The sequence below is a fragment of the Sphingomonas sp. URJC2 genome (assembly GCF_059803575.1).
Map to the genome: position 1 here is coordinate 1 of NZ_JAPFGX010000013.1, position 55,326 is coordinate 55,326.

55 protein-coding genes, 1 tRNA gene and 1 pseudogene (1 of these 57 only partly in view) are annotated in these 55,326 nt (G+C 68.6%); 34 read left to right on the forward strand and 23 right to left on the reverse strand.

The genetic code is table 11. From position 1 onward, the window contains the following. Positions 1-147: 147 nt before the first annotated feature. Genes dcd through OPU66_RS06850 form a run of 3 tightly spaced genes read right to left on the reverse strand, consistent with a single transcriptional unit; the run spans position 148 to position 1,633 of the window. The gene (dcd, locus tag OPU66_RS06840; protein WP_498552865.1) at positions 148-702 is read right to left on the reverse strand and encodes a dCTP deaminase; all 555 of its coding nucleotides are present in this window, start codon (positions 700-702) and stop codon (positions 148-150) included. Positions 703-714: 12 nt separating this feature from the next. Then, positions 715-1,149, reverse strand: a complete 435-nt coding sequence (locus OPU66_RS06845) for a cytidine deaminase (RefSeq protein WP_498552866.1) — start codon at positions 1,147-1,149, stop codon at positions 715-717. Between the two features lies 1 nt (position 1,150). After that, positions 1,151-1,633 (reverse strand): UPF0262 family protein, encoded by a 483-nt coding sequence (locus OPU66_RS06850; protein ID WP_498552867.1) that lies wholly within the window; start codon positions 1,631-1,633, stop codon positions 1,151-1,153. Between the two features lie 213 nt (positions 1,634-1,846). Here OPU66_RS06850 and OPU66_RS06855 point away from each other — a divergent pair, with 213 nt between their 5' ends. From OPU66_RS06855 to OPU66_RS06885, 7 genes are all read left to right on the forward strand, one after another. Further along, on the forward strand, positions 1,847-3,352 hold the full coding sequence (locus tag OPU66_RS06855; protein ID WP_498552868.1) for a replicative DNA helicase: 1,506 nt from the start codon (positions 1,847-1,849) through the stop codon (positions 3,350-3,352). A 102-nt stretch (positions 3,353-3,454) separates the two neighbouring features. Then, complete coding sequence (locus OPU66_RS06860) at positions 3,455-3,697, forward strand: exodeoxyribonuclease VII small subunit (protein ID WP_498552869.1); 243 nt, start codon at positions 3,455-3,457, stop codon at positions 3,695-3,697. A 33-nt stretch (positions 3,698-3,730) separates the two neighbouring features. Beyond that, positions 3,731-4,633, forward strand: a complete 903-nt coding sequence (locus OPU66_RS06865; RefSeq protein ID WP_498552870.1) for a polyprenyl synthetase family protein — start codon at positions 3,731-3,733, stop codon at positions 4,631-4,633. 2 nt (positions 4,634-4,635) lie between these two features. After that, positions 4,636-5,136, forward strand: coding sequence for a pantetheine-phosphate adenylyltransferase (coaD, locus tag OPU66_RS06870; protein ID WP_498552924.1), 501 nt, complete (start codon positions 4,636-4,638; stop codon positions 5,134-5,136). A 79-nt stretch (positions 5,137-5,215) separates the two neighbouring features. Further along, complete coding sequence (locus tag OPU66_RS06875) at positions 5,216-5,893, forward strand: peptidylprolyl isomerase (RefSeq protein WP_498552871.1); 678 nt, start codon at positions 5,216-5,218, stop codon at positions 5,891-5,893. After that, positions 5,893-6,924 carry a tRNA preQ1(34) S-adenosylmethionine ribosyltransferase-isomerase QueA gene (queA, locus tag OPU66_RS06880; protein WP_498552872.1) on the forward strand — a complete coding sequence of 344 codons (1,032 nt, stop codon included), beginning with the start codon at positions 5,893-5,895 and terminating at the stop codon, positions 6,922-6,924. The genes OPU66_RS06875 and queA overlap by 1 nt, the downstream gene beginning before the upstream one ends. Positions 6,925-7,058: 134 nt before the next feature. Next, entirely contained in the window at positions 7,059-7,784 is a 726-nt protein-coding gene (locus OPU66_RS06885; RefSeq protein WP_498552873.1) for a Bax inhibitor-1/YccA family protein, read from the forward strand. A gap of 75 nt (positions 7,785-7,859) precedes the next feature. Here OPU66_RS06885 and OPU66_RS06890 read toward each other — a convergent pair whose 3' ends face one another. Next, the gene (locus OPU66_RS06890) at positions 7,860-8,717 is read right to left on the reverse strand and encodes a hypothetical protein (RefSeq protein WP_498552874.1); all 858 of its coding nucleotides are present in this window, start codon (positions 8,715-8,717) and stop codon (positions 7,860-7,862) included. A 112-nt stretch (positions 8,718-8,829) separates the two neighbouring features. Between OPU66_RS06890 and OPU66_RS06895 the strand changes: the two genes are divergently transcribed. From OPU66_RS06895 to OPU66_RS06905, 3 genes are all read left to right on the forward strand, one after another. Beyond that, positions 8,830-9,411, forward strand: coding sequence for an RNA polymerase sigma factor (locus tag OPU66_RS06895; protein WP_498552875.1), 582 nt, complete (start codon positions 8,830-8,832; stop codon positions 9,409-9,411). Beyond that, entirely contained in the window at positions 9,408-10,430 is a 1,023-nt protein-coding gene (locus OPU66_RS06900) for a hypothetical protein (RefSeq protein WP_498552876.1), read from the forward strand. The genes OPU66_RS06895 and OPU66_RS06900 overlap by 4 nt, the downstream gene beginning before the upstream one ends. Before the next feature lie 94 nt (positions 10,431-10,524). Beyond that, on the forward strand, positions 10,525-11,052 hold the full coding sequence (locus OPU66_RS06905; RefSeq protein WP_498552877.1) for a hypothetical protein: 528 nt from the start codon (positions 10,525-10,527) through the stop codon (positions 11,050-11,052). A 123-nt stretch (positions 11,053-11,175) separates the two neighbouring features. On the opposite strand, the gene sdhA is transcribed toward OPU66_RS06905, so the two are convergent. Genes sdhA through sdhC form a run of 3 tightly spaced genes read right to left on the reverse strand, consistent with a single transcriptional unit; the run spans position 11,176 to position 13,765 of the window. Further along, positions 11,176-12,966, reverse strand: coding sequence for a succinate dehydrogenase flavoprotein subunit (gene sdhA, locus OPU66_RS06910; RefSeq protein ID WP_498552878.1), 1,791 nt, complete (start codon positions 12,964-12,966; stop codon positions 11,176-11,178). Then, positions 12,966-13,349 carry a succinate dehydrogenase, hydrophobic membrane anchor protein gene (gene sdhD / locus OPU66_RS06915; RefSeq protein ID WP_498552879.1) on the reverse strand — a complete coding sequence of 128 codons (384 nt, stop codon included), beginning with the start codon at positions 13,347-13,349 and terminating at the stop codon, positions 12,966-12,968. Before sdhD ends, sdhA begins: the two co-directional genes overlap by 1 nt. Continuing rightward, the gene (gene sdhC / locus OPU66_RS06920) at positions 13,349-13,765 is read right to left on the reverse strand and encodes a succinate dehydrogenase, cytochrome b556 subunit (protein ID WP_160592206.1); all 417 of its coding nucleotides are present in this window, start codon (positions 13,763-13,765) and stop codon (positions 13,349-13,351) included. Before sdhC ends, sdhD begins: the two co-directional genes overlap by 1 nt. 150 nt (positions 13,766-13,915) lie before the next feature. Between sdhC and OPU66_RS06925 the strand changes: the two genes are divergently transcribed. From OPU66_RS06925 to OPU66_RS06935, 3 genes are all read left to right on the forward strand, one after another. Next, complete coding sequence (locus tag OPU66_RS06925) at positions 13,916-15,277, forward strand: methyl-accepting chemotaxis protein (protein WP_498552880.1); 1,362 nt, start codon at positions 13,916-13,918, stop codon at positions 15,275-15,277. Between the two features lie 258 nt (positions 15,278-15,535). Next, complete coding sequence (locus OPU66_RS06930; RefSeq protein WP_498552881.1) at positions 15,536-16,216, forward strand: SDR family NAD(P)-dependent oxidoreductase; 681 nt, start codon at positions 15,536-15,538, stop codon at positions 16,214-16,216. Then, on the forward strand, positions 16,206-17,156 hold the full coding sequence (locus OPU66_RS06935) for a 50S ribosomal protein L11 methyltransferase (protein WP_498552882.1): 951 nt from the start codon (positions 16,206-16,208) through the stop codon (positions 17,154-17,156). The genes OPU66_RS06930 and OPU66_RS06935 overlap by 11 nt, the downstream gene beginning before the upstream one ends. Positions 17,157-17,175: 19 nt before the next feature. On the opposite strand, the gene phhA is transcribed toward OPU66_RS06935, so the two are convergent. After that, complete coding sequence (gene phhA, locus OPU66_RS06940) at positions 17,176-18,042, reverse strand: phenylalanine 4-monooxygenase (protein WP_498552883.1); 867 nt, start codon at positions 18,040-18,042, stop codon at positions 17,176-17,178. 47 nt (positions 18,043-18,089) lie between these two features. On the opposite strand from phhA, the gene OPU66_RS06945 reads away from it, so the two are divergent. Then, positions 18,090-18,710 carry a DUF2459 domain-containing protein gene (locus tag OPU66_RS06945; protein ID WP_498552884.1) on the forward strand — a complete coding sequence of 207 codons (621 nt, stop codon included), beginning with the start codon at positions 18,090-18,092 and terminating at the stop codon, positions 18,708-18,710. Positions 18,711-18,800: 90 nt separating this feature from the next. On the opposite strand, the gene ligA is transcribed toward OPU66_RS06945, so the two are convergent. Together ligA and recN are read right to left on the reverse strand one after the other, a co-directional pair. Next, positions 18,801-20,840, reverse strand: a complete 2,040-nt coding sequence (ligA, locus tag OPU66_RS06950; RefSeq protein ID WP_498552925.1) for an NAD-dependent DNA ligase LigA — start codon at positions 20,838-20,840, stop codon at positions 18,801-18,803. Positions 20,841-20,842: 2 nt separating this feature from the next. Further along, on the reverse strand, positions 20,843-22,498 hold the full coding sequence (gene recN, locus OPU66_RS06955; protein ID WP_498552926.1) for a DNA repair protein RecN: 1,656 nt from the start codon (positions 22,496-22,498) through the stop codon (positions 20,843-20,845). Positions 22,499-22,670: 172 nt separating this feature from the next. Here recN and yajC point away from each other — a divergent pair, with 172 nt between their 5' ends. The 8 genes and pseudogenes from yajC (at position 22,671) to OPU66_RS06995 (ending at position 28,044) form a co-directional block, all read left to right on the forward strand. Then, positions 22,671-23,009 (forward strand): preprotein translocase subunit YajC, encoded by a 339-nt coding sequence (gene yajC / locus OPU66_RS06960; RefSeq protein WP_498552885.1) that lies wholly within the window; start codon positions 22,671-22,673, stop codon positions 23,007-23,009. Further along, the gene (gene secD, locus OPU66_RS06965; RefSeq protein WP_498552886.1) at positions 23,009-24,604 is read left to right on the forward strand and encodes a protein translocase subunit SecD; all 1,596 of its coding nucleotides are present in this window, start codon (positions 23,009-23,011) and stop codon (positions 24,602-24,604) included. The genes yajC and secD overlap by 1 nt, the downstream gene beginning before the upstream one ends. Next, positions 24,604-25,575, forward strand: a complete 972-nt coding sequence (gene secF / locus OPU66_RS06970) for a protein translocase subunit SecF (RefSeq protein ID WP_498552887.1) — start codon at positions 24,604-24,606, stop codon at positions 25,573-25,575. Before secD ends, secF begins: the two co-directional genes overlap by 1 nt. Further along, the gene (locus OPU66_RS06975) at positions 25,575-25,955 is read left to right on the forward strand and encodes an MTH938/NDUFAF3 family protein (RefSeq protein WP_498552888.1); all 381 of its coding nucleotides are present in this window, start codon (positions 25,575-25,577) and stop codon (positions 25,953-25,955) included. Before secF ends, OPU66_RS06975 begins: the two co-directional genes overlap by 1 nt. Positions 25,956-25,974: 19 nt before the next feature. Further along, a complete protein-coding gene (locus tag OPU66_RS06980; RefSeq protein ID WP_498552889.1) occupies positions 25,975-26,787 on the forward strand; it encodes an outer membrane protein assembly factor BamD in 813 nt (270 codons plus the stop codon). 62 nt (positions 26,788-26,849) lie between these two features. Then, a tRNA-Pro gene (locus tag OPU66_RS06985) sits at positions 26,850-26,926 on the forward strand. A gap of 94 nt (positions 26,927-27,020) precedes the next feature. After that, positions 27,021-27,557 (forward strand): annotated as a pseudogene (locus tag OPU66_RS06990) (glycoside hydrolase family 108 protein); the annotation flags it as partial. A 73-nt stretch (positions 27,558-27,630) separates the two neighbouring features. Beyond that, positions 27,631-28,044, forward strand: a complete 414-nt coding sequence (locus OPU66_RS06995; protein WP_498552890.1) for a holin family protein — start codon at positions 27,631-27,633, stop codon at positions 28,042-28,044. Between the two features lie 189 nt (positions 28,045-28,233). On the opposite strand, the gene OPU66_RS07000 is transcribed toward OPU66_RS06995, so the two are convergent. Then, complete coding sequence (locus tag OPU66_RS07000) at positions 28,234-28,863, reverse strand: hypothetical protein (RefSeq protein WP_498552891.1); 630 nt, start codon at positions 28,861-28,863, stop codon at positions 28,234-28,236. Between the two features lie 494 nt (positions 28,864-29,357). On the opposite strand from OPU66_RS07000, the gene OPU66_RS07005 reads away from it, so the two are divergent. From OPU66_RS07005 to OPU66_RS07025, 5 genes are read left to right on the forward strand one after another with little or no spacing between them, the layout of a single operon-like run. Next, positions 29,358-30,047 carry a queuosine precursor transporter gene (locus OPU66_RS07005; protein WP_498552892.1) on the forward strand — a complete coding sequence of 230 codons (690 nt, stop codon included), beginning with the start codon at positions 29,358-29,360 and terminating at the stop codon, positions 30,045-30,047. Beyond that, positions 30,047-30,949: an acetylglutamate kinase gene (gene argB / locus OPU66_RS07010; protein WP_498552893.1), complete on the forward strand. Its 903-nt coding sequence runs from the start codon at positions 30,047-30,049 to the stop codon at positions 30,947-30,949. The genes OPU66_RS07005 and argB overlap by 1 nt, the downstream gene beginning before the upstream one ends. 58 nt (positions 30,950-31,007) lie before the next feature. Next, on the forward strand, positions 31,008-31,304 hold the full coding sequence (locus OPU66_RS07015; RefSeq protein ID WP_498552894.1) for a YggT family protein: 297 nt from the start codon (positions 31,008-31,010) through the stop codon (positions 31,302-31,304). A gap of 9 nt (positions 31,305-31,313) precedes the next feature. Beyond that, on the forward strand, positions 31,314-32,204 hold the full coding sequence (folD, locus tag OPU66_RS07020; protein WP_498552895.1) for a bifunctional methylenetetrahydrofolate dehydrogenase/methenyltetrahydrofolate cyclohydrolase FolD: 891 nt from the start codon (positions 31,314-31,316) through the stop codon (positions 32,202-32,204). 7 nt (positions 32,205-32,211) lie between these two features. After that, positions 32,212-32,832: a MarC family protein gene (locus OPU66_RS07025; RefSeq protein WP_498552896.1), complete on the forward strand. Its 621-nt coding sequence runs from the start codon at positions 32,212-32,214 to the stop codon at positions 32,830-32,832. Between the two features lie 62 nt (positions 32,833-32,894). Here the strand turns inward: OPU66_RS07025 and OPU66_RS07030 are convergent, their stop codons facing one another. Beyond that, the gene (locus OPU66_RS07030) at positions 32,895-34,709 is read right to left on the reverse strand and encodes an AcrB/AcrD/AcrF family protein (RefSeq protein WP_498552897.1); all 1,815 of its coding nucleotides are present in this window, start codon (positions 34,707-34,709) and stop codon (positions 32,895-32,897) included. A gap of 24 nt (positions 34,710-34,733) precedes the next feature. On the opposite strand from OPU66_RS07030, the gene OPU66_RS07035 reads away from it, so the two are divergent. Together OPU66_RS07035 and OPU66_RS07040 are read left to right on the forward strand one after the other, a co-directional pair. Continuing rightward, positions 34,734-35,168, forward strand: coding sequence for a GtrA family protein (locus OPU66_RS07035; protein ID WP_498552898.1), 435 nt, complete (start codon positions 34,734-34,736; stop codon positions 35,166-35,168). After that, positions 35,168-35,899 carry a class I SAM-dependent methyltransferase gene (locus OPU66_RS07040; protein ID WP_498552899.1) on the forward strand — a complete coding sequence of 244 codons (732 nt, stop codon included), beginning with the start codon at positions 35,168-35,170 and terminating at the stop codon, positions 35,897-35,899. The genes OPU66_RS07035 and OPU66_RS07040 overlap by 1 nt, the downstream gene beginning before the upstream one ends. Here OPU66_RS07040 and OPU66_RS07045 read toward each other — a convergent pair. From OPU66_RS07045 to OPU66_RS07065, 5 genes are read right to left on the reverse strand one after another with little or no spacing between them, the layout of a single operon-like run. Next, on the reverse strand, positions 35,830-36,879 hold the full coding sequence (locus OPU66_RS07045) for a glycosyltransferase family 2 protein (protein WP_498552900.1): 1,050 nt from the start codon (positions 36,877-36,879) through the stop codon (positions 35,830-35,832). The two genes, OPU66_RS07040 and OPU66_RS07045, sit on opposite strands and share 70 nt — an antisense overlap. An 11-nt stretch (positions 36,880-36,890) precedes the next feature. Beyond that, positions 36,891-38,402 carry a hypothetical protein gene (locus tag OPU66_RS07050; protein ID WP_498552901.1) on the reverse strand — a complete coding sequence of 504 codons (1,512 nt, stop codon included), beginning with the start codon at positions 38,400-38,402 and terminating at the stop codon, positions 36,891-36,893. 10 nt (positions 38,403-38,412) lie between these two features. After that, positions 38,413-39,426: a hypothetical protein gene (locus tag OPU66_RS07055; protein ID WP_498552902.1), complete on the reverse strand. Its 1,014-nt coding sequence runs from the start codon at positions 39,424-39,426 to the stop codon at positions 38,413-38,415. After that, complete coding sequence (locus tag OPU66_RS07060) at positions 39,423-40,937, reverse strand: tryptophan halogenase family protein (RefSeq protein WP_498552903.1); 1,515 nt, start codon at positions 40,935-40,937, stop codon at positions 39,423-39,425. The genes OPU66_RS07055 and OPU66_RS07060 overlap by 4 nt, the downstream gene beginning before the upstream one ends. Before the next feature lie 19 nt (positions 40,938-40,956). Then, complete coding sequence (locus tag OPU66_RS07065) at positions 40,957-43,818, reverse strand: TonB-dependent receptor (RefSeq protein ID WP_498552904.1); 2,862 nt, start codon at positions 43,816-43,818, stop codon at positions 40,957-40,959. A 249-nt stretch (positions 43,819-44,067) separates the two neighbouring features. On the opposite strand from OPU66_RS07065, the gene OPU66_RS07070 reads away from it, so the two are divergent. Both OPU66_RS07070 and OPU66_RS07075 read left to right on the forward strand, forming a co-directional pair. Further along, positions 44,068-45,096, forward strand: a complete 1,029-nt coding sequence (locus OPU66_RS07070; RefSeq protein ID WP_498552905.1) for a LacI family DNA-binding transcriptional regulator — start codon at positions 44,068-44,070, stop codon at positions 45,094-45,096. Between the two features lie 5 nt (positions 45,097-45,101). Then, complete coding sequence (locus OPU66_RS07075; RefSeq protein ID WP_498552927.1) at positions 45,102-46,646, forward strand: MFS transporter; 1,545 nt, start codon at positions 45,102-45,104, stop codon at positions 46,644-46,646. A gap of 40 nt (positions 46,647-46,686) precedes the next feature. Here the strand turns inward: OPU66_RS07075 and OPU66_RS07080 are convergent, their stop codons facing one another. From OPU66_RS07080 to groES, 5 genes are all read right to left on the reverse strand, one after another. Beyond that, positions 46,687-47,115: an Hpt domain-containing protein gene (locus OPU66_RS07080; protein WP_498552906.1), complete on the reverse strand. Its 429-nt coding sequence runs from the start codon at positions 47,113-47,115 to the stop codon at positions 46,687-46,689. 85 nt (positions 47,116-47,200) lie between these two features. Next, complete coding sequence (der, locus tag OPU66_RS07085; protein WP_498552907.1) at positions 47,201-48,562, reverse strand: ribosome biogenesis GTPase Der; 1,362 nt, start codon at positions 48,560-48,562, stop codon at positions 47,201-47,203. Positions 48,563-48,620: 58 nt separating this feature from the next. Continuing rightward, the gene (locus tag OPU66_RS07090; RefSeq protein WP_498552908.1) at positions 48,621-49,166 is read right to left on the reverse strand and encodes a hypothetical protein; all 546 of its coding nucleotides are present in this window, start codon (positions 49,164-49,166) and stop codon (positions 48,621-48,623) included. A gap of 223 nt (positions 49,167-49,389) precedes the next feature. Beyond that, positions 49,390-51,033, reverse strand: a complete 1,644-nt coding sequence (groL, locus tag OPU66_RS07095; RefSeq protein ID WP_160592706.1) for a chaperonin GroEL — start codon at positions 51,031-51,033, stop codon at positions 49,390-49,392. A gap of 57 nt (positions 51,034-51,090) precedes the next feature. Continuing rightward, the gene (groES, locus tag OPU66_RS07100; RefSeq protein ID WP_498552909.1) at positions 51,091-51,378 is read right to left on the reverse strand and encodes a co-chaperone GroES; all 288 of its coding nucleotides are present in this window, start codon (positions 51,376-51,378) and stop codon (positions 51,091-51,093) included. Between the two features lie 294 nt (positions 51,379-51,672). Between groES and sppA the strand changes: the two genes are divergently transcribed. Continuing rightward, positions 51,673-53,562: a signal peptide peptidase SppA gene (gene sppA / locus OPU66_RS07105; RefSeq protein ID WP_498552910.1), complete on the forward strand. Its 1,890-nt coding sequence runs from the start codon at positions 51,673-51,675 to the stop codon at positions 53,560-53,562. Then, positions 53,559-54,119, forward strand: a complete 561-nt coding sequence (locus tag OPU66_RS07110) for a GNAT family N-acetyltransferase (protein WP_498552928.1) — start codon at positions 53,559-53,561, stop codon at positions 54,117-54,119. Before sppA ends, OPU66_RS07110 begins: the two co-directional genes overlap by 4 nt. Positions 54,120-54,203: 84 nt before the next feature. Here the strand turns inward: OPU66_RS07110 and OPU66_RS07115 are convergent, their stop codons facing one another. Next, positions 54,204-54,833, reverse strand: a complete 630-nt coding sequence (locus OPU66_RS07115; RefSeq protein WP_498552911.1) for a trimeric intracellular cation channel family protein — start codon at positions 54,831-54,833, stop codon at positions 54,204-54,206. A gap of 43 nt (positions 54,834-54,876) precedes the next feature. Between OPU66_RS07115 and OPU66_RS07120 the strand changes: the two genes are divergently transcribed. Further along, positions 54,877-55,326, forward strand: partial view of a DUF1275 family protein gene (locus OPU66_RS07120; protein WP_498552912.1) — the 5' portion only. The gene runs 240 nt beyond the window's last position; the window shows 450 of its 690 coding nt (coding positions 1-450); the start codon lies at positions 54,877-54,879; its stop codon lies beyond the right edge, outside the window.

The window sequence follows — 55,326 nt, forward strand, 5'->3', positions numbered from 1 at the left end:
ACCCCCACCCGGCCTCCCACAGTGTATCCTGCCGTTGGGAGGCCGGGTGGGGGTGCGGGCCGGTGCCGTTCTTCCCAATCACAAACACCCGGTGCCGCGATCAAACAAAAACACCCGGTGCCGTTCTTCCCAACAAACAAATCCCGGTCACAGCCGGGGCAGCGTCACCCCGCGCTGGCCCATATATTTGCCCGCCCGGTCGGCATAGCTGACCTCGCACGGCTCATTGCCCTTCAGGAACAGGAACTGGCACGCGCCCTCATTGGCGTAGATTTTGGCAGGCAGCGGCGTGGTGTTGGAAAACTCCAGCGTCACATGGCCTTCCCAGCCCGGCTCGAGCGGGGTCACGTTCACGATGATGCCGCAGCGCGCATAGGTCGATTTGCCGAGGCAGATGACGAGCACGTCGCGCGGCACGCGGAAATATTCGACCGTGCGCGCCAGCGCGAAGCTGTTGGGCGGGATGATGCAGACATCGGTCTTGCGGTCGACAAAGCTGTTGGCGGCAAAATCCTTGGGGTCGACGACCGCATTGTCGACATTGGTGAAGATCTTGAACTCGTCGGCGACGCGCGCGTCATAGCCATAGCTGGATAGGCCATAGCTGATGCAGCCGTCGCGGCGCTGCGCCTCGACGAACGGCTCGATCATGCGCTGCGACAGCGCCTGTTCGCGGATCCAGCGGTCGGAAAGAATGGCCATGGCGTCGCTCCGTTACAGGCCGAGATCGGCGGGGCCGAACGCATGGGGCAAAAGCGCCGACAGGGTCAGGCTGATCACCTGACCGCCCTCGGCCGCCGCGCAGTGGATCATCAGGTCGCGCCGGCCGAGCTGGGCGGCTTCGTTGAGCATCTGGCGGCAGCGCCCGCACGGCGTGACGGGGGCGGTGCCGCTGATCCGCCCGTCGGGGCCGAGCGCGCCGCCGATCACCGCCACTTCGACGACATCGGCCAGATGGCCTTCGCAGTTCGCGCGGGCGAGCGCCACCGTCTCGGCGCACAGCGACAGGCCGTAGCTGGCATTTTCCATGTTGCTGCCGGTAATGATCCGGCCATCGGCGAGGCGCAGCGCCGCGCCGACGCCGAAGCGGGAATAGGGCGCATGGGCAAAGGCCGCGGCGGCGCGGGCGGCGTCGATCAGGTCGTTCATCTCATCCCTTGATGTGGAGCACGCAGATCAGCGTGAACAGCCGGCGGGCAGTGTCGAAATCGACCGCGATCTTGCCCTCCAGCCGTTCGACGAGCAGCTGCGCGGCGTCGTTGTGGATCGCCCGGCGGGCCATGTCGATGGTTTCGATCTGCTGCGGCGAGGCCTGGCGGATCGCCTGATAATAGCTGTCGCAGATCGCGAAATAATCCTTGATCGGCCGCCTGAACCGGGCAAGCCCCAGCACCAGCGTTTCCAGATGCGTGGCATCGGCGCGGAACATGTCGATCGCCAGCCGCCCTTCCTCGACCCGCAGCCGGATCCGGTAGGGACCGGCATAGCCGTCGGCGGCCGGGCGCTGCGGCGCGAAATGATTGCCCTCGAGCAGATCGAAGATGGCGATGCGCCGTTCCTGCTCGACATCGGCGCTGCGCCACAGGATCGTGTGCTCGTCCAGTTCGACAGCGATGATGCGCGGATCGCCCATTCATCCCGGTTTAGGGGCGAACCGCGGCGCGCTCAACGGGAATCGGGCGGACGGCGTGGCGGCACAGATTTGCCCACAAAATCATCCACAGACTTGCTGGCTTGAGGCGCGGGGCCAGACGCGCGAAACTGGCACCGACACACCGCCGGCCCTGTCCCGCCCATTGAAGCGGCGGAACCGGCCGCGCGGCACCCGCATCAGACCGGAATCACCATGGCCGAACCGCTTCGTCTCCTTCCCCCCGCCGAGGGCCAGCCGCCCAGCCTGCCGCGCAATGTCGAGGCCGAGGCCGCGCTGCTCGGCGCGCTGATGATCGACAACCGGCTGGTCGAGGACGTCCAGCTCAAGCTCAAGCCCGAACATTTCTTCGAGCCGCTGCACGGCCGCATCTATGACGCGATCCTGCGGCTGGTCGACCGCAACATGGTCGCCAATCCGGTGACGCTGAAGCCGATGTTCGATGCCGACGAGGCGATGCGCGAACTGGGCGGCCCGGCCTATCTGGCGCAGCTGACCGGCAATGGCGCGGCGCTGATCGGCGCGCGCGACTTTGCCCAGCAGGTCTATGATCTGGCGCTGCTGCGCGAGCTGATCGGCGTCGGGCGCGAGATGGTCGAAAAGGCGCTCGACACCTCGGATGCGATCGACCCCAAGGGGCTGGTCGAGGACGCTGAGACCGCGCTCTACCGCGTCGCCGAACAGGGCGGCGAGGGCGGCGGCACCAAAAGCTTCGTCCAGGCGACGCGGATGGCGGTCGAGCTGGCCGAGCGGGCGCAGAACTCGGGCGGGCATATTTCGGGCGTCACCACCGGGCTGGCCGATGTCAACGCCCGCACCGGCGGCCTGCAACGCTCCGACCTGCTGATCCTTGCCGGGCGTCCGGGCATGGGCAAGACGTCGCTTGCCACCAACATCGCCTTCAACGCCGCGCAGCGCTGGATGCGCGATGTCGCCGACGGCATTCCGCCCGAAAAGTCGCTGGGCGCGCGCGTCGCCTTTTTCAGCCTCGAAATGTCGGCCGACCAGCTGGCGACCCGCATCCTTGCCGAACAGTCGGGCGTGGTCGGCTCCAAGATCCGCAAGGGTGAGCTGAGCCGCGACGAGTTCAACAAATTCGCGCGCGCCGCCGCCGAGCTGGAGGAACTGCCGCTCTATATCGACGACACGCCGGGGCTGACCATCGCCGCGCTGCGCACCCGCGCGCGGCGGATGCAGCGCAAGCATGGCATCGGCCTGATCATCGTCGACTATCTCCAGCTGCTGACCGGATCGTCGCGCGGCGGCGGCGACAATCGCGTGCAGGAAATCTCCGAGATCAGCCGCGGGCTCAAGACGCTTGCCAAGGAACTGCATGTCCCGGTGATGGCGCTGTCGCAGCTGAGCCGCGCGGTCGAACAGCGCGAGGACAAGCGCCCGCAGCTGTCGGACCTGCGCGAATCCGGCTCGATCGAGCAGGACGCCGATATCGTGCTGTTCGTGTTCCGCGAGGAATATTATGTCGCCGCGCGCGAGCCCAAGGCCGACAGCAGCGATCCCAAGATCGACGAATCCTACCGCCAGTGGCAGCAGGACATGCAGGACGCGTTCCAGCGTGCCGAGCTGATCATCGCCAAGCAGCGCCACGGCGCGACCGGCAAGGTCAGGCTGAAGTTCGATTCGAGCATCACCCGGTTCAGCGACTATGTCGATGACAGCTATCTGCCCGCCCAGATGCCGTGACGGGATGGGACACTGGGCGGGATGCCGGGAGCGCAGCGCGCCGGCCCCGCACACCGACTCGCCCGTTGACCGGCGGCCCCGCGCTCGCCCATAGCTGGCGGCATGACGGAACATGCCGAACTGGACTCCCTGTCGTTCGAGGACGCGCTGAAGCGGCTGGAGGCGATTGTCGGCCGGCTGGAGCGCGGCGACGTGCCGCTGGACGAATCGATCTCGCTTTATGCCGAGGGCGACAGGCTGCGCGCCCAGTGCGAGGCGCGGCTGGCCGCCGCCCAGGCGCGGATCGAGAAGATCACCCTCGGCCCCGACGGACAGCCCGCCGGCACGCAGCCGTTCGACGCCTGACCAGATAATTTGCCAGTAGCTTTGGGGGAGATCATGCACGGCATCGCCGCGACCAGCCTGACCGCCGCGATGCAACGCATCGCCGCCGACATCGATAATCAATTCGACCTGCTGCTGCCCCTGCCCGAAGATCCGCGCCGCCCGCTTTACGAAGCGATGCGCCACGCCGCGATCGGCGGCGGCAAGCGGCTGCGGCCGCTGCTGGTGTGCGCGGCCGCCGACCTGTTTCTGGTCGACCGGCAGGCGGCGCTACGCGTCGGCACGGCGATCGAATGCATCCATGTCTATTCGCTGATCCATGACGATCTGCCGGCGATGGACGATGACGATCTGCGCCGCGGCAAGCCGACCGTGCACAAGGCGTTCGGCGAGGCGACCGCGATCCTGGCCGGCGATTCGCTCCATGCGCTGGCGTTCGAGCTGCTCGCCGATGAGCGCACCCATGCCGATCCGTTCGTGCGCGCCGAGCTTTGCCTTGAACTGGCGCGGGCGAGCGGCCCCTCGGGCATGGCCGGCGGGCAGATGATGGATCTGGCCGCCGAACAGGCGCTGTTCGACCTGCCGACCGTCACCCGCCTGCAGCAGCTCAAGACCGGGGCGCTGATCTCGGTCTCGCTGGAAGCGGGGGCGATCCTCGGCCGCGTGCCGCCGGAAGGGCGCACGGGCCTGCGCGGCTATGCCCGCAATCTGGGGCTGGCGTTCCAGATCGCCGACGACCTGATCGACGCCGAAGGCTCGGCTGAGGCGGCGGGCAAGGCGGTCGGCAAGGATGCCGCCGCCGGCAAGGCGACCTTTATCGGCCATCTCGGCCGCGAACAGGCCCGCGCCCAGGCCGAAATGCTGGTCGAACAGGCGATCGCGCATCTGAGCGCGTTCGGCGAAAAAGCCGATCTGCTGCGCGCGCTCGCCCGCTACACGATCGCGCGGGACCGGTGAGCGTGCGCATCGGCGTCTATCCGGGCACGTTCGATCCGATCACGCTCGGGCATATGGACATCATCCGGCGCGGGGCGAAGCTGGTCGACCGGCTGGTGATCGGCGTCACCACCAACCCGTCCAAATCGCCGATGTTCAGCGTGGACGAGCGGATGGCGATGGTGCGCCGCGAAACTGCCGATGTCGACGGGGCGATCGATGTCGTCAGCTTCGATTCGCTGCTGATGGAGTTTGCCGAGCGGCAAGGCGCGGGCATCATCGTGCGCGGGCTGCGCGCGGTCGCCGATTTCGAATATGAATATCAGATGGCGGGGATGAACCAGCAGCTCAATCACCGCATCGAGACGGTGTTCCTGATGGCCGATGTCTCGCTGCAGCCGATTGCGTCGCGGCTGGTGAAGGAAATCGCGCTTTATGGCGGCGACATCACCCGGTTCGTGCCGCCGCGCGTGGCCGGTGAAGTCGCGGCCCGCGTCGAAAGGCTTGGCCGCCGGGGCAGCTAGCCCTATTCAGCGCGCGTCGACCCCGGCGGTTCGCCCCCGGCAGGGCGTCGCCAGACCCGCTTTCCGATCGGAGCCAGACATGCGTTTGATTGCCGCCCTGTTCGCCCTGCTCGGCGCGCTGTTCGCGACCGCCTGTGCCAAGGCGGACCGGCCCGCCACCGCTGCGGAAGCGGCCCCCGCCGCCCCGCCCGAAGTGCCGGCCGCCACCCCGGACAATATCTGGGTGCTGGAGCTGTCGACCGGCGGGCGCGTGCGCGTCCAGCTGCGCCCGGACAAGGCCCCCAACCATGTCGAGCGGATCAAGACGCTGACCCGCAAAGGCTTTTACAACGGCCTGACCTTTCACCGGGTGATCGAAGGGTTCATGGCGCAGGGCGGCGACCCTGAGGGAACCGGCCAGGGCGGGTCCGACCTGCCCGATCTGAAGGCGGAGTTTAACGACCTGCTGCACGTCCGCGGCGTGACGTCGATGGCGCGGTCGAACGATCCGGATTCGGCCAACAGCCAGTTCTTCATCATGCTGATGCCGACCTTCCGGCTCGACAATCGCTACACCGCCTTTGGCCGGGTGCTGACCGGCATGGCCTATGTCGATGCGATGCCGCGCGGCGAGCCGCCGGCCGAGCCGGCCCGCATCCTGCGCGCCTGGATCGAAGGCGATGGCGAGCCGGCGGCGGTCGCGCTGCCCCCGCCCGCCCCCGCCATCATGCCGCTGCCGCTCAAGGCCCCGGCCGGAACGCGCCGGCCCGGCAACTGATGCGCGTCGACCTGTTCGATTTCGAGCTGCCGCAGGAGCTGATCGCGCTGCGCCCGGTGGAGCCGCGCGATGCCGCGCGGATGCTGGTGGTGACGCCGGCCGGCCTGACCGACCGGGGAGTGCGCGACCTGCCGGCGGCGCTGCGCCCCGGCGACTGTCTGGTGTTCAACGACACGCGCGTCATTCCGGCGCGGCTGGAAGGCCGGCGCGGCGAGGCGCGGATCGAAGCGACGCTGCACAAGCGCGCCGGGCTGCGCAGCTGGATCGCCTTTGTCCGCAATGCGCGGCGGCTGCGCATCGGCGACAGCATCGATTTCGGCGCGGGCGTCACGGCGCTGGTCGAGACAAAGCTCGACGATGGCAGCGTGCAGCTGGGCTTTCCGGGCGACGAGCCGGTCGAGCTGATGCTGGAGCGGGCCGGGCAGATGCCGCTGCCGCCCTATATCGCCTCCAAGCGGCCGACCGATGCGCGCGACCGCGAGGATTATCAGACGATGTTCGCGCGCGCCGACGGCGCGGTCGCGGCGCCCACGGCGGCGCTGCATTTCACCCCGCAGCTGATGGCGGCGGTCGCCGCCGCCGGCATCGCGCACGAAACCCTGACCCTGCATGTCGGCGCGGGCACCTTCCTGCCGGTCAAGGCCGAGGATACCGACGACCACCGGATGCACGCCGAATGGGGCCGGATCGATACCGCCACCGCCGACCGGCTGAACGCGGTGCGCGCGCGTGGCGGGCGCATCATCGCTGTCGGCACGACCAGCCTGAGGCTGCTTGAAAGCGCCGCCGATGCCAACCGCATGATCCGGCCGTTCGAGGGCGATACCGACATCTTCATCACCCCCGGCCACCGTTTCTGCGGGATTGACGGGCTGATGACCAACTTCCACCTGCCCAAATCGACGCTGATGATGCTGGTGTCGGCGCTGATGGGGCGCGAGACGATGCTTGCCGCCTATGCCCATGCGATCGCCGGGGGCTATCGCTTCTACAGCTATGGCGATTCGTCGCTGCTGCTGCCCGAGGGTTGAGGGCCGGGCGGCACGCGGGAAACCGCTGCAACCTCGGGCGCGCCGCAGCTTTGTCCGGTTTCGCTTGAAAGCGCACCGCTTTCACCCGATATTCCGGGCATCCGGCATCGTGCCGGGCAAAGGAGCGTTTTTCGATGGCGAACTGGACTGACCCCCGCGCGACCGTTGCGGCGCCGACGTCGGTCGCAAGCGGTGCGGCTGCCTATGATGCCGGCCTGCGCCGCTACATGCTGTCCGTTTACAACTATATGGCCTCGGGCGTACTGCTGACCGGCATCGTCGCGCTGGGCTTTGCCTCGTCCGGGCTGGCGGCGCAGCTGCTGGCGACGCCGCTGCGCTGGGTGATCATGCTCGCGCCGCTCGCATTCGTGATGGTGATGAGCTTCGGCCTCAACCGCATCTCGACCGCGACGCTGCAGGCGCTGTTCTGGGCGTTCGCGACGGTGATGGGCCTGTCCATGGCGTCGGTGTTCCTGGTCTTTACCGGCACCTCGATTGCACAGACCTTCTTCGCGACCGCGGCGGCCTTTGCCGGGCTGAGCCTGTGGGGCTACACGACCAAGCGCGACCTGTCGGGCTTCGGCACCTTCCTCGTGATGGGGCTGGTCGGGCTGATCGTGGCCAGCATCATCAACATCTTCCTCGCGTCGAGCGTGATGAGCTTTGTGATCTCGGTGATCGGCGTGCTGCTGTTCGCGGGCCTGACCGCCTATGACACGCAGAAGATCAAGAGCGTCTATGCCTATGTCGCGGGCACTGAGATGATGGGCAAGGCGGTCATCATGGGCGCGCTCAACCTCTATCTCGACTTTGTGAACATGTTCACCTTCCTGCTCAACCTGATGGGCAGCCGCGACTGATCGGGTCGCACGGGGAACGGGAATAAGGGCCGGTGCCGAAAGGCATCGGCCCTTTTTTCATCCCGCGTCGCGCGATCAGAACATCGCCCTGACGCCGGCCGAGCCGGACAGGGTTTCGCTGCCGGCGACGCCCAGCGTGCGGACAAGGCTGAGATCGACGGCCCAGGCGTCGCTGAGGCCGATGGTGCCGACCGCGCCGACTTCCAGCCAGCCATCGCTGCCGCCAGCCCCTTCGAGCAGCCGCTGGCCATTGCCGCTGAAGCGGGTGACGGCCGCGCTGTTCGAGGTCGCGGTGAACGCCGCGAGCAGCCCGAGGCTCGACCGCGTGCCGACCGCGCGGTCGAGCGTCAGCCCCAGCGATCCGGTGGTGCCGCTCTGCCGCTGGACGAGCGGATCGGCGACCGGGCGTCCCGCCGGCCCGAGCACCGGGCGCGCGACGTCGATCCGGCTGCGGTCGACAAAGGCATAAGGCGACAGCGACCAGCGTTCGGCCAGCGCAAAGCTGGTGGCGACGCTCGCCCCGAAGCTGGAAATATCGCCATCGCCGCCGACCGTGACTGTGTTGCCGGAGCGCAGCCGCAGCGCCTGATCGCGGAACGACCGGCTGCCGAGCGCGCCATGCGCCTCCAGCGTCACCGCCCCGATCTGGCGGCTGTAGGACAGGCTGAACAGGCTGGTGCGCGTCGGCGTGCGGAGCTGCTGGAACTGGTCGTCGCCGCCGAACAGCGTCGCGCCGACGCGCAGCGTGTTGGCGCCAAACTGACGTGCCAGCGCGACGCCGCCAAAGCTCTGGCTGAGATCGGGGCCGAGCCGGGTGACGCCGCCATTTACCGCAGCCGTCCAGGGCCGCGGCGGCCCGGCCCCGTCCGCCGTCTCCTGCGCGTAAACCGGGCCGGCGACGAGCAGCCATGCGAGCAAACAGGTTCGTTTCATCGATCCCCCCTTTATGCTGGTCCGCAGGCTCAACGGGCGGGGGCGGCAAAACCTTTGGCGCATCGGCGAAGGATTTGGCCGCGCCCTGCGTTGAGCCGGGGGGAGAGCGATATTGGACGGGCCTGAGCGCCAGACCGATGAGGAACAGGCACTGGTCGCGCGCATCGGGCGCGGCGACCAGATCGCGTTCAGGATGCTGGTCGACGGCCATGCGCGCCGGCTGCATGCGCTGGCGTGGCGCATGCTGATGGACGGAGCAGAGGCGGAAGATGTGGTGCAGGAAAGCTTTGCCCGGCTGTGGACCGGTGCCGCGCGCTGGCGCGCCGGATCGGGCAGCGTCGGCGGCTGGCTGCACCGGGTCTGCACCAATCTGTGCATCGACCGGCTGCGCCGCCGCCGCTTCTGGGCCGATGAGGAGGTGCCCGACATGGCCGATGACCGTGCGGCGGCGACCGAGGCCATTGATGCCCGGCGGCTCGACGATGCGGTGGCGGCGGCGCTGGCGGCATTGCCCGACCGGCAGCGGACGGCCATCGTGCTGACCTATCACGAACATTGGCCGAATGCGGAGGCCGCGCGGATGATGGGCCTGCACGTCAAGGCGTTCGAATCGCTGCTGCTGCGCGCGCGCACGGCGCTGCGCCGGTCGCTCGCCGCACAGGGCTTTGACGGCAGCGAAGGACAGGCGGCATGATCGATCCGCTCGACCGGATGCTCGGCGCACTGCGCGTCCCCGAACCCGATGCCGGGTTCGAGGCGCGGATCGCCGCCCGCGCCATGGCCGGGGTGCAGGAGCGGCCCGGCTGGCGGCGCGGCGGCCAGGCCGGGCGACGGCGCTGGCTGGCGCGGCACCGGACGCTCGCCAGCTTTATCGGTGCCAATCTGGTCGCGGCCGGCGCGGTCGCCGCCGCTTTGGTGTCGGGGGTCGAGATTACCAAGCTGCCGCTGATCGCCCCGGCGATCGAGGCGGTTGCCCCGGCGCGTGCCCCATCGCCGCCGCGCGGCCCGCGCCGGCCGGTGCCGCTGAGCGCCGATGCCGGCGCAGCGCCCGCCGATCCCGCGGCCATGCCGGCCGCGCCCGATCCGCCAGGACTGGCCCGGCCGCCAGCGGCGATCGCGCGGATCCGGGAACTGGAGGCGGCGGGCGTGGCGATTCCGCCCCGGTTGCAGGCGCGGGTGCGGCTGTATGAAGACCGTCAGGCCGCGCGCAGCCTCCGCGCGCAGAACCAGCCGGTGCCGGTGGAACTCCAGACCCGGATCGTGCGCACGCGCCTGATGCTTGCGCCGCCGGCGGTGCAGGCGCGGGTCGCGGAACGGGTCGAGCGCCGCCGCGCCGCCGGCCTGCCCGTGCCACCGGCGCTGGACGCGGCGGTCCCACGCGCGCCGGGGGCCGGCGGCCCGGCCCCGATTTTGCCGCCGGTCATGCCGGCTGCGGTGCGCGTCGAAGGCGGCCCGCCGCCTGCTGCCCGCACCGGTGTGGCGGACGCGCCGCCATCGCCGGCCAGCGCGGGTGACGTGGCCGCACCCCGGCCAGTGCCGACGCCGTCGCCCGATTCCGCGCCGGGTTCACCGGCCGCGGTCACCGCCGGTCAGCCCGCGGCCGCAGCGCCGGGACAATGGCGCGCACGGCTTCAGCAGCTGACGCCCGCACAGCGCCGGCAGCTGATCGAACGCTGGCGGGCGCGGCAGGCGGCAACCGCGCGCCCGCATTGAAGCTGTAGCCGGCGCGCCAGCGAAGGATCGGCCCGCCCCCCGCGTTGACAGAACAGGCCGCCGATCGCGGCCCCGTTCAACGAGGAGAAGGACGATGCGCAGTTTCCTGACACTGGTGCCGGTTCTGCTGGCGGCGGGCAGCGCCGCGACCGCGCAGCCGGTGGTCACCACCAGGCCGATCGAAACCGACAAGGTGACGGGCACGCGGACGCTGACCGTCGATGAAGCGGCCGGCAGCCGGCGAACGCAGCTCGATCTCACCCGCAAGGCCGATGGCGCGACCGCCAGCCGCGATGTTACCCGCCAGCGCACCGACACCGGCGCGACGGTGACCGGCACCGCCAGCAATTTCGCCGGCCAGACCGCCAACTGGAACATCGCGCGCGAACGCACCGCCGACGGCTACACCGCGACCGGCAGCGGCACAGGCTTTAATGGCAAGGCTTATGGCTATTCCGGCCAGGGCAGCCGCACGGCAAATGGCTATTCGACCAGCCGCAGCGTGACCGACGCCAATGGCGCGGTCGTGGCCGGCCGGTCGGTCAATGTGTCGCGCCAGAATGGCCAGGTCACGCGGCAGGTTTCGACCACGCGACCCCAGGGCCTGGGCCGCCGCCGCTAATCCCTGATCCTCCGCCCCGACTACCCCCGGGGGGCGGCGGACGGGGGCCGGCGGCGATGGTCCGTGCCGCCGGCCCCTGTTTTTGCTGGGGCCGGTGCCTGATCGCACCGGCCCGTTTTCACGTCAGTAAACGCGCTTCTTCGGCTTGATGTAATCGACATCGTCGGTGAGCGTATATTCGTGCACCGGGCGATAATCGATCGCCACGCCGCCTTCGGGCTTCAGCCACGTCACCGTGTGCTTCATCCAATTGGCGTCGTCGCGCTCGGGGAAGTCCTCATGCATGTGCGCGCCGCGGCTTTCCTTGCGGTTGGCCGCGGAATGCATGGTGACGACAGCCTGGCCAAGCAGATTGTCCAGCTCCAGCGTCTCGATCAGATCGGTGTTCCACACCATCGACCGGTCGGTGACGCGGACATCGTCCAGCGACCGCGCCACGGCGTCGATCCTGGTCTGCCCTTCGGCGAGCAGCGCCGAATCGCGGAACACCGCGGCATGGGCCTGCATCGTCTTCTGCATCTCGCGCCGGATCTGCGCGGTCGGCGACCCGCCGGCGGCGTGGCGGAACCGGTCGAGCCGGGCCAGCGCCTGTTCCTCCGCGCCCTTGGGCAGCGGATTGTGCGGGGTGTTGGGCTTCAGGATGTCAGCGATCCGAAGGCCGGTCGCGCGTCCGAACACGACCAGATCGATGAGCGAGTTGGAACCGAGCCGGTTGGCCCCGTGTACCGACACGCACGCCGCCTCGCCGACCGCGAACAGGCCCGGCACCACCGAATCGGGGTTGCCGTCCCTGAGCGTCACCACCTCGCCATGATAATTGGTCGGGATACCGCCCATGTTGTAATGGACGGTCGGCACCACCGGCAGCGGCTGGCGGGTCAGATCGACACCGGCAAAGATCTTGCCGGTTTCGGTGATGCCCGGCAGGCGTTCGGCCAGCACCTTGGGATCGATGTGATCGAGGTGCAGATAGATGTGATCGGCTTCCTTGCCGACGCCGCGGCCTTCGCGGATCTCCATCGCCATCGAGCGGCTGACGACGTCGCGGCTGGCCAGATCCTTGGCCGAGGGGGCATAGCGTTCCATGAACCGCTCGCCCTGGGCGTTGGTCAGATAGCCGCCTTCGCCGCGCGCGCCTTCGGTGATCAGCACGCCCGCGCCATAGATGCCGGTCGGGTGGAACTGCACGAACTCCATGTCCTGCAGCGGCAGGCCCGCGCGCAGCACCATCGCATTGCCGTCGCCGGTGCAGGTATGCGCCGACGTCGCCGAGAACCAGGCCCGGCCATAGCCGCCCGTCGCCAGCACCACGGCATGGCTGCGGAAGCGGTGGATCGTGCCGTCTTCCATGCACAAAGCGATCACGCCGCGGCACACGCCATCTTCCATGATCAGGTCGAGCGCGAAATATTCGATGAAGAAGTCCGCATCATATTTCAGGCTCTGCTGATACAGCGTGTGCAGCATCGCATGGCCGGTGCGGTCGGCGGCCGCGCAGGTGCGCTGCGCGGGCGGGCCTTCGCCCATATTCTGCATCATGCCGCCGAACGGCCGCTGATAGATGCGGCCTTCGTTGGTGCGCGAAAACGGCATGCCGGCATGTTCGAGCTCATAGACGGCGGCCGGTGCCTCGCGGCACAGATATTCGATCGCGTCCTGGTCGCCCAGCCAGTCCGACCCCTTGACGGTGTCGTACATGTGCCAGGTCCAGTGGTCCGGCCCCATATTGCCGAGCGACGCGGCGATGCCGCCCTGGGCGGCGACCGTGTGGCTGCGGGTCGGGAAGACCTTGGTGATACACGCGGTCTTCAGCCCCGCGCCGGCCACGCCCATCGTCGCGCGCAGGCCGGCCCCGCCAGCCCCCACGATGACGGCGTCATAGCTGTGGTCGATGATCTTATAGGCGTCCGCCATCAGGCAGCTCCCGCAAAGGCGATCTTGAGGATCGAGAAGATGGCCAGCGCGCCCGCGCCGACCGCGTAGAAATTGAGCGCGACGAGCCACAGCACGCGCTGCTCATTGTGCTGATAGTCCTCGATGACGACCTGCAGCCCCATGCGGAAATGCCAGAACACGCTGATCACCGTCAGCATCATCGGCACCGCCGCCAGCGGGTCCTGCAGCCACGCCGTCACCGTCGCATAGTCGAGCGACGGCAGGCGGGCGATCGAGAAGATGAACCACAGCATCAGCAGGAAGTTCGATCCCGCCGTCAGCCTGTGGGTCCACCAGTGATGGGCACCCGATTTGGCGGAGCCCAGGCCGCGCACGCGGCCGATCTGCGTTCCCGTTCCCATCAGCCCTTCACCACCAGAATATAGGTCCAGAACAAGGCGGTCGCGACGACCGAGAAGGCCCAGGTCAGCTGGGCCGAGCGTTTGTTCGATTTGAGTTCGAAGTTCGCGCCCATATCCATCACCAGATGGCGCACGCCCGAGGCCATGTGCTGGAAAAAGCTGAGGCTGAGCCCGATGCCCAGCACATAGCCGGCGATGTTGAGGCCGCCGGATTTGAGCGTGAACAGGTCGAGAAAGCCCTGATAGGCGGCTTCGCCGCTGGCCAGCGCGACCAGCCACCAGACGAGCAATATGGCCCCGACCGTCGCCATGCCCGACCCGGTGGCGCGGTGCAGGATCGACACCGCCATATGCGGGCCCCAGCGCCAGATGGTCAGATGCGGCGACAAGGGCCGTGTGCGGTTGCTGCTGCTCATGTCGAGCCCCTTTGCGTTGCTGTCGGGCTGCGTCTTAGCCCGTCTGCGCCAAGGTGCAACCGGGCGAAGCGGGAAAGCGCAGGTTTAACCGCGGCTTTACCAAAATCCCCTAACCCTGCGGCCAAGCACCGCCTGCCAGGAAACACCGCCGTGACCGCCAGACCTTCCGCGTCCCACCCGGCCCGCAAGCCCGCCCACGCCCCGACCATCGCCGACCGGTTGCGCGAGTTCGACCGCGAGGGCACGCTCGAGGCGCTGCTGCGCGAGGTGAGCACCCTTGTCGATGCCCATCTGCACGATATCGCGGGCTTTTTCTGGGAAGCCTATAATGCCTCGCCCAATGTGACGGCCAAGATCGAGGGCGAGCGGCTGGCGCGCTTCGTCGAGGACAGCCTGCTCTACACCCGCGAGCGGTTCAGCAATCCGCGCAGCGAGCGCTGGGCCGATCTGGCACGCCAGAATGCCGCGCGCTCCGAAGCCGCCGGCGTGCCGCTGCACACGACGCTGGCGGCACTCAGCCTGACCTATGACCATGTGATCGACGTGCTGTACGACAAATGCGGCGACGAGCGGGAGCGGTTCCGCGAACTGGCCCGCGCGATCCGCCGGATCATGATCATGGAAGCCGACATCATGTCGGCGCATGTCAGCGAGCTGCGCGCCAATCGCGCCTCGGCCGAACGGTCGCAGCATGCCGACATGTTCCAGAGCCGGATCGCGACCGAGGTGTCGAGCGCCTTTTCGCTGGGCGAGACGCTGCGCACCCAGGCGTCGGATGCCTCGGCGGCGGCGCGCGGGATGCTCGGCAAGGCAAGCGAAGTCGCCGCTGCCGCCGAACAGTCGGCGGTCGCGATGCGCGAGGCGGCACACACTGCCGCCGGGCTGATCCGCGCAATCGAGGATGCGCGCAGCGAGGTCGAGGTCGCGGCCAACATCGCCACCCGCGCCGCCGCCCAGGCCGGCGACGCGGTAAGCGTGTCGGAAGCGCTGTCGGCCCATGCCCAGTCGATCGAATCGATCCTGGGGCTGATCCGCGACATTGCCGGCCAGACCAATCTGCTGGCGCTCAACGCCACGATCGAGGCGGCGCGGGCCGGCGATGCCGGGCGCGGCTTTGCCGTCGTCGCGCAGGAAGTGAAAAGCCTCGCCAACCAGACGGCGCGCGCCACCGACGACATTGCCGCCAAGATCGCCACCATTCAGGCGGCGACGCGCACCACCGTCGATGCCAACAGCTCGATCCGCGACACGGTGGGCGAGGTCCAGCAATCGGCAGACCGCATCCGCACGGCGATGGAAACCCAGGCGCAGACGGTGACGATGATCACCGCCGCCGTCGACGAAACCGCCCTTGCCGCCGATTCCATGTCGGCGACCATCGCCGCGATCCGGCAGGACACGGAAAATGTGGCGAGCGAGATCGACCAGCTCGAAACCGGCTTCCGCCGCGTCGATTCCCAGCTCGGCCAGCTGCGCGCCGCCGCCATCGATTATGTGAAGCTGGTGGCCTGAGGGATTGTTGGGGCTGCGCCCGCGTCTCGCGGCGCGGGGCGTTTTTTGTGCCGCGCCTCGCGGCGCAGGGGCGGCACCGGCCCGCACCCCCACCCGGCCTCCCAACGGCAGGATACGCTATGGGAGGCCGGGTGGGGGTGCGGGCCGGTGCCGTTCTTCCCAGGTAACGACATCCGGTGCCGCTCTTCCCGACAAACACCCCCCGAACACCACAGCTCCCGCCTTGGCGGCCGGCCGCAGACCCGCTAGGCGGCGGGCATGATCCATGTCCTTCTGACCGGCGCCAGCCGGGGCATCGGTGCGGCCGCCGCCGCCGCGCTTTCCGATTGTCGGGTGTTCGGCACCAGCAGCGCCGATGGCGATCTGGCCGATCCGGCGACGCCGCAGGCGATCTGGCACAAGGCGCTCGACGCGCTCGACGGGCGGATCGACGTGCTCGTCAACAATGCCGGCGTGTTCGAAGCCGCGCCGCTCGATCTCGATCATGACGACTGGGTGGCGGCGTGGGAGCGCACGATGCGCATCAACCTGACCGCATCGGCCGAGCTGTGCCGGCTGGCCGTCCGCCATTTCACCGACCGGGGCGGCGGGCGGATCGTCAATGTCGCCAGCCGCGCCGCCTATCGCGGCGACAGCCCGGCGCACTGGCATTATGCGGCGTCGAAGGCGGGCATGGTCGGCATGACCAAATCCATCGCCCGCGCCTATGCCCGCCAGTCGATCCTCGCCTTCGCCATCTGCCCGGGCTTCACCATGACCGGCATGGCCGAAGATTATCTGGAAAGCCGGGGCGGCGACAAATTGCTGGCCGACATTCCGCTCGGGCGCGTCGCCATGCCCGAGGAAGTGGCCTCGGCGGTCCGCTATCTGGCGCTCGACGCGCCCGCGTCGATGACCGGCGCGGTGCTCGACATCAACGGCGCGTCCTATGTCCGCTGAGGCCGGCGCGGTCGACAGCTGGAAGGTCTCGCTGCCCTGCACCCGGGCCGAGGCGGAGGCGATCGATGCCGGGCTGATCGACATCGACGCCGTGCTGATGACCAGCGAGGAGGTTGAGGACGACCGCGAACGCTGGCGGCTCGACGCCTATCTGGAACATGCCCCCGATGCCGCGATGCTGGCCGCGATCCGCGCGCTGGTGCCGAGTGCGGCGGATGTCGAGCCGGTCATCGAGGCGTTGGGCGCGCAGGACTGGGTGACGCTCAGCCAGCAGGGGCTGGAGCCGATCCGCGAGGGCCGGTTCGTCGTCCACACCAGCGCCCATCCGGTCGCGCCGCCGCCGGGCGGGCGCGCCTTTCTGATCGATGCCGGGCGGGCGTTCGGCACCGGGCATCACGCGACGACCTCGGGCTGTCTTGCCATGATCGACGCGCTGGCCGGGCACGACTTTGCCAATGTGATCGACATCGGCACCGGCACCGGGCTGCTCGCCTTTGCCGCTCAGCATCTGTGGCCGGATGCGGCGGTGACCGCGACCGATATCGATCCGGCGGCGATTGCGGTGACGGCGGAAAACGCCGCCGCCAACAATATTGCCGGGCTGAAGCTGATCGTGGCCGATGGCACGCTCGACGATGCCATCGTCGCCGCCGCGCCCTATGATCTGGTGATCGCCAACATCCTTGCCGGGCCACTGATGTCGATGGCCCCGGAACTGGCCGCCATCGCGGCCGCCGATGCGACGATCATCCTTGCCGGGCTGCTCGAGACGCAGCGCGCCGAACTGGTCGCGGCCTTTGCCGCCTGTGGCTGCACGCTCGATCTGGCCGACCGGCGCGGCGACTGGACGATCCTGCGGCTCCGGGCCGGGGCGACCCGGTTCGTCCCCGCCACCCCGCCCGACCCCAAGGGCCGGGACGGCTGGGCGCTCGATATCTGAAACGCCGTCGGCGCGCCGATCAGCCCGCCGCGCGCGACCGGGCATAATCCTGCGTGCCATGGGTGATGACCCGGTCGCCGGGCAGGATCTCGGCGATCGGAATGTCGGGCAGCGCCGCCAGTTCGGCATAAAGCGGCGCGAAATCGGTCTCGACCGTGATCCGCAGCAGCTCCTCAAAGCTCGGGATCACGAAGTAATTCTGCTGATAATCGTCGATCCGATATTCGGTGCGCATCACCCGGGCGAGATCGAAGCCGATCCGGTTGGGGCTGGGATCGTCGAGCGCGAACAGGCTCTCGCCCTTGCTCGACACGATGCCCGAGCCATAGATTTTCAGCCGGCCATCTTCCTCGATCAGCCCGAACTCGACCGTGTACCAATAGAGCCGGGCGAGCCGGTGGATGGCATTGTAGCGCATCGAGCGCAGCCCGCCTTCGCCCCAGGCGACGACATAATCGGCAAAGACCGGGTCCGCGAGCATCGGCACATGGCCGAACACATCGTGGAACACATCGGGTTCCTGCAGATAGTCGAGCTGATCGGGCCGGCGGATGAAATTGCCCGCGACGAAGCGGCGATTGGCCAGATGCTCGTAAAACACATGGTCGGGGACCAGCCCCGGCACCGCGACGACCTGCCAGCCGGTCAGCTTCATCAGCCGTTCGGACAGCTCCTCGAAATCGGGGATGCCGGGCTTGGACAGGCGCAGCACATCGAGCCCGCGCAGAAACGCATCCGAGGCGCGGCCGGGCAGCAGCTTGCTCTGCCGGGCGAACAGCCGGTCCCAGGTCGCGTGATCCTCGGCGGTATAGGCCGCCCAGTTCTGCGGGATCGTCCAATCGGCACCCGCGCCTTCGGGCGGGCGGTCGAGCACATGCGTTTCCATGCGCCGTTTCTAGACCGGGCAGCGCGAAAAAGCGATAAGCCGCTGTGATGGCGGCGCGCATTCCGAAGGCTGTGGGGCTGATGGCGCTGGCCTATCCGGTGCTGGCGGCGCTGCTCGGCACGGTGCCGGTCAATCCGGGCTGGACCCCGGCTGACACCGGCATCACCGTCCATGTCGCGACCAATGGCGTGCACAGCGGCATCGTGCTGCCGGCAACCGCGCTGGGCGATCTGGTGCGCGCGACCGACCTGCCCGATCCGCGCCACGCCGGGCCGCTGATCTGGGTCGGCTGGGGCGACCGCGCAGTCTATCTGGGCACGCCGCGCTGGCAGGATGCGCGCCCGGCGACGCTGATCGCCGCGGCATGGGGCAGCGACGCGACGCTCATTCATGTCGACCATCTGGCCGCCCCGCCGCCGGGTGCGCGGCCGCTGCGCCTGCGGCCGCACGAATATCGCCGGCTGGTCGCCGCCATCCGGCGCAGCTTTGCCCCCGGCCCGCCACGGGCGCTGCCCGGCTATGGCGCGACCGATGCCTTTTACCCGGCGACCGGGCGCTATTCGCTGCTGTTCACCTGCAATGGCTGGACCGGCGCGGTGCTGCGGGACGCCGGCGTGCGGACCGGCTGGTGGACGCCGCTCAGCGCCACCGTGATGCAGTGGCGGTAGGGGGGAAGGGTTCAGGAAAAGCAGGGCCGGAGAACGGTTCGTCGCGCGGCTATCGGGCGCGCAGGCTCCACCGGCCCATACCCGGGCTCCTCAGCCTGCTGCGGCGACCATCGCGGCCCAGCCCGCCTCGTCGATCACCCGAACACCCAGCTCCTCGGCTTTTTTGAGCTTCGATCCCGCGCCCGGCCCGGCGACGACCAGATCGGTCTTGGCCGACACCGATCCCGCCACCCGCGCGCCCAGCGCCAGCGCCTGCGCCTTGGCCTCGTCGCGCGACATCGTCTCCAGGCTGCCGGTGAAGACCACCGTCTTGCCCGTCACCTCGGACGCCCGTTCATCGGCGACGAAGCGCTGCGGCGCGACCTCGGTCAGCAGATCGTCCCAGGCGGCGCGGTTGTGCGGCTCGGCAAAGAAATCGGCGAGCGCCTGGGCGACAACCGGGCCGACACCCTCGACGGCGGTCAGCTCGGCAAAGGCCGCCGGGTCCGCGCCCGCGCGGGTGGCGACATCGGCCAGCGCCTCGACCGTGCCGAAGGCGCGCATCAGGTCGCGCGCCGTCACCGACCCGACATGACGGATGCCGATGCCGAACAGGAAGCGCGCGGCATCGGGCGTCCGTCGCGCCTCGATGGCGGCGAGCAGATTGTCGACCGAGGTTTCCGCCCAGCGTTCGCGGCCGACCAGCTCGGCGCGCCGGGCGCGCAGCCGGAAAATGTCGGCGGGCGCGTGCAGCAGGCCGTCGCGGAAAAAGCTTTCGATGGTCACGCCGCCCATGCCGTCAATGTCCATCGCCCCGCGGCTAACAAAATGGCGCAGCCGCTCGACCCGCTGGGCCGGGCAGATCAGCCCGCCGGTGCAGCGTATGTCGACCTCGCCCTCCTCGCGCACCGCGTCCGATCCGCATTCGGGGCAGGTGGCGGGAAAGACGAAATCGGGCCGTTCGATCTCGGGCGTCAGATTTTCGAGGATCTGCGGGATGACATCGCCCGCGCGTTGCAGCGTCACCCGGTCGCCGGGGCGCACGCCCAGCCGGGCGATCTCGTCGGCATTGTGCAGCGTGGCGTTGGTGACGACGACGCCGCCCACCGTCACCGGCTCCAGCCGCGCGACCGGCGTCAGCTTGCCGGTGCGGCCGACCTGGATGTCGATGGCGATCAGCGTCGTCTGCGCGCGTTCGGCGGGGAATTTGTGCGCAACCGCCCAGCGCGGGGCCTTGGCGACCTGACCGAGCCGCGCCTGCCAGTCGAGCCGGTCGACCTTGTAAACGACGCCGTCGATATCGAACGGCAGATCGGCGCGCAGCGCCTCGATCCGCCGGTAGTGCGCCAGCGCCCCCTCGACCTGTTCGGCGCGCAGCAGCAGCTCCGACACCGGCAGGCCCCAGCCGGCGATTGCCTGCATCACCTCATATTGGGTCGCGCCGGGCAGGTCCGACGCCTCACCCCAGCCATGGGCGAGGAAACGCAGCGGCCGCGTGGCGGTGACTGCCGGATCCTTTTGCCGCAGCGACCCGGCGGCGGCATTGCGCGGATTGGCGAACACCCGCTCGCCCGCCAGCCGTTCGTTGAGCGCGGCGAAATCGGCCTTGGCCATATAGACCTCGCCGCGCACCTCGAACACCGCCGGCGCGTCGCCGTGCAGCCGTTCGGGAATGTCGGCGATGGTGCGGACATTGGCGGTCACATCCTCGCCGACCGCGCCGTCGCCGCGCGTCGCCGCCAGCACCAGCCGGCCATGCTCATAGCGCAGCGAACAGGACAGGCCGTCAATCTTGGGCTCGGCGGTGAGCGCGACCCGGTCCCCCTCGCCCAGATTGAGGAAACGGCGCACCCGGATCACGAACTCGAGCACATCGGCATCGGCAAAGGCATTGTCGAGGCTGAGCATCGCCCGCGCATGCGGCACCTTGGCCAGATGCGCGGCGGGCGCGGCCCCCACCAGCCGCGACGGCGAATCGGCGCGCACCAGCTGCGGCCAGGCTGCCTCCAGCGCCGCATTCTCGCGCACCAGCGCGTCATAATCGGCGTCGGCAATCTCGGGCGCGTCCTCGGCATGATAGAGCCGGTTGTGATGCGCGATCAGCGCGGCCAGCTCGGCCAGCCGGCGCGCGGCATCGCCTTCGGTCATCAGGGTCATTGCGGCTCCAGCAGCCGCGCCGCCTGGGCGCGGGCTTCGTCGGTGATGGTGGCCCCCGACAGCATCCGCGCGATTTCCTCGCGCCGCGCCGCCGCGTCAAGCGGCACCACCCCGGTGCGCGTGACCAGCCCGTCATGGCTTTTGGCAATCAGCCAATGCCCGGTGCCGCGCGCCGCGACCTGCGGGCTGTGGGTGACGACCAGCAATTGCGCGCGCGCCGACAGCCGCGCCAGCCGGTCGCCGATCGCGCTCGCCACCGCGCCGCCGACGCCGCGGTCGATCTCGTCGAAGATCATCGTGCCCGCCCCGCCTTCCTCGGCAAGCGCGACCTTGAGCGCGAGGATGAAGCGCGACAGCTCGCCCCCCGAGGCGATCTTGGCGAGCGGCGCGAACGGCGCGCCGGGATTGGTCGCGATCATGAACTCCACCCGGTCGCGCCCGGCCGCGCCCCATTGCTCCTCGGCCAGCGGCTGCACGACCGTCCGGAACCGCGCCGCATCGAGCTTGAGCGGGGCAAGCTCGGCCGCCACCGCGGTGTCGAGCCGGGCCGCCGCCTCGGCCCGCGCCGCGCTGAGGGCCTCGGCCGCCGCCAGATAGGCCGTGCGCGCCTCGGCCGCCTGCCGGGCGAGCGCCGCCAGCCCCTCGCCGCCCGCCGCGATGCGCGCCAGCCGGGCGGCCAGCGTCGCCGCCAGATCGGCAAGCCCGTCCGGCTCGACCCGGTGCTTGCGGGCGAGCGCGCGCAGATCGAACAGCCGCGTCTCGATCGCCTCCAGCCGCGCCGGATCATGCGCCAGCGCCTCATGCGCCTGTGCCAGCCGGTCCTCGGCCTCGGCGGCCTCGATCACCGCCCGGTCGAGCGCCGACAGCGCCTCGGCCAGCAGCGGATGTTCGCCGCCGATCCGGTCCAGCCGCCGCGCCGCCTGCCGCAGCCCGGCCAGCGCGCCCGCCGACCCGCCGAGATGCTGGTCGACCGCCCCCAGATCCTCGGCCAGCCGCGCACCGCGCTGGATCGCCGCACGCTCTTCGGCCAGCGCCTGTTCCTCGCCGGGCATGGGGGCAAAGCCGGTCAGTTCGGCGACCGCATGGTCCAGCCATTCTCGGTCGCGGTCGGCGGCCTCCTGTTCGTCGCGGGCGGCGGTCAGCGCATCTTCGGCCGCGCGCCAGGCGGCATGAGCGCGGGCGGTGGCGGCGCTGTCGAGCCGCCCGAACGCATCGAGCAGCGCACGGTGGCCGCGCGCATTGAGCAGCCCGCGATCGTCGTGCTGGCCATGGATTTCGACCAGCCCCGCCCCCAGTTCGCGCAGCAGCGCCGCCGACACCGGCTGGTCGTTCACAAAGGCGCGGCTGCCGCCATCGGCCTTGACGATGCGGCGGACGATCACCGGCTCGCCCGGATCGATCTCGACCCCGCTGTCGGCGAGCGCGGGCGTCACCGGCCCTGTCGGCTCGAACGTCGCCGTCACCACCGCCTGCGCCGCCCCCTGCCGGACCAGCCCGGAATCCGCGCGGGCGCCGAGCGCGAGGCCGAGCGCATCGAGCAGGATCGACTTGCCGGCCCCGGTTTCGCCGGTCAGCACCGACAGGCCCGGCCCGAAACCCAGGTCGAGCGCCTCGATCAGCACCACGTCGCGAATGGAAAGGCCGGTCAGCATCGCCTGCTGGTTAGCGGCAGTCACGCGCGCGCGGCAAGCATTGCTGGTGGCGCGGTGGTGGCGTTCCGGCGCGGGGCGCACCATATTGTTGCCAGCGACACGGCGCGCATGATAGGCGCGCGGCTTTCCCGGCCGGACTTTTCCGGCCCCAGTGCAGGCACAGACCGCAGCAATGTTCGAATCCCCCGCTTATGCCCAAGCCACCGGTGCCGCCGGCGCCGGCAGCGCCGCCTTCTTCGTCCAGATGGTGCCGCTGCTCCTTATCTTCGTCATCTTCTGGTTCCTGCTGATCCGTCCGCAGCAGAAGCGGATGAAGGAGCATCAGGCCAAGCTCGCCGCCGTGAAAAAGGGCGACACCGTCGTCACCGGCGGCGGCCTTGTCGGCAAGGTGACGAAGGTCGAGGACCATCATGTCGAGGTCGAGCTGGCCCCGCAGATGCGCGTCCGCGCGGTCAAGTCGACGCTGACCGACGTGCAGCCGCTGGGCGGCGGCAAACCGGCGAACGACTGATGCTCGATTTCCCGCGCTGGAAAGTCTGGGCGGTCATCGTCACGACCGTCATCGGCATCCTGTTCGCGGTGCCGAGCCTGGTGCCCGAGCGGCTGTGGCCGGCCGGCCTGCCGGGCCCGCGCATCAATCTGGGGCTCGACCTGTCGGGCGGCAGCCACATCCTGCTCGAAGCCGATACCGCCGATGTCGCCAAGCAGCGGCTGGCGCAGATGGAAGAAACGATCCGCACCGAAATGCGCCGCAACCAGCCGCGCATCGCGATCGGCGACATTTCGACCGCCGGCGGCCGGATCAGCTTTTTCGTCCGCGATGCCGGGCAGGTCGATCCCGCGGTCGAGCGCGTCCGCGCGCTGACCACCGGCGTCGGCGTGACCGGCCAGCGCGACTGGGACGTGCGCGTCGTTGATTCCAACCGGGTGATCGTGACGCCGACCGAGGCGGGCCTTGCCGATGCCGTCGACAAGGCGATGCAGGTAGCAACCGAGGTCGTGCGCAAGCGCATCGACGAGCTGGGCACGCGCGAGCCGACGATCATCCGTCAGGGCCGGGCGCGCATCGTCGTACAGGTGCCGGGCCTGCAAAACCCCGAGGCGCTGAAGGCGCTGCTCGGCAAGACCGCCAAGCTCGAGTTCAAGCTGGTCGACATCACCGCCAGCCCGACCGATCTGGCGCAGGGCCGTGCCCCGGTCGGCAGCCAGGTGCTCGCCTATCCGGACAATCCGCTCGGCGTGCCGCTGATCGCGGTCAAGCGCAGCGTGCTGATTTCGGGCGACCAGCTGATCGACGCCTCGCAGGGTTTTGACCAGCGCACCAACGCGCCGGTCGTCAACATCCGCTTCGACGGCGCGGGCGGGCGCAAATTCGCCCGGGTGACACAGGAAAATGTCAACAAGCCGTTCGCGATCATCCTCGACAATCAGGTGATCTCGGCGCCCAACATCAACGAGCCGATTCTGGGCGGACAGGCGCAGATTTCGGGCAATTTCACCGTCGAGAGCGCCAATCAGCTGGCGATCGCGCTGCGCTCGGGCAAGCTGCCGGTGGCGCTGAAGGTGATCGAGGAACGCACGGTCGGCCCCGATCTGGGTGCCGATTCGATCCGCAAGGGCGTGATCGCGGGCGTGGTCGCGACGGTCGCGCTGATCCTGTTCATGCTCGTCACCTATGCGCGGTTCGGCATCTACACCTCGCTCGCGCTGGCCGTGAACGCGTTTCTGGTGCTCGGCGTCATGGCGATGATCGGCGCGACGCTGACGCTGCCAGGGATCGCCGGCTTCGTGCTGACCATCGGCGCGGCGGTCGACGCCAATGTGCTGATCAACGAGCGCATCCGCGAAGAGCAGCGGCGCGGGCGCGGCCCGATCCAGTCGGTCGAGTTCGGCTATAAAGAGGCAAGCCGCGCGATCTTCGACGCCAATGTCACCAACGTGATTTCGGCGGTCATCATGTTCGTGTTCGGCTCCGGCCCGGTGCGCGGCTTTGCGGTCGTGCTCGCGATCGGGATCGTCACCTCCGTGTTCACCGGCGTGACCTTCACCCGCCTGCTGGTCGCGGACTGGCTGAAGCGCAACCGCCCGAAAGAGATCGTGATCTGATGCGTCCGCTCAAACTCGTTCCCGACAACACCAACATCCAGTTCCTGCGCTACCGGCTGGTCGCGCTGGTGCTGTCGGTCGTGCTGATCCTCGGCTCGGGCGTGCTGGTGGGCGTGCGCGGGCTCAATCTCGGCGTCGATTTCGTCGGCGGGCAGATGCTGCGCGTGCAATTCGCCGCCCCGGTCGATGCCGAGGCGCTGCGCACCACGGTCGACGGCCTTGGCCTTGGCGAGGCGACGATCCAGCAATTCGGCTCGCCGCGCGACATGTCGATCCGGCTGCCGCTGCCGCCGGGCGGGGAGGAGGGCGCGAACCGCGCCGCCAGCCAGGTGCGCGAGGCGGTGGGCAAGGCGTTTCCGGGCGCGCGCTTCGATGCGGTGGAAACCGTGTCGGGCAAGGTGTCGGGCGAGCTGTTCCGCACCGGGGCCTGGGCGCTCGGGCTCGCGATGCTCGGCATCGCGCTTTATATCTGGTTCAGCTTCGAATGGCAGTTCGGGGTCGGGGCGCTGTTCGCGCTGTTCCACGACGTGGCGCTGACCTTCGGCTTTTTCGCGCTGACCCAGCTTGAGTTCGACCTGAACGTCGTCGCCGCGATCCTGACGATCATCGGCTATTCGCTCAACGACACCATCGTCACCTATGACCGCATCCGCGAGAATCTGCGCAAATACCGCAAGATGGACATGCGCACCCTGCTCGACCTGTCGGTCAACGAAACACTGTCGCGCACCATCGTCACCTCGCTGTCGCTGATGATGACGCTGGGGCTGTTGCTGGCGATCGGGCCGGACGTGATCTTCGGCTTCACCGCGGCGATGCTGCTCGGCATCGTGATCGGCACCTTCTCGTCCGTCTATATCTCCGCCCCGATCCTGTTGTGGCTGAAGGTCACCGGCGAAAGCTTCGTTCCCAAATCCGGGGCCGAGCCGGGGGCGGAGCGGATCGGCGGCGCGGAACGCCGGTCCGACTGATGCCCGAGCTGCGCCCCGAGGCCCGCGCGACCGGGCCGGTCGTGACCGGCTTTGCCGGCACCGGCTTCCGGATCGACGGCGTGGCAACGACTGGCGGTGCGCTGCTCGCGCCCGACTGGTGGCGGCCGACCGAGGCGGTGGCGCTTGATCTCGACCTGCTGGCGCCGCTGATCGCGCTCCGGCCGGAATTCCTGCTGATCGGCACCGGGGCAGCGCTCGTGCGCCCGGCCCCGGCGCTGGCGGCGGCGATCGAGGCGGAAGGCATCGGCATCGAGGCGATGGACAGCCGCGCCGCCGCCCGCGCCTGGGGCGTGCTGCGCGGCGAAGGGCGCTGGATCGCCGCCGCGCTGCTGCCGCACGGCTTGCCCCCCCGGATTTAAAGGCGTTAGGACAGGCAACATGGATTTCCGCTTCCCCCGCCCGTTCCCCCGCCCGCTGGGTCTTGCCGCCTGTGCCGGCCTCGCTCTGTCCCTTGCCCTGTCCGGCTGCGCGACCAGCGGGCCGAAGCGCGACACCGCCTATATCGCGCGCGATGTGAACACGCTGTATTCGGCGGCCAAGGCGCGGCTCGACATGCGCCGCTACAAGGAAGCCGCGCAGCTGTTCGATGAGGTCGAACGCCAGCACCCCTATTCGGTCTGGGCGCGGCGCGCGCAGCTGATGAGCGCCTTTTCCTATTATCTGTCGGGCGATTACAATGAATCGATCAGCTCGGCGCAGCGTTTCCTGTCGCTCCATCCGGGCAACAAGGACGCGCCCTATGCCTATTATCTGATCGCGCTCGATTATTATGAGCAGATCAGCGATGTCACCCGCGACCAGAAGCTGACCCAGCAGGCGCTGAATGCGATGGGCGAGCTGACGCGGCGTTATCCCAACACCGCCTATGCCCGCGACGCGCGGCTGAAGCTTGACCTGATCAACGACCATCTCGCCGGCAAGGAGATGGAGGTCGGCCGCTTCTACCAGCGGCGCGGCCAGTGGCTGGCCTCGACCTATCGCTTCCGCAAGGTCACCGACGATTATCAGACCACCACCCACACGCCCGAGGCGCTGCTGCGCCTGACCGAAAGCTATCTGGCACTGGGCGTGCCCGAAGAGGCGAAAAAGGCCGCCGCCGTGCTGGGGGCCAATTATCCCGGCAGCAAATGGTATGAGCGCGCCTATCGGCTGATCGGCGAGCATATGCCCGAGGCGAAGCGCGCCAGCTGATCGCCGCGTGTCCAAGCCCGCTTGCCTTTGGCGGCGCGGGCGCATATGTCGCGCCCTCCGGTCGGGGCGTAGCGCAGCCTGGTAGCGCATCACACTGGGGGTGTGGGGGTCGCAGGTTCGAATCCTGTCGCCCCGACCAAAAAATCCTCCCTTTCGCGGGGAGGATTTTTTTCTGTCCTACAGCGAACCTATTGGGTTAGCCCCGTTGCTCCATTCGAACCGGGAGCAGCGGGATGAAGGTCGATGAACTGATCGATGCGGTGATCACGCGCGAGGGCGGCTATGTCGACCATCCCGCCGACCGGGGCGGGCCGACCCGATGGGGCATCACCGCCGCCACCGCGCGCGCGCATGGCCATGCCGGGCCGGTCCGCACCCTCACCCGGGCGGCGGCAGCGGAGATTTACCGGCGCATCTACTGGCTGAGGCCGCGCCTCGACGCGGTCGCCACGCGCGCGCCGCTGCTCGCCGCCGAGATGTTCGACACTGGCGTCAATATGGGGCCGCGCATCGCGATCGGCTTTCTCCAGCGCGCGCTCAACGCGCTCAACCGCGGCGCGCGCGATTATGCCGATATCGGCATTGACGGCCGGATCGGGCCGCAGACGCTGGCCGCGCTCGACGGCTTTCTGGCGGCGCGCGGCACGGCCGGCGAGACGGTGCTGGTGAAGGCGGTCGAATCGCTGCAGGGCGAACGCTATCTGCGGCTGGCCGAGACACGGCCCGCCAACGAGGCCTTTGTCTATGGCTGGCTCGCCCACCGCATCGGTCAGGCCGCGCCCCCGCCTGGCCCACCGCCCGCCCAGCCCGTCGATGACCTGTCCGTTGCCGGAGATGACAGCCATGCCCGTGCTTGACGGCCTGATCGGCCCGGTCGCGCGCCTGATCGACCGCGTGATCCCCGACCCCCGCGCCCGCGACGCAGCCAAGCTCGAACTGCTCCGGCTGGAAGGCACGCAGGAGCTGGACGCGCTGCGCATGCAGATGTCGGCGATCCTCGCGGAGGCAGGGGCCGCCGACCCATGGACCAGCCGCGCGCGCCCGGCCTTTCTCTACGTCATGTATGCGCTGCTGCTGTGGTCGATCCCGATGGGGCTGATCAGCGCCCTGTCGCCGGCCTTCGGGGCCGCCATCGCGCGGGGCATGAGCACCTATCTGGCAAGCCTGCCCGAGCCGCTCTACGCGCTGTTTGCCACCGGCTATCTCGGCTACACGGCGGCGCGGCAATGGGGGAAGGTCAAGGGCGTCGACAAATAACGCTCGTGCCTTTTGTTTTCAATACTTTGCGTCGCTTGGTGTCATGCACTGCAAGGGGTGAGAAGACGGAACGAGAGCATGACGCCATGTCCGCTCTTGGAAAAGAAAGCGAATACGCTCAATGACCGCAGATGGGCGGTTTGCGGAATGTCGGCTTTTGGTGATGTGAGATCAGTCTCTTGGCTCGCGCTACTCTCGCGTTTTGTAGCCGAAGGTCAGTACACTCAGCTTCGCGCCAGCACCTTGGCGGGTCTTCAAATCAACGAAGACGTAGTCATGCTTGTTGAAGAAGGAATCATCGACGAGCACGACCCAGGTATCTGACGCTCTGCCTCCCGACCGTCCGTTGATTGATTGCCAAGCCTTCGACCGGCGGCTCGGCATTGCAGTCCACAACCATTGCTGCCAGCCATCGATTTTGTCAGAGCCATCACGGTGACCGACATGTCGTTGGGTACCGCGCCCTCTGAACATCTTGGAGATACGATCTGGCAGGCGAGCATGCTCTTCGCCACCGATGACCACAAGCGTACAGCGATTTTCGCGTAGATCGCTCCTTGAATTGAGAGTTTCGAACTTGATGACGAGTGTGTGAGCGCGCACCTCGTCCACCAACCCGAATGCCGGAACCTCGGGATCGGAAATCCCGAATTGCGCCCGGGCCGTGTCATCAAGCGGCTCCCAACTGAGATCGTCTTCAGGAGGCGCAGATGTTCCGCCGACCCGGTTTGCGTCGAAACAATGGCGCTGGAGATAACCAGCGGCGTCGAGCTCCGCTGGCGGCGCTCCCTTTCGGCGACTTACCACAATCTCGTTCAACTGGTCTGACACGGCTTCTTGGCCGGGCTCGCTGGGCTGACCTTGGCCCGCGAGAAGAGCAGAACTCAAAAATGCTGTCAGAGGGACAAGCGGGCAAAGGCGCAGCAGAGCGTTTCTTGAGCTAATCATTTGTTTCCTGTGGCCTTGCTCTTCTCAGCTGGAACTCTATCACCTCACAGCATCCAATATTCATACATTTTCATGCACTTGAGGCAAGCGCTCCAATACCACCTTTGATGCTCGAGCGTGAAATCGTTAGCGCCTTCGTTGACCATTTCGGGGTCGATTTCAGATTGTAAAGTTTTTCAAGACAGGTGCCCAAGCGGCCTGTTCCTAAAGCCGCGACATCTGAGCAAAAGGCCAAAATCCCATAAGCCCTTGAAGCAGGGACGTCTCTCGCGAACACTCGCAAAGCGCCGCAGCGCAAGGTCAAGGGCGTCGACCGCCGCCCCCGCCAATATGGACCCCGCCGCGCAAACCCGTTAGCAGGCGCCATGACCGAACCCGCTGCGCCGGCCTCCCCGGCCCCGATGCCCTCGACCTCGCTGTTCCTGTTCGCCATCCTGTATGGCGGCATGGTGTGCATCGCCGGCGTGCTCGGCAACAAGCAGGTGGCGATCGGGCCGCTGGCGGTGGAGGCGGGGATTTTCGCCTTTCTGCTGCTGGTGGTAATTTCAAGCGCGGTTGCCGAGCTGCATGGCCAGGCGATGGCCAACCGGCTGGTGCGGATCGGTTTTGTGCCGCTGATCGTGTCGCTGCTGTTGTCGCTGATCGTCTGGTCGCTGCCGCCCGCGCCCGACATGGATCCGGCCTATCGCGATGCCTTTCAGCTGATGATGGGCCAGACCTGGCGGATCTGGCTGGGCGGGATCATCGCCTATGGCACGTCGCAGACGCTGAACGTGACGCTGTTTTCATGGCTGAAGGGCAGCAAGGGCGGCGCTGCCGGCCAGGGCCATCGCGGCCTGTGGCTGCGCGCGGGCATCGCCAGCATCCTGTCGCAGATCGTCGACACCCTGCTGTTCGTGACCATCGCCTTTTACGGCGTGTTCCCGATCGGCGAGCTGATTGCCGGGCAGATGCTGGCCAAGGTCACGCTGTCGGCGCTGCTGGTGCCGGCGCTCATCTATATATTGGTGGGGCTTGCCCGCCGCCTCGACGCCCGCCCGATGGACATTCGCTGATGACTGCTGCTGCCCCTGCCGATCCCGGCCTCATCTCCCGCGCCGACATTCTGATCGAGGCGCTGCCCTATATGCAGCGCTATGCCGGCCAGACCTTTGTCGTCAAATATGGCGGCCATGCGATGGGCGATCCTGCGCTCGCCGCCAGCTTTGCCCAGGATGTGGTGCTGCTGAAGGCGATCGGCATCAACCCGGTCGTCGTCCATGGCGGCGGCCCGCAGATCGGCTCGATGCTCAAGAAGCTGGGCGTCCAGTCAGAGTTTGTGAACGGGCTGCGCGTCACCGACGCCGAAACCGCGACCGTCGCCGAAATGGTGCTGTCGGGGACGATCAACAAGGAAATCGTCACCTGGATCAACCAGGCGGGGGGCCGCGCGGTCGGCATTTCGGGCAAGGACGGCAAGCTGGTGCGCGCCGAAAAGCTCGAACATGTCAGCTATGACGCCGACCGCGACGAGGAGACGATCATCGATCTGGGCTTTGTCGGTTCGCCGGTGTCGGTCGACACGACGCTGATCGATCATCTGGAAATCGCGGGCATGATCCCGGTGGTCGCGCCCATCGGCGTCGACGACAAGGGCGAGACCTACAACATCAACGCCGACACCATGGCCGGCGCGCTGGCCGCCGGGCTGGGGGCGGCGCGGCTGTTCCTGCTCACCGATGTCGCGGGCGTGCTCGACAAGTCCGGCCGGCTGCTGACCGATATCGGCCCCGAAGACGTCCGCCGGCTGCGCGAGGATGGCACGATCAGCGGCGGCATGATACCCAAGCTGGAAACCTGTCTGCACGCCGTGGCCAACGGGGTCGATGCGGCGGTGATCCTCGACGGCCGCGTGCCCCATGCGGTGCTGCTCGAAATGTTCACCGATCGCGGCGTGGGCACGCTCGTCCGCGCGTGACCTGGCCCGATACAGGCCCCGGAACCGCCCAAGGACCGATCAAGGATAACGACCTCACATGACCCTGATCCTGACCGCCCTGCTCTACATCATCAACATCGTCTGGTGGATCATCATCATCCAGGCGGTGCTGTCCTGGCTGGTCGCGTTCAACGTGATCAACACCTATAACGACGTCGTGCGGTCGATCTTCGAGGCGCTCGACCGGCTGACCACCCCGCTCTACCGGCCGATCCGGCGCATCCTGCCCGATCTGGGCGCGCTCGATCTGTCGCCGCTGGTCGTGCTGCTGGTGATCGGCCTGATCGACCGGCTGATCCGCACCCAGCTTGCCTCCATGTATCTGGGCGTCTGAGGAGCGGACATGGCGGCGCGGATCATCGACGGACATGGCTTTGCCGCCGGGCTGCGCGCCCGGGTGGCCGCGGGTGCCGAGGCGCTGAGGGCGCAGATCGGCCGCGCGCCGGGGCTTGCGGTCGTGCTGGTCGGCGAAGATCCGGCCAGCCAGGTCTATGTCGGCGCCAAGGGCAAGGCGACGCGCGAAGCCGGCATGGCCGGCACCGAATACCGGCTGCCCGCCGACACCGCACAGGATGCGCTGCTGGCGCTGATCGCGCAGCTGAATGCCGATCCGGCGGTCGACGGCATCCTTGTCCAGCTGCCGCTGCCCGCGCAGATCGACACCCAGAAGGTGATCGACGCCATCGATCCGGACAAGGATGTCGACGGGTTCCACGCGCTCAATGTCGGGCGGCTGGGCATCGGGCTTGACGGTTTCGTGCCCTGCACGCCGCTTGGCTGCCTGATGCTGCTCAAGGCCGAGCTGGGCGATCTTGCGGGGCTGGATGCGGTGGTGATCGGCCGGTCGAACATCGTCGGCAAGCCGATGGCGCAGCTGCTGCTCGCCGAAAGCGCGACCGTGACCATCGCCCATTCGCGCACCCGCGACCTGCCGGCGCTGTGCCGCCGCGCCGACATTGTCGTCGCCGCCGTCGGCCGGCCGCTGATGGTCAAGGGCGACTGGCTGAAACCCGGCGCGACCGTGATCGATGTCGGCATCAACCGCGTCGCCGGGGCGGAACCGGGCAAGACCCGGCTGGTCGGCGATGTCGATTTCGAATCGGCCAGTGCCGTTGCCGGCGCGATCACCCCGGTGCCGCGCGGCGTCGGCCCGATGACCATCGCCGTGCTGCTGCGCAACACGCTGGTATCGGCCTGCCGCCGCCACGGCCAGCCAATCCCGGCCGGGCTGTGAGCCGGTCATGATCGAGCTGTTCGCCTCCGCCTTTGCGACGTTTTTCGTCGTCATCGATCCGCCGGGCTGCGCGCCGATCTTCGCCAGCCTGACCGCGGGGGCGACCCCGGCGCATCGCCGCGCGATGGCGGTCCGCTCGGTCATGGTCGCCGCCGCGATCCTGTTCGCCTTTGCCATCTTTGGCGAGGTGTTTCTGCGCGCGCTCGGCATCAGCCTCGATGCGTTCCGCATCGCCGGCGGGGTGATGCTGTTCCTGATCGCGCTCGAAATGGTGTTCGAAAAGCGTCAGGAGCGCCGCGAATCCCGTGCCGAGGAGGTGAAGGCCCAGCCGACGATCGAGGATGTGTCGGTGTTTCCGATGGGCATTCCGATGATCGCCGGCCCGGGATCGATCGCCAGCGCCATGCTGCTGATGTCGCGCGGCACCGGCTGGGCGGAAAGCCTGACCGTGCTGGCGGCGCTGGGCGGCGTGCTGGTGCTGACGATGGTGGCGCTGCTCGTCGCCGGGCCGCTGATGCGGCTGGTCGGCCACAAGATCGAGGCAATGATCACCCGCGTGCTCGGCGTCATCCTGGCGGCGCTGGCCGTGCAGTTCGTGATCGACGGCATTCGCGGCGCGCTGAGCTGAACCGGGCAGCTGACCGGGGCAGCTGAACCGGGCGCGCCGCCCGGAAACTCCACCCGATCAGATCAGCGCGCGCCGGGGTCCAGCCGCCACAGCCAATAGGGCGATCCCTTGGGCAGCGGAACCGGCGTCAGCCAGCCGAACCGCTCACCGCGCTGCAACCGGGCGTAAAAGCCGTTCGGGCTGCGCGCCTTGTAGATCGTCGATTCGGGCAGATACGGGCACACCAGCAGATGCGTTGCGCCATGCGCGCGCATGATCGCCTGCGCCTGCTGCGGCGTGCCGTCAAAGGCGTGATGCACGTCCAGAATCGCGTCGCCATTGCGGTGATACGGCCCGGCAATCGCCTTGTGATGCGTCACCGCGATCAGTCGGGGGCCAAGGTCGACAAAGGTGAAGATCGTGGTCGCGGGCAACCGCGCGATCGGGGCGAGCGCGGCGAGCGTCGGGCAGAGCCGGCTGGCGCGGTTGATCTTGGCACGCAGCGGGCCGGGCCGCGATTTGGGATAGATGGGCAGCGCGCTGACCATGCTCGCGGCCGGCACCGCGCTCAGCAGCGCCGCCGGCACGGCCACGCGCACCGCCATCCGGGTCGAGGCGCGTGCGCGCAGCACCAGCGGCCAGATCAGCCCCGCACAGCCGAACAGCGCGATCAGCTGCGACGCCGGCCCGGCGCGCACCTGCCACAGCAGCATGACCACCGAAAACACCGACATCACGATGACCGACAGCCACGGGTAAAACGCTTCGCTGCCGCGCGCGCGCCACAGGCAGAAGCCGGCCCCGCCCAGCCCGAGCGCCGGCAGCACCGACAGCCCCATGAACAGCGGCCAATCCTGCGCGAACAGCGGCTTGGCCTCGCGCACATTGCCCAGCCACAGCCGGTACAGCTCGGGCGACACGCCTTCGGGCCGGCCATGACAGCCCGGCCATGCGAACCAGAAAAACGCCAGCGCCGCCGCCCCGGCAAGGCCGGCCAGCGCCAGCCGGGTCTGCCAGCTTTCGGCCGGGGGAATGGCGATGGCCGCCACCGCCAGACAGGCGACCGCAACCATCGTCAGCCAGACCGGGGTCAGCGCATCGCACAGCGGCTGGTGATTGGCGTAGGAGGCAAAGCCGACATAGGCGATGATCGTCGCCAGCCCGAAGGACAGCGCATAGGCCAGCATGCGCGGCCGCGCTTCGGCATGGACGATCCAGCGCAGCACGATCGAGGCCCCGGCCACCGCGATATAGGGCAGCAGCTCCAGCCCGATCGCCAGCGACACCGCGCTGGCAATGCCGACGATCATGCCCCCGCGCCCGCGCCGGGGATCGGCCAGCGCAGCGATGGTGAGCGCCAGCAGCGCCAGCTGCCAGCCATGATGATCGATCCTGAGCGGGCGGAACATGCCCATCGTGCCATGGGCAAAGGGCAGCAGCGCGGCCGCGAGCAGCCATGCCCCGGGCGCGACCAGCCGCCGCGCGGCGAGCGCCAGCGCGAACATCGCGAGCAGCAGCGGCAGCATCGGTGCGATGGCGACCGCCGCCTTTTCGGCCATCACCCCGCCGACAAACGGCCGCAGGCCGAGGATCAGCGCGGCGATCGGCAGATCAACGATCCGCGACCAGTGAATGTTGAACCCGCCCGGCGGGTTGAGCTTCATCTGCCGCAGATCGAACCAGTCCTGCCCGGCCAGCCAGGCGCGGACCTGGGCGATGCGCAGATTGTCGTCGGTATCGGGCAGGGCAAAGCCCCGGATCGCCCCCGCCCGTTCCGACAGCATCCAGGCGCACAGCAGCAGCCAGAACAGCACCAGCACCGACCGCCAGTGGTCCCCCAGCCAGTCCCAGACCGGCTGTAACGGATCGTCGGCGCGATGTGGCGGTTCCCATTGCATGGCGAGCGCATTAGGGCGGTCGGCGTGAAAGGTGAACCACTCGATATGCTGATGGCGCGGATTCCGCCCGAACGGCGCGCGCTTTACGGTCAGTTGCTGCGCTTTCTGATCACCGGCGGCTTTGTGACGCTGCTGGGCGCGGCCGTCTATGCGGTGCCGGCGCAGTTCATGGGCGTGCCGCCGCTTGCCGCCAATGTGCTTGCCTATCTGGTCGCGGCGCTGATCGGCTATGTCATGCACAGCCGCTGGAGCTTTCGCGGCCATGGCCAGCGCGACAATGTCGCGCGCACCACCGGGCGGTTCGTGATCGTCTCGCTGGTCAGCTTCAGCCTCAACAGCCTGTGGGTCTGGTCGCTGACCGATCTGGCCGGCGGCGAGCCATGGTGGGCGGTGCTGCCGATGGTGTTCGTGACGCCGGTCGTCACCTTCCTGCTCAACCGCAACTGGGTGTTCGGCTGATGGAACGCATTGTCTATGACCGCATGGCCGAACTGGACAGCCGGCATTGGTGGTATCGCGCCCGGCGCGAGATCCTGGCCGGGCTGATCGCGCGCCACATTCCGCTGCCGGCCGATGCCCGGCTGCTCGAAATCGGCTGCGGCACCGGCCATAATCTGGCGATGCTCGCCCGTTTCGGCAGCGTCGACGGGATCGAGATCGATCCCGCGGCGCGCGCGCTGGCAAGCGCGCGGTTCGGCAAGCCGGTGATGGATGCGCCGCTGCCCGCGCTCGCGGGCGTGGCCGACGCGCATTATGATCTGGTCGCCGTGCTCGACGTGATCGAACATGTCGCCGACGACCGCGCCTCGCTGGTCCGCATTGCCGAGACGCTGCGCCCGGGCGGGCGGATCCTGATCACCGTGCCCGCCCATCCGTGGATGTGGAGCGCGCATGACGTCGTCAATCACCACCAGCGCCGCTACACGGCGCGGGCGCTCAAGACGGTGATCGCCGAAGCGGGGCTGAAGCTCGAGCTGTTCAGCCCGTTCAACGCGCTGCTGTTCCCGCTGGCGGCGGCGGCGCGCGTCGCCGGGCGGCTGACCGGGCGCTCGTCGAGCGACGATGCGCTGCCGCCCGCCCCGGTGAACGCGCTGTTCGAGGGGATTTTCGGGCTGGAACGCTATCTGGTCGGGCGCGTGCCGATGCCGCCCGGCGTGTCGTTCGTCGCCATCGCATCGGCGGCGACATAGCCGAGCCGCGCCGAGGCCCGCTGGCCATCGCGGTCGCCGCCGACAATGTCGGCGACCAGATAGAGCGGCCGCCGCTTGGCCTCGATATAGAGCCGGCCGAGATATTCGCCGATCATGCCGAGCACGAACATCTGCACGGCCCCCAGCGTCACGACGACGAACATCAGCGATGTCCAGCCTTCGACCGTCGCCCCGCGCGCCCAGGCGATCAGGATATAGCCGAGCAGCAGCACCGAGGCCGCCCCCAGCCACAGGCCGACATGGCTGGCGAGCCGCAGCGGCGCGACCGAAAACCCGGTCACCGCATCGAGCGCGAAGGCGATCATCTTGGCGAGCGGATATTTGGACGTGCCGGCATGGCGCTCGGCCCGGTCATAGAGGAACGGCAGCTGGCGGAAGCCGATCCACGCCACCATGCCGCGGATGAAGCGCGCCTGTTCGGGCAGGCTGAGCAGCGCGTCGAGCGCGCGGCGGCTCATCAGCCGGAAATCGCCGGTGTCGACCGGGATCGGCGTCGGCGACAGCCGCGACAGCAGCCGGTAGAAGCCCGCCGCGCTCGCGCGCTTGAACCAGGTCTCGCCCTCGCGCTGGCGGCGCACCGCATAGACGACATCGGCCGCGGCGGCGTCCATTTCGGCCATCATCGCGCCCAGCAGCTCGGGCGGGTCCTGCAGATCGGCGTCGATGATCAGGATGCGCGCGCCCGCGCACAGATCCAGCCCCGCGGTCAGCGCCAGCTGATGGCCGTGATTGCGCGACAGGTTGACCGCGACGACATGCGGATCGGCGGCCGCCAGCGTCTGCATCACCCGCCAGCTGGCATCGCGCGACCCGTCATTGACCAGCACGATCTCATGCGCGTCGCCCACCGCCGCCTGCGCGGCCGCCGACAGCCGCCGGTGCAGCTCGGGCAGGCACGCTTCCTCATTGTAACAGGGGACGACGATCGACAGCAGGAGCGACTGGTCCGGACGGCGCATGGCGGGGTTTCCTATTTCACCACCCGGTAGAGCGCGGAGCGGCCATTCGTCCAGACCAGCGTCAGATCGGCGGCGCGCACCGCCCCCGGCGGGGCATGGATCGTCCAGACATAGTCGAACGCCCGGCGATTGAACTCGGCGACCGCGCGGTCGAGATCGGAGCCCTCGCCGCCCCGGCACCATTTGGGGAAGACGATGTGCGACGGATCGCGGCCATAGCGCCCGACGCCCGGCTGGCGGATGCTGATCAGCTGGGCATTGTCGACCGCCCATTGATCGTTGGTGAAAGAATCGCGCCGCACGATGGCGAGCGCGGGCAGATGCTCGGTCCGGGCGGTCGTCCATTCCCAGCGGCAATTGCGCGCGACCAGCGACAGCACCGGCGCGCCCCGCGGCAGATGCTCGAGCGCGCGCGCCTCGTCGCGGTGCAGCCGGTCATAGAGCAGGAAACTGGCGGTCGTCGCGCCGGTGCGCAGCCCGACAAAGGCGAGGCCCGCACAGGCGATCACCGTCGCCAGTCGCGCATGGCCGGGGCGGACGGCGACGGCCGCCAGCGCCAGCATCGCAATCCAGGGCAGCAGCCGCATATCGGCATAGGCCGAGCCGACCGCGACGCGCGGCATCAGCACGAACACGCCCAGCCCCAGCAGTGCGGGCAGCGCCAGCACCGGATCGACGCGCAGCCGCCGGTCGACCAGCGCGGTCAGGATCATCAGATAGACGATGGCGGCCGAAATGATGTCGAGATCGCGCCACCGGTCGCGCACCAGCGACAGCACCCAGTAAAGCTTGGCCCACCAGTTGAAGAAATCCCAGCTGCGCGCCTGCGGCGATTCGCTTTTGACCAGCGCTATCAGCCCGAAGGCGGCCGCCAGCGGCAGGCAGGCGATGCCAGCCCCCAGCCCGGCCGCCACCACACCCCGCCCGGCGCGGCGCAGGCGGACAAACTCCGCCCCGAACGCGCCGATGCCCAGCATCCCCCAGCCGACCATATGGACGACCCAGAGCAGCGCGCCGATGACAAGGAACAGCCCGGCGCGCAGGCGCAGCCGCTGCTGCCGCCCGAGCCGGATCCACAGCGCGAGCGCGGCCAGCGACAGCGCGACCGACAGGCAGAAATTGATGAAGCCGAAATGGAACGGGAAGCCGTAAGCCAGCGGCAGCGCGAACAGCAGATGCGGCTGCACCCGGCCATGCACCTCGCGCGACAGCCAGAGCAGCGACGCGACCGTCAGCACCGGGATCAGGATGACGATCAGCTTGGTCCCCGCCTCCACTCCGATCAGCGGCGCGAGCGGCACGATCAGCAGATCGATGCCCAGATTGCCGATCAGCCGCCATTCAAAGCCGAAGCCGGTGGCGAGCGAGGCGACGTCACGCGCCGTCTCCACCCGGTAACGGCCCATATGGCCGATCACGTCGATCAGAGGCGGCACCTGCGGCCACAGCAGCGGCAGCGCCGCCAGCAGCATCAGGACAAGGGCGGTCGCGCGCCGGTCGAGCCAGTTCGGGGAAGAAGTCACGCGCGCGCCTCTACCGGGCGGACGCCGCCACCGGCAAGACCCGCCAGATCCGCGCCCGGCTGCCCAGGATCGGCACCGGCTCCAGCCAGTCGGGCACCTCGCCCGCCCGCAGCCGCGCGGCCAGGCTGCGCGGCGGCAGCGCGGCCGGCAGGCCGGTCAGGCTTTCCGGGCACAGCAGCAGATAATCGACCGCCCACAGCGCCGCCTGATAGCGGGCGGTGTCAGGCGCGGCGAGGATCAGATCATACCAGGCGCGGTTGCCCGCCGTTGCGGCTGCGACCGGCGCGGCGAGCACACGGTGCGGCGTCGCGCCAAGCAGATGCCCGCCCAGCTCGGGCGGGGCGGCGATGGTGCCCGGGGTCAGCCGCTCGATCTGGTCGAGCGTGCGCGCCGCCTGACAGCCGGCCCCGAGCGGCGCATGGGCGCGGGCGACCACCGCCGCCGGGCGGCCGCGCGCCAGATCGAGCGCCAGCCCCAGCGTCTGCCACACCAGCCCGATGGCGGCGAGCGACAGGCCGAGCCGCACCGGCCAGCGCCGCTTGAGCGCTGCGACCACCGCGCGGGCGAGCAGCGGCACGGCAAGGCCGGCACCGAACGCGGCGACCGACAGATTGGCGAGCGCACCAAGCAACGCGCCGGCCACGCCCGCCGCCAGCAGCAGCGCGGCCTGTGCGCCGGCCATGTCGTCGGCCGCACCGCCGCCGTCCGCCATTCCGTCTGCCGGCCGGGCGCGCATCTGCGCCGCCGCAAAAGCCGCCAGTCCCGCCATAGCCAGCCCGGCCGCCGCCACCCATGCCCCGGCTGACTGGCCGATCCCGGCAGCGGCAAAGCCGAAACCATGCGGATGAAATGTGGCCAGCACGGCATCGCCGTCCGCCACCGGCAGACAGGCCGGCACCAGCGCGGCCATCACCGCCCAGACCAGCAGCGCCAGCGCACCCGCCGCACCCAGCCGCCAGCCGCGCGTCGTCAGCCGCGGGGCGAGCAGCGCCAGCGCCGCGATCAGGGGCCGGAGCGCCTTCACGCCGCTGCCGCCCCGGCGGTCGCCGCACAGGTCGCGGCGATGAAGGCGGCATGATCGGGCAGCTGTGCTGCGACATGCCCGGCATGGGCGCGGTTGAGCGCGATGAACTCCGCCAGCTGCGCCGCATCCAGCCGGTCGGCAAAGGGGTGATAGCCGGCGGGGATGATCCCCTGCCCGATCATCACCTGCAGCCATGCCGCCTCCGTGAACAGCTCGTGCGGCTGGCGGGTGATGCGGCCATTGGCGCGGAACAGCGCGATCCGCTGGGCAAGGCTGTCGGGCACCGCCATCGCCGCACGGTCGCGCCAGAACGGCTCGGGCCGCCGGTTGACGTGATAGTGCAGGATCAGGAAATCGCGGATCGCCGTCCACTCGGCCTCGGTGTCGCGATTATATTCGGCGATGTCGGCGGGATCGAACCCCCGGCGCGGGAACAGGTCGACCAGCCGGGCGATGCCCGACTGGACGAGGTGGATGCTGGTTGATTCCAGCGGCTCGAGAAAGCCGCTCGCCAGCCCCAGCGCCACGACATTGCGGTCCCAGGCCCGCCGCCGCCGCCCGGCGGTGAAGCGCAGCGGCCGCGGGGTGGCAAGCGGTGCCCCGTCCAGCCCGCCGAGCAGCGTCGCCGCCGCCTCGTCGTCGGACATGACCGCGCTGGCATAGACAAGGCCGTTGCCGGTGCGGTGCTGAAGCGGGATGCGCCATTGCCAGCCCGCCGCCCGCGCGATCGAGCGCGTATAGGGCACAAGCGGCCCGGCAGGTGCCGATGGCACCGCCAGCGCGCGGTCGCAGGGCAGCCAGCGCGACCAGTCGTCAAAGCCGGTGCCGAGCGCGCCGCCGATCAGCAGCGCGGCAAAGCCCGTGCAGTCGATGAACAATTGCCCCTCGACCTGCCGGTCCCCGTCGAGTGCGAGCGCGGTGACGAAGCCGGTTTCGGGATCGCGGCGGACATGCTCTACCCGCCCCTCGACGCGCATGACGCCGCGCGCCTCGGCCTCGCCGCGCAGAAACGCCGCATACAGGGCGGCATCGAAATGAAACGCCCAGGCCATGCCCGATGCGGGCGCGCCCGGCCGGTCCTCGACCCGCGCGAAGCGATTGGCATCGGCGGCCTGTGCGCAGGGCGATGCGTCCCACAGCCCCGCCGTCCCGCCTTCGGCGCGGTGGCGCAGCCAGTAATGATGATAGGGCAGCACGCCCAGCCCGCGCCCGATCGCGCCAAAGGCATGGATATAGCGCGATTGCGGCGCGCCCCAGCCCTCGAACGCGATCCCCAGCTTGAAGCTGCCGCCGGTCGCGCGCACGAACCGGTCCTCGTCGATGCCAAGGCTGGCATTGAACTGGCGGATCGGCGGAATCGTCGCCTCGCCGACCCCGACCGTGCCGATCTGGTCGGATTCAATCAGCGTGATCGCCGTTGGCTGCGGCACCAGCCGGCTGAGGGCGGCGGCGGCCATCCAGCCCGCCGTGCCCCCGCCCAGAATGACGATCGAGGTGATCCGCCCGTCCATCGCGCCCCTCCCCCGCCGGTCAGAAGCGGTAGGTGAAGCCCGCCTGGAACCGCCGTCCGAACGACTGATAGTCGATGACTTCGTTGGGCGCGCCCGGATTGATCGTCACGAACGGCTCGTCGGTCAGATTCTGCCCCTGGATGAACAGCGACAGGCCATAGAGCGGGCTGCCTTCCTGGAAATCATAGCCGATCTGGCCGTCGATGACGGTTTCCGCCAGCGCGCGGCGACGAACCCGGTTGGCACCAAAGCCCGACACTTCGCCGATAAAGCTCGACCGGTAGCGGACGCTGCCGCGCACGTTCAGGCCCCATTTCTCGAAATAGGCGGTGCCGTTCGCCACCCATTTGGAATAGCCGGGAATGGCAGTCGAAGGCTGGCCCGGCGCGGGGCTGATGCGGCTTTCGGTAAAGCTGCCGCCGCCGGTCAGGCCGAAGCCGTCAAGCGCCGAGGTGAACACGCTGAACGGCAATGTGCCGGCCAGTTCGATGCCGTAAAGCTCGCCGCCCTGGCCGTTGATCGGGGCGCGGACATCGCCCGCGGTGATGATCGTGATCGGGCGTGGCGGCAGCGGCCCGGTCGGCCCGTCGGGATCGATGGTGCCGGCCGGCGGCACAGGCAGGCCGCTGAAATCGAAAGGGATATTTTCTTCGTAAATATAGCTCTTCAGGTCCTTGTAGAAGAGCTGGGCGGCGACATAGCCCTTGGTCCCGCCGAAATATTTCTCGACCGTCAGGTCGACCGCATTGGCGCGCCACGGCCGCAGCGCGGGATTGCCCGAGCTGCCGCGCACCACCGCTGCCGGCACCCCCTGCGCATCGACCGCGCCGGTGTTGAACTCCGTGCCATAGCTGAGGCTGGCGCGGAGATCGTCGATCCGCGACCGCACGATTTCGCGCGCCGCGCCGAAGCGGATGACAAGGTCGCTCGGCAGGCGCAGCGACAGGTTCAGGCTGGGCAGGATATCGGTATAACTGTCGCCCTCGCGGCGCGGGAGGCCGGTGACGTTTGGCGAACCATTGGGGTTCGTGCCCAGAAACGCCGCCTGCGCGCCGGAGGATTTCTGGTCGGTGAAGATCGCCTGCACGCCGATATTGCCGGTCAGGCGGCTGGCGCCGATATCGGTGTCGATGTTGAGCTGGGTATAGCCGATCATCAACCGTTCGGAGATGTCGAACGATTTGACGATCACGTCGCCATAGGGGTTCGGCACGCGCTGATAGACATTGCCGCGGTTGAGCAGCGCGACCGGATCATAGCTGATGACCGGGCCAAGCCCCAGAAAACCGAGATTGGTCGGCGCCAGCCGGAATGCCTGCGGCACCGGCACGCTGACCGTGCCGTCGGTGTTGGCGATCAGCCCGATAAAGGCCTCGTCCGGGGTGAGCGATTTGGAGCGGTTGGTGTAGTTCAGGCCAAGCTGGACGCTGCGGAACAGGCCGCCCAGCTCGCGCTCCACCTCGCCCCGGAACTGCATCAGCTCGTCATCGATGATGCGGTTGTTGTAATAGCCGTCCTGCCCGCCAACGATGCGCCGGCCATCGACCGCGGTCTGGTCCCCGCCCCAGCCGAGCGGGCTGGTCAGCTGGATCAGGCCGTAATCGCCATAATTCAGCCCCGGGCGGAACTGAGTGCCGCGCGGCCCGCTGGTGAAGGAAATGGTGTCGGTCGCGCCCACGCCCGCGCCGCGCCCGGTGCCGGCATTGGTTTCAAGCACCAGTTCGTTGCGGTCGGTGCGCGAATAGCTGATGTCGAGAAACGCATTCCAGCCATTGTCGCCCTTGTAGGTGCCGTTCCAGCCGAACGAATAGAGCTTGGCCTTGCGCTCGAACGCGTCGTTGCGCACCACGCCCTCGACCCCAGTGAAGGTGCCGGCGGTCACGAACCCGCCCGCCGACTGCGCACCGGTCACCGGCCGGGCAAAGCCCAGCGGCAGTTCGATCCCGCGCTTGATCTGGCGATCCTCGAAATCGGTGTAAAAGGCATCGACCGAGGTGGTGAAGCTGTCCGACACCTGCCATTCGACCGTGCCCTGCAGGCCAAGCCGCTTGAGCACCGTCGAGGTCGCATAGGATTTGGACCCGCCGATCACATTGCCCGACGGCGTGCCGGCATAGCCCCAGGCGTTGAATTCCTCGATCTGGTACGGCTCGTCGACATAGGAGGCCGAGAGCACGATGCCGATCTCGTCATTCTTGAACTGGTCGACGAAATAGCCATTGACCCGGTAGCCAAGCTCGCGCGAGCCCGAGTTGAGCTTGCCGAGATCGGTGTAATTGCCGCGCGCGCCGACCGCGAACACGCGCTTGCCGAACTCGAGCGGGCGGATGGTGCGCAGATCGACGGTGCCCGACAGCCCCTGGCCGACCAGCGACGCGCTCGGCGTCTTGTAGATCAGCACCTGATTGATGATTTCCGACGGGTATTGATCATATTCGACCGCGCGGTTGTCGCCGGTCGAGGTCTGTTCGCGGCCATTGAGCAGCGTGGTCGAGAAATCGGGCGCGAAGCCGCGGATCGAGATGACGTTCGACCGGCCCGAGACGCGCTGCGAGGTGATGCCGGGCAGACGGGCGATCGATTCCGCGATCGACGCGTCGGGCAGGCGGCCAATGTCTTCGGACGACAGCGATTCGACGATCTGGTCGATATTCTTCTTTTCCGCGACCGCCGTTTCCAGCGCCTGACGGAAGCCGGTGACGATGATGTCGCCCGCCGGCGCGTCGCGCTCGGCAGCTTTCTGCGCTTCGGCATCGTCGGTCACGGGCTGGGCAAGGCCGGGCGCGGCGCAGGCGAGCATCGCCGCGGCAAAGACGCTGCGGCTGATGCCGGCGGCAAGAATGGCCTTGCGGCCCCGACGGGCGCGCATGTCGTTCGTCATGATCTTCCTCCCCTTGGGCCCCGGCCTCTGGCGAGCCGGCGGCCGGCATCGCGGCCGCCCCCGGCCGATCGACGCACAAAACCGTCACAACACGACCTTATGTGACGCAGAGCCGGCCGGCGCAGAAGCCAAGCGAATACGTATTCAAGGCCGCCTGTCTCGGCGGCGCTTTCCCTTGCCCGTCCGGCTGGCTAGTCTTGCCCCCGATCCGCGCACAGATGCGGGCACAGGGCAGGAGCGCCGCAGGGCATGCAGGAAAAGCTGACGTCGTTCGACATCGCCCAGCGCGCGGGCGTGTCGCAGCCGACCGTGTCGCGCGCGCTGCGCGGCGATCCGGCGGTCAGCGAGGCGACGCGCAAGCGGATCGAGGCGATCGCCCTCCAACTCAACTACACGGTCGACAAGCACGCCTCGAGCCTCAGGCGGCGGCAGAGCAACACGCTGGCGCTGCTGTTCTTCGAGGATCCGACCTCGGACGATTCGCTGATCAATCCGTTTTTCCTGTCGATGCTCGGCTCGATCACCCGCACCTGCGGCCTCAGGGGCTATGACCTGCTGACCTCGTTCCAGCAGATGTCGAGCAACTGGCATGTCGATTATGAGGACAGCCGCAAGGCCGACGGGCTGATCCTGCTCGGCTATGGCGATTATGAAAGCTATCGCAGCCGGCTGGAGCAATTGGTCGCGCAGGGCACGCGCTTCGTACGCTGGGGGTCGGTCGAGCCGGGGCAGCCGGGGCTGACCATCGGCTGCGACAATGTGCTGGGCGGGCATGAGGCGGCCGCGCATCTGATTGCCGGGGGGCGGCGGCGCATCGCCTTTGTCGGCGATGCCTCGTCGCATTATCCCGAGTTTCACGACCGCTACCGGGGCGTGTGCCGGGCGCTGGCCGGGGCCGGGCTGCCCGTCGATCCGGGCCTGCAGGTCGATGCGATCACCACCGAGGCGGCGGGCCATGATGCGACCTGCCGGCTGATCGGGCGCGGCATCGCCTTTGACGCGATTGTCGCCGCCAGCGACCTGATCGCCATCGGCGCGCTGCGGGCGCTGGCTGAACATGGCATCGATGTGCCCGGGCAGGTCGCCGTCACCGGCTATGACGACATTCCCGCCGCCGGGCTGGCCAGCCCGCCGCTGACCTCGGTCGCGCAGGATTATCGCCGCGCGGGCGAGATGCTGGTCGACACGCTGCTTTGCCAGGTGCGCGGCGACAAGGCCGAAAGCCGCGTGCTGCCGCCGCGGCTGGTCGTCCGCCGGTCGAGCGGGACCGGGCGATGACCGCCATGCCGGTCGCGGCCGCCGCCGGGCATGCCGAACAGGCGGCCGCGCCGATATCCGGCCAGCCGGAGCGCCCGGCCCAGCGCTGGACCGGGCTGTGGAACATCTCATTCGGTTTTTTCGGCATCCAGATCGGCTTTGCGCTGCAAAACGCCAATGTGTCGCGCATCTTCCAGTCGCTCGGCACTGCCATCGACGATCTGGCGATCCTGTGGGTGGCAGCCCCGCTGACCGGGCTGATCGTGCAGCCGCTGATCGGCCATTTCAGCGACCGGAGCTGGACCCGGTTCGGGCGGCGGCGGCCGTTTTTTCTGCTCGGCGCGGTGCTGGCGGCGCTGGCGCTGATCGCCATGCCCAATGCCGGCGGACTGGTCGCCGCCGCGTTGCTGCTGTGGCTGCTCGATGCGTCACTCAACATCAGCATGGAGCCGTTTCGCGCCTTTGTCGGCGACATGCTGCCGCCGCGCCAGCGCGCTGCCGGCTTTGCGTTCCAGACCGGGTTCATCGGCGCGGGCGCGGTCTTGGCCTCGCTCGCGCCGATGCTGCTCACCTCTGTGTTCGGGCTGAGCAACACCGCCCCGCCGGGCGAAGTGCCGGAGTCGGTGCGCGTCGCATTCTATCTCGGCGCGGCCGCGCTGTTCGGTGCGGTGGTCTGGACGGTGGCGACAACGCGCGAATATCCGCCCAGCGCCGATGATGCCCGCCCCGCTGCGGCGGCGATTACCGGCGGCGATGGCGCGACGGTTGCGGCCCAGCCTGCGCGCGGCGGGCTGTGGGCGGCGGGACTGGTCGGCGCCGGACTGTTGGGGGCCGCGCTGGTGTGGCGCGCCGGGCTGGACCGGCAGTTGCTGCTGCTCTGCGCGCTGCTTACCGGGTTCGGGCTGTTGCGGCTTTATGCCGGCTGGCAACAGGCGCGCGGACGCGGCGGGGCGGCGGTGATGATCATCGGCGATCTCGATGCGATGCCGCCGGCGATGCGGGCGCTGGCGCTGGTGCAGTTTTTTACCTGGTCAGCCCTGTTCATCATGTGGATTTTCACCACCCCGGTTGTCACCCAGCGTTTCTGCGGCGCGACCGATGCCGGCAGCGCCGCCTATCAGAACGGGGCCGACTGGGTCGGGGTGCTGTTTGCCGTCTATAACGGCGTCGCCGCCCTCGCCGCCTTCGCTCTGCCCCATGCGGCGCGCCGGCTGGGGCCGCGCAATGCCCATATCGCCTGTCTGATGCTGGGCGCGGCCGGCTTTGCGGGCTTTCTGGCGGTCGACCGGCCTGTCGCGCTGATCGCGCCGATGGCGCTGATCGGCATCGCCTGGGCGGCGATCCTCACCTTTCCCTATGCGATCCTTGCCAATGCGCTGCCGGCGGCGCGGCTTGGCACCTATATGGGGCTGTTCAACATCTTCATCGTGCTGCCGCAGCTGATCGTGTCGAGCGTGATGGGCCCGGTCGTCGCGCGGTTCTTCCCGTCCGATCCGGCCCCGGTGCTGCTGATCGCGGCATTGCTGCTGGGCTGCGCGGCGCTCAGCATGGCCCGCCTGCCGCGCGACTAACCCGCCCGACTAACCCGCGCGACGAGAGCTGGTGCCGGTTTCAGCCGGCAGCGCGGCCGAAGCCGTCGGGCCGCCGGCCAAAGCCGCCGCGGCGTTCGACCAGCGGGTTGGTCTCGCGGTCGAACAGCTCCAGCGTCTGTTCAAACAGCGGGCGCAGCCTGACGACCTGGGGGATCAGCTCGTCCGGGCTGGTGCGCAGTTCGACACAGCGCCGCGCAACCATTTCGATTTCCTCGGCAATCTCGGCGAGCGGGTCGGCCCCGAATTGCTGCGCCTCGCCCTTCAGCGTGTGCGCCGGGCGCACCAGCGCGGCGGCATCCTTGGCGCGCATCGCGGCCTCGATCGCGGCCACCGATTTCACGCCATCTTCGCGGAAATAGCCAAGAATGCGCACGAACCCGGCGCCCAGCTCCTGCCGGGCACGGGCAAAGGCGGTCCAATCAACCAGAATCGGGCCAGCATCGTCCATGAACCGGGCTTAGCGGCGCGACCCTTACCAGCGGGTTGACGATGCCGCCGCCGGCAAGCCCTTCACCCGCCGCGACATTCGCGGATCAGCGGTCGAACGGATTTTTGGGCGCGCGCACCGTCAGCCGCACCGGCACCGCGCCAAAGCCGAGATCGCGGCGGATGCCGTTGACCAGATAGCGGCGATAGCTTTCGGGCAGCAGATCGACGCGGGTGCCGAACAGCACGAAGCTGGGCGGCCGCGTCTTCACCTGGGTCACATAGCGCGGCTTGATCCGCTTGCCGCCGGGCGCGGGCGGCGGGTTGCGCTCCATCGCCGCTTCGAACCAGCGGTTGAGCTCCCCGGTCGGCACGCGCCGCGACCAGGCCTCGCGCGTTTCGAACGCCACCTTGATCAGCGTGTCGATGCCCTTGCCGGTCACCGCCGACACGGTCAGCACCGGCAGCCCCTTGACCTGTGCCAGCCCCTCTTCAAGCGCCGCGCGCACGCCATTGAAAAGCGACGAGGCGTTTTCGGCGACATCCCATTTGTTGAGCGCGATGATCAGCGCCCGGCCTTCCTGCAGCACGGCATCGGCGATCTTCAGATCCTGCGCCTCCAGCCCGCGCGTCGCATCGAGCAGCAGCACCACCACTTCGGCGAAATCCACCGCCCGGCGCGCATCGGCGACCGACAGTTTTTCCAGCTTGTCGGTCACATTGGCGCGCTTGCGCATCCCCGCCGTGTCGATCAGCCGCACCGGCCGGCCCTGCCAGTCCATGTCGATGGCGATCGAATCGCGGGTGATCCCGGCCTCCGGCCCGGTAATCATCCGGTCTTCGCCGAGGATGCGGTTGACCAAGGTCGATTTGCCGGCATTGGGCCGCCCGACAATGGCAAGCTTGAGCGGGCCGGAGCGGGCAGCCTCTTCCTCATCGGCGTCGATCTCCGGTTCCTCGTCCGGGCGGTCGATATAGGGCAGCAGCGCGGTGAACAGATCGGCCACCCCCTCGCCATGTTCGGCCGACAGCAGGATCGGCTCGCCAAAGCCCAGCGCCATCGCCTCGATCGCGCCCTGTTCGCCCGCGCGGCCTTCCGCCTTGTTGACGGCCAGCACCACCGGCGTGTCCTCGGCGCGCAGCCAGCGGCCGATTTCCTCGTCCAGCGGCACCAGCCCGGCACGGGCATCGATCAGGAACAGCGCGACATCGGCCTCGCGCACCGCCGCCTCGGTCTGGGCGCGCATCCGGCCGGGCAGCGACTGGGGATCCTCATCCTCGAACCCGGCGGTGTCGATGGCCTTGAAATCGACGCCCAGCAGATGCGCATCGCCCTCGCGCCGGTCGCGGGTGACGCCGGGGCGGTCGTCGACCAGCGCCAGCTTCTTGCCGACCAGACGGTTGAACAGGGTCGATTTGCCGACATTGGGGCGGCCGACAATCGCGACGACGGGAAGATTTCGGGACATGGCGCTCGTTAGCGCGTGTGCGCCCGAAACTGAACGCCTAAATCCCGCGCCGCCGGGATCAGCCAAGCGCGCGCTTGTAATAATGAAACGGGAACCAGGTGGACACATGCGTCCAGCCGCCCTCGGGCGCGCGGCCGAGGGTGCGGCAATATTCCCAGCGCTGCGCGGTGCGGCGGAACACCAGATGCAGCGCGCCGGTGCGCAGCAGCTCCATCCCGTTCAGCCCCTCCGCCTGCAGGATCGCCAGTTCGTTGAACGCGGTGGCGCCGATGCGGACCAGTTCGACCCCGTCATCGCCGTCAGCCGCCACGGCGTCGCCGCCCGGACTGGCGAGACTGCGAAACCGCTGCTGCGCCGCCTGTTTGCTGATGCCGAGCACGTCGCCGACCTCGCTCCAGCTCATGCCCGAACGGCGCGCCGCCTCGATCCAGCGGTGCAGCGCCAGCCGCGCCTCTTCGGCAACGACATTGGCGGCTGAAATCAGCGCCGGAAAATCATCCTTGCGGTCGCCGGTCAAAGCCGGCGTCTTGGCCATCGCCCAGAAGGGCACGATCCCGGCGGTGCGCGCGCGCAGCCGCGTCTGTTCGTCTTCGGTCATCGCCATCCCGTCAATCATGCCCTGACATTATAGACAGGTTCTGGTTGACGCCCAAATCAACCGGCAATTGACGTGTGGGTCAGGCGATCATTGACGGCGGCCGGCAAGTCGAGATTGACGATACCGTCAACCCGCACCTGACCGGACCGTCAACGACATGCTGACCCAAAGAAAAAGGGCCGGGGGAATGCCCCCCGGCCCTTTCTGTCGGTCAGGCTGACCGGCCGGATCAGAAATCCATGCCGCCCATGCCGCCCATGCCACCGGCACCCATCGGCGCGGCCGGCTTGTCTTCCGGCAGTTCCGCGATGGTCGCTTCGGTGGTGATCAGCAGACCGGCGACCGAAGCCGCGTTCTGCAGCGCCGTGCGGACGACCTTGGTCGGGTCGATGACGCCGGCGGCGACCAGGTTTTCATAGGTGTCGGTCGCGGCGTTGAAGCCGAACGAGGTGTCCGACTGGTCGAGCAGCTTGCCCGACACGACGGCCCCGTCATGGCCCGCATTGGCCGCGATCTGGCGGACCAGCGCGGTCAGCGAACGGCGCACGATGTCGACGCCGCGGGTCTGGTCTTCATTGCCGCCCTTCAGGCCTTCGATCGCCTTGGTGGCATAGAGCAGCGCGGTGCCGCCGCCCGGAACAATGCCTTCTTCCACGGCCGCGCGGGTCGCGTGCAGGGCATCGTCAACGCGGTCCTTACGCTCCTTGACCTCGACTTCGGTCGCGCCGCCGACCTTGATGACAGCCACGCCGCCCGCAAGCTTGGCCAGACGCTCCTGGAGCTTTTCGCGGTCATAGTCGCTGGTGGTCTGTTCGATCTGCTGGCGGATCGCGTCGCAACGCGCCTTGATCGCGCCTTCGTCGCCCGCACCGTCGACAATGGTGGTGTTGTCCTTGTCGATGGTGACGCGCTTGGCCTGGCCGAGCATGCCGAGCGTGACGCTTTCCAGCTTGATGCCCAGATCTTCCGAGATCATCTCGCCCTTGGTCAGGATCGCGATGTCCTCGAGCATCGCCTTGCGGCGATCGCCAAAGCCCGGCGCCTTGACCGCCGCGACCTTCAGGCCGCCGCGCAGCTTGTTGACGACGAGGGTCGCCAGCGCTTCGCCTTCAATGTCTTCGGCGATGATCAGCAGCGGACGGCCCGACTGCACGACCGCTTCGAGGATCGGCAGCATCGCCTGCAGCGACGACAGCTTCTTCTCGTGGATCAGGATGAACGGGTCGTTGAGTTCGACCTGCATCTTTTCCGGGTTGGTGATGAAGTAGGGCGACAGATAGCCACGGTCGAACTGCATGCCTTCGACGACATCGAGTTCGAACTCGAGGCCCTTGGCTTCCTCGACGGTGATGACGCCTTCCTTGCCGACCTTTTCCATCGCTTCGGCGATCTTTTCGCCGACTTCGCGGTCGCCATTGGCCGAAATGATGCCGACCTGGGCGATTTCCTTCGAGTCAGCGACCGGCTTGGAGCGCGACTTGATGTCTTCGACCACCTTGGCGACGGCCAGATCGATGCCGCGCTTCAGGTCCATCGGGTTCATGCCGGCGGCAACCGACTTCATGCCTTCGCGCACGATCGCCTGGGCGAGAACGGTGGCGGTGGTGGTGCCGTCGCCGGCCAGGTCGTTGGTCTTCGACGCCACTTCGCGCACCATCTGGGCGCCCATATTCTCGAACTTGTCCTTCAGTTCGATTTCCTTGGCGACCGACACACCGTCCTTGGTGATGCGCGGCGCGCCGAAGCTCTTGTCGATCACGACGTTGCGGCCCTTGGGGCCCAGCGTGACCTTCACCGCGTCGGCGAGAATGTCCACGCCGCGCAGGATGCGCTCGCGCGCGTCACGCGAAAACTTGACGTCCTTGGCTGCCATGTGACTGCCCTTTCAGTTTGTGGATTGAAGTTGACTGTATGAACGTGTCGGAAAAGCTTAGCCGACGATCCCGAGGATGTCGGATTCCTTCATGATCAGAAGGTCTTCGCCGTTGATCTTGACTTCGGTGCCCGACCACTTGCCGAACAGGATGCGGTCGCCGGCCTTGACGTCGAGCGGGGTCACCTTGCCATCCTCGGCCTTGGAACCCGCACCGGCGGCGACGACTTCGCCTTCCTGCGGCTTTTCCTTGGCGCTGTCGGGGATGATGATGCCGCCGGCCGTCTTTTCTTCGGCTTCGACGCGACGGACGAGCACGCGGTCGTGCAGCGGACGAAAGTTCATGCGTCACCCTTTCCAAATCATGCCCATGGGGCCACGGGGTCGAAGTGCCGCCGTGCCCGGTCGGGCATCTGGTCCAAAAAGTGTTGGCACTCGCCTCCCGCGAGTGCCAGCGGGCGGGATATGGGTGGGCGTTGATCGAGCGTCAAGCGCGGCTGGCAGAATTTTCATCAAGCCGGAGGCGCCCCTGCGGCACCTGCCCGGCGATGCGGGCGTCACCGGCCGGCGGAAAGGCTTGCAAAGCCCGGCCGCCCGGCCAAGTCTGTCGGCGCGGCATAGCGGAAGGGCGTGGCTTCGATGAAATTCCTCGGCGGATTCTGGCGGCTTTTGGTGGGCGTGAAGGATGCGCTCGTCCTGATGGCGATGCTGCTGTTCTTCGGCGCCCTTGCCGCTGCGCTCAACGCATCGCCCAAACGGCAGATCGGCGACGGCGCGCTCGCGCTGGATCTGGCCGGGGTGCTGGTCGAACAGCCCGCCGCCGTCGATCCGCTGGCGACGTTCGGCAACGGGGCGCAGCTGCGCGAACACCGGCTGGCCGATCTGGTCCGCGCGCTCGACCGGGCGGCGGGCGACAAGCGGATCAAGGCGGTGACGCTGGAGCTGGACGGCTTCATGGGCGGCGGCCAGGTGACGATCCAGACGCTGGGCGACGCCATCGACCGGTTCCGCAAGCAATCGGGCAAGCCGGTGCTGGCCCATGCCACCGTCTATTCGGACGACAGCTATGCGCTGGCCGCCCATGCCAGCGAGATCTGGCTCGATCCGATGGGCGGCGCGGCCTTTGCCGGGCCGGGCGGTTCGCGGCTTTATTACAAGGGGCTGCTCGACCGGCTGGGCGTGACCGCCCATGTCTACCGCGTCGGCACCTATAAATCGGCGGTCGAGCCTTATGTGCGCAGCGACATGTCGCCCGAAGCGCGCGCCGCCGCACAGGCGCTGGCCGATGCGCTGTGGGAAGGCTGGCAGCGCGACGTCGCAGCCGCCCGCCCCAAGGCCAAGCTCGCCGCCGCGATCGCCGATCCGGCCGGCAATGGCGATTTCGCGCGCACCGCGCTGGCCCAGGGGCTGGTCGACCGGCTGGGCGATGCCCAGGCCTTTGCCCGGCGCGTCGCCGAGGTGGCGGGCGAGGACAAGAAGAGCCGCGGCTATCGCAAGGTCCGCCTTGCCGACTGGATTGCCGCGCATCCCCCGGCGACGGGCGATGCGCGGATCGGGATCGTGACCGTGGCGGGCGAGATCCGCGACGGCGATCATGGCCCGGGCGTGGCCGGCGGCGACACCATCGCACGCGCGATCCGCAAGGGGCTGGCGCGCGGCGATCTGAAGGCGCTGGTGGTGCGCATCGATTCGCCCGGCGGCTCGGCGATCGCCTCCGAACAGATCCGGCTGGCGCTCGTCGAGGCGAAGCAGGCGGGCCTGCCGGTGATCGTGTCGATGGGTTCGGTCGCCGCATCGGGCGGCTATTGGGTCGCCACCGCCGGGGACCGCATCTTTGCCGAACCCGACACCATCACCGGGTCGATCGGCGTGTTCGGCGTGCTGCCGACCTTTGAACAGACGCTCGCCAAGATCGGCGTGTCGGCCGATGGCGTGCGCACCACCGCCCTGTCGGGGCAGCCGGACCTGTTCCGCGGCACCTCCCCGGTGTTCGACCGCATGGCGCAGGCGGGGGTGGAAAGCGTCTATCGCCGGTTTGTGGCGCTGGTCGCCGCATCGCGCCGGCTGACGCCCGCGCGGGTCGACGAAATCGGTCAGGGCCGGGTGTGGCATGGCGGCACCGCGCGGCAGATCGGGCTGGTCGATGCCTTTGGCGGGCTGGACGCCGCCATCGCCGAAGCCGCGCGCCGGGCGAAGATCGACGCCGGCAAGGCCGGGATCGTCTATCTGGAAAAACAGCCCGAATGGTTCGAACGGCTGATCACCGATGCGATGCAGCCGAGCGATGACGGCACCGGCGACATGACCGGGTTCGGGGCCGGTATCGGGGCGGGCGGATCGCGCGACATTCTGGGCCGCATCCATGCCCGGCAGCAGGCGCTGGCGCTGACCGCGCTTGATGATGCGCGGCGGCTGGCCGGCGGCGCGGCGATCCAGGCCCGCTGCCTCGACTGTGCAGCGATGCTGCCGCCCCGCCCGGTCAACGCCACTGGCATGATGGCGGCATTCGCGGCATGGCTCGGCCGATGATCCGCATCCGCCCTGCCCGCCCCGCCGACGCCCCGCAGCTGGCGGCCATCTATGCCCCCTATGTGGCGACCGGCATCGTCTCGATGGAGGAAAGCCCGCCCGGAGCCGAAGAGATGGCGGCGCGGATGGCGGCGGCGAACGGGCTTTATCCCTGGCTGGTCGCGACCGGCGGGGATGAGGAGACGGTGCTCGGCTATGCCTATGCCACCGCGTTCCGCGCCCGCCGCGCCTATCGCTGGGTGGTCGAGACGACCGTCTATGTCGCGGGCGATCTGCACCGTCAGGGCGTCGGCCGGCTGCTCTATGAAGCGCTGATCGACACGCTGCGCGCCCAGCGCTTCACCCAGGCGATCGCCGCCATCGCGCTGCCCAATGACGCGTCGATCGGCCTGCATGAATCGGTCGGCTTCCGCCGCGCGGGCGTTTATCGCGAGGTGGGATGGAAGGATGGCCGCTGGGTCGATGTCGGCCTGTGGCAGGCCAGCCTTGCCGAACCCGAAACCCCGCCGGTCGAACCGCGCCCGTTCAGCGAAGTCGGGCTGGTCCGCGAACCCTAGAGCATTTTCAAGCCGGGTTGAATGATCCGGCGACTCGGAAAATGCGCCAAATCAAAGGGCTGGAGCGGCCCCGGCCCATTCCCCTCACCCGCGCCGATAGCCGGGCAGCTTCAGCCCGTTGAGGATCGCCAGCGCGCGCAGCGCAAAGCCGGTGGCGGCGGCCAGCGGCGCGGCGATGGGCGCGGCCACGCCCAGCGCCATCAGCAGCACGAACAGCCCGGCGGCCAGCGCCGCCGCGGTCACATAAAGCTCGGGCCTGAGGATGATCGACGGCTCGCCGGCCAGCACGTCGCGGATGATGCCGCCGACACAGGCCGAAATCACCCCCATCAGCATCGCCGGCACCGGCGGCACGCCGACGCCCAGCGCCTTTGACGCGCCGAACACGGCATAGGCGGCCAGCCCCACCGCGTCGAACCAGTCGAGCGCCCGCCCCTGCCACCAGCCGGCGGGCGTCAGCCAGATCAGCAGCGCCGTGGCCAGACAGACGCCCGCGACCAGCGGATCATGCACCCAGAAGACCGGCGCGCCGATCAGCAGATCGCGCACCGTGCCGCCGCCGGTGCCGGTCACCAGCGCGAAAAAGGCGAAGGTGACGAGCGTCTGGCCGCGCTGCGCCGCCGCCAGCGCGCCCGAAGCGGCAAACACGGCGATGCCGAACAGATCGATGGACGGCAGCAGAACGGCGAGCGAGGGTTGCAGGTCGGGCGACATCGCCCCAGCTATCGCGGGCAAGGGTTTCGTCTGCAAGTGAGGGATGATGACACGCAGCGCCGCTTCTCTCTCTGTCGCCGCGCTCGCGCTTGTGGCGCTGGCGGGCTTTGTCGATGCGGTCGCGCTCAGCGCGCTGGGCGGGCTGTTCGCATCGGCGGTGGATGCGAACCTCGCCCGGATCGGTACCGCAGCGGTTTGGGGCGACGGCGCGACGCTCCAGACCGGGATCGCGCTGCTGCTGGGCTTCATGGCCGGGGCGATGGGCGGTCAGGTGCTGCTGCGCGCAGCGCCGGTGCGCGGGCCGGGGCTGACCGTGCTGCTGGCCGCGCTGCTGGCGCTGGCCGGCTGGGCGGCGGCACGGCTGCCGCTGCTGCTCGGCGACGGGGCGGCGGGTGTTAGCTGGGCGGGGGCACTGGGCGGCGCGGCGATGCCCGCACTGGCTGCGGCGATGGGCGCGGTGCATCTGGTGCTGCGCAGCGGTGCCGCGCCGGAC

Excerpts from the sequence above, each read along its gene's own strand:
- dcd (WP_498552865.1), bottom strand. The coding sequence starts at position 702 with ATGGCCATTCTTTCCGACCGCTGGATCCGCGAACAGGCGCTGTCGCAG.
- OPU66_RS06845 (WP_498552866.1), bottom strand. The coding sequence starts at position 1,149 with ATGAACGACCTGATCGACGCCGCCCGCGCCGCCGCGGCCTTTGCCCAT.
- OPU66_RS06850 (WP_498552867.1), bottom strand. The coding sequence starts at position 1,633 with ATGGGCGATCCGCGCATCATCGCTGTCGAACTGGACGAGCACACGATC.
- OPU66_RS06855 (WP_498552868.1), top strand. The coding sequence starts at position 1,847 with ATGGCCGAACCGCTTCGTCTCCTTCCCCCCGCCGAGGGCCAGCCGCCC.
- OPU66_RS06860 (WP_498552869.1), top strand. The coding sequence starts at position 3,455 with ATGACGGAACATGCCGAACTGGACTCCCTGTCGTTCGAGGACGCGCTG.
- OPU66_RS06865 (WP_498552870.1), top strand. The coding sequence starts at position 3,731 with ATGCACGGCATCGCCGCGACCAGCCTGACCGCCGCGATGCAACGCATC.
- OPU66_RS06875 (WP_498552871.1), top strand. The coding sequence starts at position 5,216 with ATGCGTTTGATTGCCGCCCTGTTCGCCCTGCTCGGCGCGCTGTTCGCG.
- queA (WP_498552872.1), top strand. The coding sequence starts at position 5,893 with ATGCGCGTCGACCTGTTCGATTTCGAGCTGCCGCAGGAGCTGATCGCG.
- OPU66_RS06885 (WP_498552873.1), top strand. The coding sequence starts at position 7,059 with ATGGCGAACTGGACTGACCCCCGCGCGACCGTTGCGGCGCCGACGTCG.
- OPU66_RS06890 (WP_498552874.1), bottom strand. The coding sequence starts at position 8,717 with ATGAAACGAACCTGTTTGCTCGCATGGCTGCTCGTCGCCGGCCCGGTT.
- OPU66_RS06900 (WP_498552876.1), top strand. The coding sequence starts at position 9,408 with ATGATCGATCCGCTCGACCGGATGCTCGGCGCACTGCGCGTCCCCGAA.
- OPU66_RS06905 (WP_498552877.1), top strand. The coding sequence starts at position 10,525 with ATGCGCAGTTTCCTGACACTGGTGCCGGTTCTGCTGGCGGCGGGCAGC.
- sdhA (WP_498552878.1), bottom strand. The coding sequence starts at position 12,966 with ATGGCGGACGCCTATAAGATCATCGACCACAGCTATGACGCCGTCATC.
- sdhD (WP_498552879.1), bottom strand. The coding sequence starts at position 13,349 with ATGGGAACGGGAACGCAGATCGGCCGCGTGCGCGGCCTGGGCTCCGCC.
- sdhC (WP_160592206.1), bottom strand. The coding sequence starts at position 13,765 with ATGAGCAGCAGCAACCGCACACGGCCCTTGTCGCCGCATCTGACCATC.
- OPU66_RS06930 (WP_498552881.1), top strand. The coding sequence starts at position 15,536 with ATGATCCATGTCCTTCTGACCGGCGCCAGCCGGGGCATCGGTGCGGCC.
- OPU66_RS06935 (WP_498552882.1), top strand. The coding sequence starts at position 16,206 with ATGTCCGCTGAGGCCGGCGCGGTCGACAGCTGGAAGGTCTCGCTGCCC.
- phhA (WP_498552883.1), bottom strand. The coding sequence starts at position 18,042 with ATGGAAACGCATGTGCTCGACCGCCCGCCCGAAGGCGCGGGTGCCGAT.
- OPU66_RS06945 (WP_498552884.1), top strand. The coding sequence starts at position 18,090 with ATGGCGGCGCGCATTCCGAAGGCTGTGGGGCTGATGGCGCTGGCCTAT.
- recN (WP_498552926.1), bottom strand. The coding sequence starts at position 22,498 with ATGCTGACCGGCCTTTCCATTCGCGACGTGGTGCTGATCGAGGCGCTC.
- yajC (WP_498552885.1), top strand. The coding sequence starts at position 22,671 with ATGTTCGAATCCCCCGCTTATGCCCAAGCCACCGGTGCCGCCGGCGCC.
- secD (WP_498552886.1), top strand. The coding sequence starts at position 23,009 with ATGCTCGATTTCCCGCGCTGGAAAGTCTGGGCGGTCATCGTCACGACC.
- secF (WP_498552887.1), top strand. The coding sequence starts at position 24,604 with ATGCGTCCGCTCAAACTCGTTCCCGACAACACCAACATCCAGTTCCTG.
- OPU66_RS06975 (WP_498552888.1), top strand. The coding sequence starts at position 25,575 with ATGCCCGAGCTGCGCCCCGAGGCCCGCGCGACCGGGCCGGTCGTGACC.
- OPU66_RS06980 (WP_498552889.1), top strand. The coding sequence starts at position 25,975 with ATGGATTTCCGCTTCCCCCGCCCGTTCCCCCGCCCGCTGGGTCTTGCC.
- OPU66_RS06995 (WP_498552890.1), top strand. The coding sequence starts at position 27,631 with ATGCCCGTGCTTGACGGCCTGATCGGCCCGGTCGCGCGCCTGATCGAC.
- OPU66_RS07005 (WP_498552892.1), top strand. The coding sequence starts at position 29,358 with ATGACCGAACCCGCTGCGCCGGCCTCCCCGGCCCCGATGCCCTCGACC.
- argB (WP_498552893.1), top strand. The coding sequence starts at position 30,047 with ATGACTGCTGCTGCCCCTGCCGATCCCGGCCTCATCTCCCGCGCCGAC.
- OPU66_RS07015 (WP_498552894.1), top strand. The coding sequence starts at position 31,008 with ATGACCCTGATCCTGACCGCCCTGCTCTACATCATCAACATCGTCTGG.
- folD (WP_498552895.1), top strand. The coding sequence starts at position 31,314 with ATGGCGGCGCGGATCATCGACGGACATGGCTTTGCCGCCGGGCTGCGC.
- OPU66_RS07025 (WP_498552896.1), top strand. The coding sequence starts at position 32,212 with ATGATCGAGCTGTTCGCCTCCGCCTTTGCGACGTTTTTCGTCGTCATC.
- OPU66_RS07030 (WP_498552897.1), bottom strand. The coding sequence starts at position 34,709 with ATGCAATGGGAACCGCCACATCGCGCCGACGATCCGTTACAGCCGGTC.
- OPU66_RS07040 (WP_498552899.1), top strand. The coding sequence starts at position 35,168 with ATGGAACGCATTGTCTATGACCGCATGGCCGAACTGGACAGCCGGCAT.
- OPU66_RS07045 (WP_498552900.1), bottom strand. The coding sequence starts at position 36,879 with ATGCGCCGTCCGGACCAGTCGCTCCTGCTGTCGATCGTCGTCCCCTGT.
- OPU66_RS07060 (WP_498552903.1), bottom strand. The coding sequence starts at position 40,937 with ATGGACGGGCGGATCACCTCGATCGTCATTCTGGGCGGGGGCACGGCG.
- OPU66_RS07065 (WP_498552904.1), bottom strand. The coding sequence starts at position 43,818 with ATGACGAACGACATGCGCGCCCGTCGGGGCCGCAAGGCCATTCTTGCC.
- OPU66_RS07070 (WP_498552905.1), top strand. The coding sequence starts at position 44,068 with ATGCAGGAAAAGCTGACGTCGTTCGACATCGCCCAGCGCGCGGGCGTG.
- OPU66_RS07075 (WP_498552927.1), top strand. The coding sequence starts at position 45,102 with ATGCCGGTCGCGGCCGCCGCCGGGCATGCCGAACAGGCGGCCGCGCCG.
- OPU66_RS07080 (WP_498552906.1), bottom strand. The coding sequence starts at position 47,115 with ATGGACGATGCTGGCCCGATTCTGGTTGATTGGACCGCCTTTGCCCGT.
- der (WP_498552907.1), bottom strand. The coding sequence starts at position 48,562 with ATGTCCCGAAATCTTCCCGTCGTCGCGATTGTCGGCCGCCCCAATGTC.
- OPU66_RS07090 (WP_498552908.1), bottom strand. The coding sequence starts at position 49,166 with ATGGCGATGACCGAAGACGAACAGACGCGGCTGCGCGCGCGCACCGCC.
- groL (WP_160592706.1), bottom strand. The coding sequence starts at position 51,033 with ATGGCAGCCAAGGACGTCAAGTTTTCGCGTGACGCGCGCGAGCGCATC.
- groES (WP_498552909.1), bottom strand. The coding sequence starts at position 51,378 with ATGAACTTTCGTCCGCTGCACGACCGCGTGCTCGTCCGTCGCGTCGAA.
- sppA (WP_498552910.1), top strand. The coding sequence starts at position 51,673 with ATGAAATTCCTCGGCGGATTCTGGCGGCTTTTGGTGGGCGTGAAGGAT.
- OPU66_RS07110 (WP_498552928.1), top strand. The coding sequence starts at position 53,559 with ATGATCCGCATCCGCCCTGCCCGCCCCGCCGACGCCCCGCAGCTGGCG.
- OPU66_RS07115 (WP_498552911.1), bottom strand. The coding sequence starts at position 54,833 with ATGTCGCCCGACCTGCAACCCTCGCTCGCCGTTCTGCTGCCGTCCATC.